Origin of the sequence: Frigoribacterium sp. CFBP 8766 (assembly GCF_014841435.1) — a bacterium.
Classification (GTDB): Bacteria; Actinomycetota; Actinomycetes; order Actinomycetales; family Microbacteriaceae; genus Frigoribacterium.
Genome location: NZ_JACYTX010000001.1, coordinates 902,185 through 958,829, shown reverse-complemented (window position 1 = coordinate 958,829; position 56,645 = coordinate 902,185). Strand labels below are relative to the sequence as shown.

Below are 56,645 nucleotides of genomic sequence, written 5' to 3'. Positions count from 1 at the left end.
GACCGGCGGGGACCTGTGCGTCCAGGCCTGCAGCGACGACCCGCAGGTCGCCGTCCACGCCGTGCGCAACCTGTCGCGCATCGCCTTCGGCCGGGCCTCGCTGCGCTGGTCCCAGCTCGGCTTCGGCCGCACCTCGTCGACGACGCGGGGCCAGTCGACGCCGCGCAACCTGTTCGGGTTCAAGGACGGCACGGCGAACGTGCGCGCCGAGGACGGCGCCGCCGTCGAGCAGGGCGTCTGGGCTGCCGGCAGCGACGGCGCCGACTGGATGGACGGCGGCTCCTACCTCGTCGCGCGCAAGATCCGCATGACCATCGAGACCTGGGACCACGCCTCGCTCACCGAGCAGCAGACGGTCGTCGGGCGCGACAAGGGCGAGGGCGCGCCCCTGTCGGGCGGCTCGGAGTTCACGGCCCCCGACTTCTCGGCCGTGTCCGCCGACGGCTCGGGACCGGCCATCGCCGTGGACTCGCACGTGGCGCTCGCCCACCCCGACCAGAACGACGGGGCGACCCTGCTGCGCCGCGGCTACAACTTCGTCGACGGCAACGACTCGCTCGGCCGGCTCGACGCCGGGCTCTTCTTCATCGCGTTCCAGCGGGACCCTCGACGCCAGTTCGTGCCCATCCAGACGGCGCTCGCGCGGGACGACCGGATGAACGAGTACCTGAAGCACGTCGGCTCGGGCATCTTCGCCGTGCCGCCGGGGGCGAGCCAGGGCGGCTGGGTCGGCGAGACCCTGCTGGGCTGAGGCGCGCCTCCTGCGGGAGGGCTCGGCGGGCCGCTTCGCAGGGCCTGGTCGACGCCTCGACCGGACGGGCGCGACGGGCTAGACGGGCGTGACGACGTAGGTCGCGACGACGGCGCCGTCCGAGGACTGCGTCGTGAGCGTCAGCAGCACGCGGTACGTGGCCCCGGTGAACGTGCCGAGCGCGGTGTCGCCGTCGACGTTCACCCCGCTGGCCGTGTAGCCGGCGCCCTCGAGCTGGGTCTGAGCCGTGGCGAAGTCGTCGAGGCTGCCGACGGTGAGCTGGGCGACCCAGCCGGTGCCCTCGGGGCCCGCTCCCCCGCCGCGGACCGTGCCGTCGAGCAGGGGCACGTCGGCCGGGAACGACTCGGGCAGGGTGCCGTCGGTCGACACGCTCGCGCCGCCGAGCACGTCGCCCACCGCGTCCTCGACGGTGCCGCGCACGCTCTCGACGCCCTGGTCGACGGCGCTGCCCACGATGTTGTCGACCATCGAGCCGTCGCCGCAGGCGGTCAGGCCGACGACGACCCCGCCGGCCAGCAGCAGGGCGGAGGCGGAGCGGACGAGGCGGGTGCGGGGAGTGCGGGTCAGCGTGGTCACGGCGACGACCGTAGCGCCCGCCGCTGTGCGGAGCCGTGGAACGTGCGGCCGCTGCACCACCACCCGGAGCGGGCTCGGCATCGGGGCCGGACACGGGTGCTGAGGACGACGGCTGGCCACACGACGAAGGAGGCGCCCCGCACTGCTGCGGGGCGCCTCCTCCGTGACCTGGCCGGGCCGGCCTGATCGGGTGTCGCTCGTTACGCGTTCTGCTTCTTGAGGCGAGCCGTGCTGCGCTGACGCGCGCTGGCGTCGAGCTCGACCTTGCGGATGCGGATGGCGTCGGGGGTGACCTCGACGCACTCGTCGTCACCGGCGAACTCGAGGGCCTCCTCGAGCGAGAGCACCTTGGAGGGCGTCATCGACTCGAAGTTGTCGGCCGTCGACTGACGCATGTTGGTCAGCTTCTTCTCCTTGGTGATGTTGACGTCCATGTCGTCGGCGCGCGAGTTCTCGCCCACGACCATGCCCTCGTAGACCTCTTCGGTCGGCTGCACGAAGAAGGTCATGCGCTCCTGCAGGTTGATGATCGCGAAGGGCGTGACGACACCGGAGCGGTCGGCGATGATCGAGCCGTTGGTGCGGGTCGAGATCTCGCCGGCCCAGGGGCCGTAGCCGTGGCTGATGCCGTTGGCGATGCCGGTGCCGCGCGTGTCGGTGAGGAACTGCGTGCGGAAGCCGATCAGGCCGCGCGACGGGACGATGAACTCCATGCGGACCCAGCCCGAGCCGTGGTTCGCCATGTTCTCCATGCGGCCCTTGCGGGCGGCCATCAGCTGCGTGATCGCGCCGAGCCACTCGTCGGGCACGTCGATGGTCATGTGCTCGAACGGCTCCTGGAGCTTGCCGTTCTCGTCACGACGGGTGACGACCTGGGGCTTGCCGACGGTGAGCTCGAAGCCCTCGCGACGCATCTGCTCGACCAGGATGGCCAGCGCGAGCTCGCCGCGGCCCTGGACCTCCCACGCGTCGGGGCGTCCGATGTCGACGACCTTGAGCGAGACGTTTCCGATCAGCTCGCGGTCGAGGCGGTCCTTGACCATGCGGGCGGTCAGCTTGTGCCCCTTGACCTTGCCGATGATGGGCGAGGTGTTGGTGCCGATCGTCATCGAGATGGCGGGGTCGTCGACCGTGATGGTCGGCAGCGGCCGCACGTCGTCGGGGTCGGAGAGGGTCTCGCCGATGGTGATCGTGTCGAAGCCGGCCACCGCGACGATGTCGCCGGGGCCCGCGCTCTCGGCCGGGTAGCGGCTGAGGGCCTTCGTGATGAGCAGCTCGGTGATGCGGGCGTTCGCTACGGTGCCGTCGGCCTTGACCCAGGCGACCGTCTGGCCCTTCTTCAGGGTGCCGTGGAACACGCGGAGGAGCGCGAGGCGACCGAGGAACGGCGAGGCGTCGAGGTTGGTGACGTGGGCCTGCAGCGGGTGCTCGTCGTCGTAGGTCGGCGCGGGCACGTGCGTGAGGATCGCGTCGAACAGCGGCTCGAGGTCGTCGTTGTCGGGCAGCGAGCCGTCGGCGGGCTTGTTGACGGACGCGGCGCCGTTGCGGCCGGACGCGTAGACGACGGGCACGTTGAGGATGGCGTCGAGGTCGAGGTCGTCGACCTCTTCGCTGAGGTCGCTGGCGAGGCCGAGGAGCAGGTCCTGGCTCTCGGCGACGACCTCGTCGATGCGCGCGTCGGGACGGTCGGTCTTGTTGACCAGCAGGATGACGGGGAGCTTGGCCGCGAGGGCCTTGCGGAGCACGAAGCGCGTCTGGGGCAGGGGGCCCTCGGACGCGTCGACCAGCAGGACGACGCCGTCGACCATGGACAGGCCGCGCTCGACCTCGCCGCCGAAGTCGGCGTGGCCGGGGGTGTCGATCACGTTGATGGTGATCGGGCCGTCGGTCGCGTGGGCACCGTTGTAGAGCACCGCGGTGTTCTTCGCGAGGATCGTGATGCCCTTCTCGCGCTCGAGCTCGTTCGAGTCCATCATGCGGTCTTCGGTGTCGAAGTGCGCGTCGAACGAGTTCGTCTGCTTGAGCATGGCGTCGACGAGGGTCGTCTTGCCGTGGTCGACGTGGGCCACGATCGCCACGTTGCGCAGGTCGCTGCGGATGGCAGTCGCCATGGATGTATTCCTTACGAGAAGAGTCAGGGGGAAGTGGTCGGGACGGGGCCCGGCGGGAACAGTCTACGGCACGTGGTAAAGGGGCCCTCCCCCGTGCTCTCGGCACGGTCGGAGGGCCCCTTCACAGGCAGGTTGCCCGGGTGTCAGCCGCTCAGCGGCCGAACTCGAACTGCGCGCCCGGGATGGCCTCGAGCAGCTCGCGGGTGTACTGCTGCGACGGGTTCGCGAAGATCTCGTCGGTGGTGCCCGACTCGACGATGCGGCCCTTCTGCATGACGCAGACGTTGTCGGCGATGAGCCGGACGACCGCGAGGTCGTGCGTGATGAAGAGGTACGTCAGGCCCAGCTCGGTCTGCAGGTCGGTGAGCAGGTCGAGCACCTGCCCCTGCACGAGCACGTCGAGGGCCGAGACGGCCTCGTCGAGCACGATCACGTCGGGCTTGAGCGCGAGCGCCCGCGCCACCGCGATGCGCTGACGCTGACCGCCCGAGAGCTCGCCCGGGTAGCGGTTGACCATCGACACCGGCAGCGAGACCTGGTTCAGCAGCTCGTGCACGCGGGCCTGGCGGCTCTTGTGGTCGCCGATGCCGTGAGTGACGAGCGGCTCGGCGATCGTGTTGCCGACGCTGTACATCGGGTCGAGCGAGCCGTACGGGTCCTGGAAGACCGGCTGCACCCGGCGACGGAACCCGAAGAGCTCCGAGCCCTTCAGCGCCCCCACGCTCTGGCCGTCGATCGCCACGGTGCCCGAGGTGATGCCCTCGAGCTGCAGCACCAGCTTGGCCACGGTCGACTTGCCCGAGCCCGACTCGCCGACGAGGGCCGTCGTCGTGCCGCGCGGGATCGAGAACGAGACGTCGTCGACGGCCCGCAGCTCGGTGGTCTTGAAGCCGCCCTGGCGGATCGCGTAGACCTTCGAGAGGTTCTCGACCTTGATGAACTCGGCGTTCGTGCGGCCGAGCTCCTCGCGCTGACGGGCACGGGCGATCAGGTCGGCGTCGTCGGCGCCCTCGTCGCTGACCTCGCCCGCGTGGCTGTGCGTGGGCTCGATCGTCGACTGGATCCGACGGCTGGCGAGGCTCGGCGCCGCCGCCACGAGGCGCTTCGTGTAGGGGTGCTGGGGGTTGGCCAGGATCTCCTTCGAGGGACCGGACTCGACCACGCGGCCCTTGTACATGACCACGAGCTTCTCGGCGCGCTCGGCCGCGAGGCCGAGGTCGTGCGTGATGAAGAGCACCGAGGTGCCGTAGTCGCGCGTCAGCGTCTCGAGGTGGTCGAGGATGCGCCGCTGCACGGTCACGTCGAGGGCCGAGGTCGGCTCGTCGGCGATGAGCAGCTTGGGCCGCGATGAGAGGCCGATCCCGATCAGCACGCGCTGGCGCATGCCGCCCGAGAACTGGTGGGGGAACTGCTTGAGGCGCTGGTCGGCGTCGCCGAGCCCTGCCTCCTGCAGCACCTCGATCGCTCGCTGCCGCACCGCCTGCTTGCCGGTGGCGACGCCGTTCGCACGGATCGCCTCCTCGACCTGGAAGCCGATGCTCCACACGGGGTTGAGGTTCGACATCGGGTCCTGCGGGACGTAGCCGATGTCGCGACCGCGGATCGCCTGCATCTCGGCGGCGGAGGCCTTCGTGAGGTCCTTGCCCTCGAAGAGGATCTGACCGCCCGTGACCTCTCCGGTGCCGGGCAGCAGGTCGATGATCGAGGTCGCGGTGGTCGACTTGCCCGAGCCGGACTCGCCCACGATGGCGAGGCGCTCGCCCGGCATCATGGTGAAGTCCACGCCGCGGACGGCGTCGACGTAGCCCGACTGGGTGCGGAACCCGATCTTCAGGCCCTTGATCTCGAGCAGGGGGGTCGCGCCGAAGGCGGTGGTCGCCTGGGCGGGTCGGGTGGAGGTGTCGCTCATCGACGGGCCCTCGCCTTCGGGTCGAGGGCGTCGCGCACGACGTCGCCCATCATCAGGAACGACAGCACGGTCAGGCTCAGCGCGGCGGCCGGCCAGATCAGCGGCATGGGCGCGACGCGCAGCGACGACCGGGCGGCGTCGATGTCGTTGCCCCAGGACATGACGCCGCTGGGCAGGCCGATGCCGAGGAACGACAGCGTGGCCTCGGCCACGATGAACGTGCCGAGCGACACGGTCGCGACGACGATCACCGGGGTGATGGCGTTCGGCACGACGTGGCGCAGGAGGATGCGGAACCGCGAGACGCCGAGCGCCGTCGAGGCCATCACGTAGTCGCTGCTCTTCGCGCCGAGCACCGAGCCGCGCATGATGCGCGCGATCTGGGGCCACGCGAAGAGCGACAGCACGAGGGCCACGGTCAACGGCGTGCGCGACGGCAGCACCGACATGAGCACGATCGCCCCGAGCACCGTCGGGATGGCGAAGAAGATGTCGCCGATCCGCGAGACGACCGCGTCGAGCCAGCCGCCGTAGTAGCCGGCCAACGAGCCGATGACGATGCCGACGATCGTGACGATCACCGTGGCCAGCAGCCCCACCGTCAGGGAGGCGCGCGTGCCGTAGATGACGCGCGCGTAGACGTCGAGGCCCTGCAGCGTGAAGCCCATCGGGTGGCCCGCCTCGGGACCGCCGTTGCTGGAGCGGAGGTTCGCCCCCGCGGTCGGCGACGTCGACGTGAAGAGCTGCGGGAAGACCGCGACGACGATGACGAGCAGGATCAGGACCGCGGAGATCCAGAACAGCGGGCGGGTCTTCATCGCGTCCCACGCGTCGTTCCAGCTCGAGCGGGGCTTCTCCGACTCGTCGACGGCGTCGACCGCCTTGAGCGGGGTCTCCTCGATCGGCGCGACGTAGTGGTCGGGCGAGAGGCCGGGGGTCGAGTTACTTGGCATAGCGGATCCTCGGGTCGAGAACGGCGTAGAGCAGGTCGACGAGGAGGTTGGCCAGCATGAAGATGATGACCATCACGGCCACGAACGACACGACGGTCGGGCCCTCGCCGAGCTGGATGGCGCGGTAGACCGTGCCTCCCACGCCCTGGATGTTGAAGATGCCCTCGGTGACGATCGCGCCCACCATGAGCGAGCCGATGTCGACGCCCAGGTAGGTGACGACCGGGACGAGCGAGTTGCGCAGGATGTGCACCCCGACGACGCGTCGACGGGTGAGGCCCTTGGCGGTGGCCGTGCGGACGAAGTCGGCGCTCATGTTCTCGGACACGGAGGCGCGGGTCAGCCTCACGATGTAGGCGAACGACACGGACGCCAGCACGATGGCGGGCAGGACGAGCTCGTTCCACGGGGCCTGCGAGCTGACGGTCGTGCGGAAGAGCCCGAGCTGGATGCCGAAGACGTACTGCAGCACGAAGCCGATGACGAAGGTCGGGACCGAGATGAGCAGCAGCGAGACGACGAGGGCGCTGTTGTCGAAGATCTTGCCCTTGCGCAGGCCGGCGACGAGGCCGACCAGGATGCCGGCGACGGCCTCGAAGAGGAGCGCCAGCATCGCCAGGCGGAAGGTGATCGGGAACGCCCGGACCAGCTCGTCGATGACCGGTCGACCGGAGAAGGTCGTGCCGAGGTCACCCGTGAACAGCCCGCCGACGTAGAGCAGGTACTGCACGATGAAGGGCTTGTCGAGGTTGTACTGGGCGCGGATGGCCTCGATGACCGCGGGGCTCGGCTGCTTCTCGCCGAAGAGCGCCGCCACGGGGTCGCCCGGCAGGGCGAAGACCATGAAGTAGATGAGGAACGTCGCCCCGAAGAAGACGGGGATCAGCTGGAGGAGGCGCCGGCCGGTGTACCAGAGCATCAGGCCGCCTCGGATTTCTGCGCGTGCATGGTTGTCGCAATCGTGTGGAGGGAGGAGTGGACGCCCTTCGGGGGGCCCGGGACAGGATGACCTGCCCGGACCCCCCGGGGGACGATGAGAGCGGCGGGGCCGCTCTCGGTGCGACTAGTTCTTGGTGACCTCGTAGAAGAGGGGCACCGAGTTCCAGCCGAACTCCACGTTGCTGACCGTGTCGGCCCAGACGCCCGTGACGTTCGAGTACCACAGCGGGACGACGGGCAGGTCCGTGAAGAGGACCTCCTGTGCCTTCTGGAAGTCGGCGGTCGCGTCCTCGGGCGACGACGCTGCGGCGCCCTCGGCGAGCAGGCCGTCGAACTCGGTGCTGGTGTAGCGGCCGTAGTTCGATCCGGCACCGGTCTGGTACAGCGGCGAGAGGAAGTTGTACAGCGACGGGTAGTCGGCCTGCCATCCGGAACGGAAGGCGCCGGTCATGGCGTCGTTGTCCTCGTCGTCGAGCAGCTCGGCGAAGGTCGGGTAGGACTGGCCCTCGGCCTTGATGCCCAGCGTGTCGGAGATGCTGTTCGTCGCGGCGTCGACCCAGTTCTGGTGACCGCCGTCGGCGTTGTAGGCGAGGGTGAACGTCGTGTCGCCGTAGGGCGAGATGGCGTCGGCCTCGGCCCACAGCTCCTTGGCCTTGTCGGCGTCGTACGAGAGCACGTCAGAGCCCTCGAGGTCGTCCGAGTAGCCGTCGATGACCGGGGACGTGAAGTCCTTGGCCGGCGTGCGGGTGCCCTGGAAGATGACGTCGGTGATGTCGTCGCGGTTGATCGAGAGCGAGATGGCCTGGCGGCGCAGCTTGCCCTCCTCCGTCGTGCCGTCGAAGTGCTCGAGGTACTGCGGGATGGTGAACGACTGGAAGATCGCTGCGGGCTGGTTGACGTAGCGGTCCGCGAAGTCGCTCTGGTAGGAGGCGAACTGGGCGTCCGGGACCTGGTCGAGGATGTCGAGGTTGCCCGACAGCGCGTCGGCGTAGGCCGCGTCCTGAGTCGTGTAGAACGTGATCGTCAGGCCGCCGTTGACGGGCTTGCGCGGGCCGTCGTAGTCGGGGTTCGTGACGAGCTTGATGTCCTGGTTGTGGGTCCAGGCGCCTTCGCTCTCGAGCTTGTACGGGCCGTTGCCGACGGGGTTCTCGCCGAACGCGTCGACGTCGTCGTAGAACGACTCGGGCAGCGGCGAGAAGGCCGAGTAGCCGAGGCGGAGGGGCCAGTCGGCGGCGGGCGCGGACAGCTCGACCGTGAACTCGGTGTCGCTGACGACCTCGAGCTGGAGGTCGCTGTCGGCCTCGGCGTCGTAGCCGGCGATGTTGTCGAAGAAGTACGAGGCGCTCTGGGCGTTGGAGACCTGAGCGGCCCAGTTCCAGGCCTTCGTGAACGACTCGGACGTGACCGGGGTGCCGTCGGTGAAGGTCTGGCCGTCCTTGAGCGTGATGGTCCAGAGCTGGTTGTCGTCCGACTCGATCGACTCGGCCGCGTCCATCTCGGACTCGCCCTTCGCGTTGTACGAGACGAGGCCCGCGAACACGGAGTCGATGATCTTGCCGCCGCCGACCTCGGTGGTGTTCGAGGGGACGAGCGGGTTCTGAGGCTCGTTGCCGTTGGTGGTGATGATGGCGCTGGAGTCGCCCGAGCCGCTGTCGCCCGAGTCCCCACCGCTGGCGCAGCCCGTGAGGACGAGTGCTGCCGTCCCCACGACGGCGATGGCCCCGAGGCCCATGCGCGTCTTCTTCAATGTTCCTCCTGATGCGGGAAAGGACGCAGCGTGGCCCCCATGAGCCTCGCCGCGTTGGATGCAGTCACCCTAAGCACCGGGCTCAGCCATCTCCAAACCCCTGGGGGAACGGTTACACGACGGAAACCAACTCGCCGGATCTTTGCGTCCGTGGGCGATCTGTTGCGCCGCGGCTGCGAAGAGCGCAAGGATCCGCTGCGAGAAATCAGACAGCTGCCGGGTATCATCCGCTGCCGACCGGAGCGTCCCGTACGATCGGCGCGTGAGCGACAGAGACGACACGCTACCGGCAACGCCGGGGCCGAGGCCGCGCGACGGGATGGCCGGCCCCCTCGAGACGGGGCCGGGTCGACCTGGCAGGGCGCGCCTCCGGGTCGAGATCGCGATCGTGCTCGGGCTGTCGCTCGGCGCCTCGGCGGTGTACTCGGTGCTGTCGATCGCCAACCGGCTGACCCGCGACGAGGCGCTGTCGCAGCAGACGGCGACGCTCAACTCGTCGCTCAGCGACCGGCCCGTCTTCGACCTGATCTACCAGCTGGTCGGCATCGCCGTCGACCTCGTGCCCGTCGCGCTCGTGGCCTACCTGCTCTGGAACGAGGCCCGCCCGCACCTCGGCCGCCTGGGCGTCGACTTCTCGCGCGCCGGCCGCGACGTGCTCGGCGGCGCCGGGCTCGCCCTCGCCATCGGCATCCCGGGCATCGGGCTCTACCTCGTCGGCAAGGCCCTCGACCTGACCGTGACCGTCGTCCCGACCGACCTCGCGGCCGAGTGGTGGACGGTGCCCGTGCTGCTGCTCTCGGCGCTGCGGGCAGGCGTGACCGAGGAAGTCATCGTCGTCGCGTACCTCTTCGCCCGGCTCCGCGACCTCGGCTGGCGCACCTGGCCGATCATCGTCGCCGCCGCGCTGCTGCGCGGCAGCTACCACCTGTACCAGGGCTTCGGGGCCTTCGTCGGCAACGTCGTGATGGGGCTCGTCTTCGGTTGGCTCTACACGCGGACGGGCCGGGTGCTGCCCCTGGTCGTCGCGCACCTCCTGATGGACGCGGCCGTGTTCGTCGGCTACCCGTGGGCGGCGACGACGTTCCCGGCCGCCTTCGGCCTGCCCAGCTGACCCGAGGAGGCGGCGGGCCGGACGAGGGGCGTGGCCTCCCCCGGCCACGCCGACGCCGATCTGCGCCGACTTGCCTCGTCACCTCTCGGCGCCCCTTGACACCCGTTCGGGGGGAGCGTGTCATTGTCTCGAGGGTCGAACGGACTCGACAACTCCACACGCACCTCCTCGACCGTCCCCCCGGGTGTCATCCGGGACGGCCCCCGTCACGCCGGCGCCGTCCGCGCCGCTCAGGGGCCGGCACCCGCGGGGACCAGGAGGGAGCCGCCCGCGTCGCCGACGGGATCAGCGACCGGGCGGCTCCCTGCGTCACGGCACGACGGGCGGAGCAGGCGTGCTCAGGCGAAGGCCTCGACCGGCGGGCACGCGCAGAACAGGTTGCGGTCGCCCCAGGCCTGGTCGATGCGACGCACCGGCGGCCAGTACTTGCCGCGAACCAGGGTGCGGACCGGGTACACGGCCTCGTCGCGGCTGTACTCGCGGGTCCACTCGCCGGAGATGACGGACTCGGCCGTGTGGGGCGCGCCCCGCAGGGGGCTCGACTCGGCGGTGAAGCGGCCCGACGCCACGTCGGCGGCCTCGCCCGCGATGGCGATCATCGCGTCGACGAAGCGGTCGATCTCGGCGAGGTCCTCGCTCTCGGTCGGCTCGACCATCAGCGTCCCGGCGACCGGGAACGACATCGTCGGCGAGTGGAACCCGTAGTCGATGAGGCGCTTGGCCACGTCGTCGACGGTCACGCCCGTGGCGTCGCGGAGCGGTCGCAGGTCGAGGATGCACTCGTGTGCGACCAGGCCGTTCTCGCCGGCGTAGAGCACCGGGAAGTGGTCGCGCAGCCGCGCCGCCACGTAGTTCGCCGAGAGCACCGCGGCGCCCGTCGCCGCGGCGAGCCCCTCGGTGCCCATCATGCGGACGTAGGCCCAGCTGATCGGCAGGATGCTCGGCGACCCGTAGGGGGCGCTCGACACGGGGACGCCCGCGTGGACGAGCCGCTCGCCGGCCGCGGCGGGCTCGGCGCCCGTGCGACGGTCGGCCTGCTGTGCCAGGGGGTGGCCGGGCAGGTACGGGGCGAGGTGGGCCTTGGCCGCCACGGGCCCGACACCAGGACCGCCGCCCCCGTGCGGGATGCAGAACGTCTTGTGCAGGTTCAGGTGCGAGACGTCGCCGCCGAAGTCGCCGAACCGGGCGAAGCCGAGCAGCGCGTTGAGGTTCGCGCCGTCGACGTACACCTGGCCGCCGGCCGCGTGCACCGCGTCGGTGACCTCGCGGATGTCGTGCTCGTAGACGCCGTGCGTCGACGGGTACGTGATCATCAGCGCCGCGAGCTCGTCACGGTGCTGCTCGACCTTGGCACGCAGGTCGCCGAGGTCGACGTCGCCCTGCTCGTTGCAGGCCACGACGACCACGCGGAGCCCCGCGAGCACGGCGCTGGCCGCGTTCGTGCCGTGCGCGCTCTGCGGGATGAGGCACACGGTGCGGGCCGTGTCGCCGGCGGCGAGGTGGAAGCCGCGGATCGCGAGCAGGCCGGCGAGCTCGCCCTGGCTCCCGGCGTTCGGCTGCAGCGAGACGGTGTCGTAGCCGGTGACCTCGGCCAGCCAGCCCTCGAGCTGGCCGATCATCTCGAGGTAGCCCTCGACGTCGGAGGCCGGTGCGAACGGGTGCACGGCCGCGAACTCGGGCCACGTCACGGCCGCCATCTCGGTCGCCGCGTTGAGCTTCATCGTGCAGCTGCCGAGCGGGATCATGCCGCGGTCGAGCGCGTAGTCCTTGTCGGCGAGGTGCTTGAGGTAGCGCATCATGCTGGTCTCGCTGCGGTGCGTGCGGAAGACCGGGTGCGTCAGGAAGTCGGAGGTGCGGCGGAGGCCCTCCGGCAGCACCTCGTCGCGCTCGTCACGCGCCTCGCCGCCGACTGCGGGCGACGCCGCGGGCAGGGAGACGCCGAGCACGTCGGCGACGACCTCGAGGTCGTCGCGCGTCGTCGTCTCGTCGAGCGACAGGCGGACGCAGTCGGAGTCGACGGCCCAGAGCAGGTAGCCGCGAGCGTGCGCGGCGGCGACGATCTCGTCCGCCCGGCCGGGCACGAAGACCTGGAGGGTGTCGAAGAACACGTCGCTCTCGAGCTCGAGGTCGCTCGAGCGCACGGCGGCCGCGAGGTCGGCGGCGTGCGCGTGGACGCGCGACGCGATGTGCCGGAGCCCCCACGGGCCGTGGTACACGGCGTACATCGAGGCCATCACGGCGAGCAGGACCTGGGCGGTGCAGATGTTCGACGTCGCCTTCTCGCGGCGGATGTGCTGCTCGCGGGTCTGCAGGCTGAGCCGGTAGGCCGGGTGGCCCTCGACGTCCTGCGAGACGCCGACGAGACGACCGGGCAGCTGACGCTCGAGCCCGGTGCGGACGGCCATGTAGCCGGCGTGCGGGCCGCCGAAGCCCATCGGCACGCCGAACCGCTGGCTCGTGCCGACGGCGACGTCGGCCCCGAACTCGCCGGGCGGGCGGAGCAGGGTCATCGCGAGCAGGTCGGCGGCGACGACCGCGAGGCCGCCGGCGGCGTGGACGGCGGCGACGACCGCCTCCGGGTCCCAGACGCAGCCGGAGGCACCGGGGTACTGCACGAACACGCCGAAGGCGTCGGGGATCTCGGCCGGGTCGATGCTGGAGAGCTCGAGCTCGACGAGCTCGATGCCCACGGCCTCGGCGCGCCCGGCCAGCAGGGCCTTCGTCTGCGGCAGGGCGTCGGAGTCGACGACGAAGACGTCGGTGCGCGCCTTCGAGGCACGACGGGCGAGGAGCATGCCCTCGACGACGGCGGTGCCCTCGTCGAGCATCGACGCGTTGGCGGTCGTGAGCCCCGTCAGCTCGGAGACCATCGTCTGGAAGTTGATGAGCGCCTCGAGCCGGCCCTGCGAGATCTCGGGCTGGTACGGCGTGTAGGCCGTGTACCAGCTCGGGTTCTCGAGCACGTTGCGCTGGATCACGGCGGGCGTGACGGTGTCGTAGTAGCCGAGGCCGATCATGCTGCGCGAGGGGCGGCCGCGGTCGGCGAGCGCGCGGAGCTCGGCCAGCGCCTCCTTCTCGCCGATCGGCGCCGGCAGCACCGAGGCGTCGACGGGCTCGGCGTGGATGCTGTCCGGCACGGCGGCACGGACGAGCGACTCGACGCTGTCGTGGCCGAGCAGCTCGAGCATGGCCGCCTGGTCGGCGGCCGTGGTGCCGACGTGGCGGTCGACGAAGCCGGTGGCGGCCCGGTCGGACCAGTCGCCGAAGACGGACCCCTGCGCGTCGCTCATTCGGCGGTGAGGGCGACGTACTCGTCGCGCGAGAGGAGGGACAGGCCGTCGGTGCTCGACAGGGTGATCTTGATCAGCCAGCCCTCGCCGAACGGGTCGCTGTTGACGAGGTCGGGACTGTCGACGACGGCCTGGTTGGCCTCGAGCACGGTGCCGAGGGCGGGGGCGTAGAGCTCGCCGACCGACTTGGTCGACTCGATCTCGCCGACGACCTTGCCGGTCTCGACCTCGGTGCCCTCGGCGGGCAGGTCGACGTAGACGACGTCGCCGAGCTTCTCGGCGGCGTAGTCGGTGATGCCGACGGTGGCGGTGTCGCCGTCGATGAGCAGCCACTCGTGCTCGGAGGTGTACTGCAGGGCGGTGAGATCGGTCATGGCCGGTCCTTTCGAGGAGGCAGGGGCGCCGAGGCGGCGGGGGCTGGGGCTGGGTCTGGGTCTGGGTCTGGGGAGAGAGTCGAGGAGGCGGGCGTGCGGGAGCGGGTCAGCCGCGCTTGTAGAACGGCAGCGACACGACGGCAGCGGGGATCGCGGTGCCGCGGACGTCGACGGCCAGCGCGGGGCCGCGGTCGACGACGTCGGGGTCGACGAACGCCATGGCGACGGGGTGGCCGAGCGTGGGCGAGAGGGCGCCGCTCGTGACCTCGCCGACGACGGTGCCGTCGTCGGTGACGACCGCGTAGCCGGCCCGTGCGGCACGGCGGCCCTCGAGCGTCAGGCCGACGAGCACGCGGGCCGCGGGGGCAGGCTCGACGCCCGCCTTGCCCACGAACTCCTTCGAGGTGTCGACGACGCGGCCGAGGCCGGCCTGCGCGGGGCGCACGTCGAGGCCCAGCTCGTGGCCGTAGAGCGGCATGCCCGCCTCGAGGCGGAGCGTGTCGCGGCTGGCGAGCCCGGCGGGGACGAGGCCGCGCGGGCCGCCTGCCTCGGCGAGGGCACCCCAGAGCTCGGGGGCGAGCTCGGGCGCGAGGTAGAGCTCGAAGCCGTCCTCGCCGGTGTAGCCGGTGCGGGCGATCAGCACGGGGGCGTCGTCGAAGGTGCCCTGGAGCACGCGGTAGTAGCGCAGGGTCGACAGGGGCGCGTCGGGCTGCAGCCGGTCGGCGGTGACCAGCTCGTCGAGCACGCCCTCGGCCTCGGGGCCCTGGATCGCGATGAGCGCGGTGTCGTCGCTCTCGTCGTCGACCGTGACGTCGAAGCCGTGCGCCCGGCTCGCGAGGGCGCCGAAGGCGGCGTCGCGGTTCGAGGCGTTGGCGACGACGAGGTAGTCGTGCTCGTCGAGGCGGTAGACGACGAGGTCGTCGACGATCCCGCCCTCCGGGCTGAGCAGCAACGAGTACTTGGCCCGGCCGACCGCGATGGTCGAGAGGGTGCCCGCGAGCGCCGCGTCGAGGAACGCCCCGGCGTCGGGCCCGACGACGGCGATCTCGGCCATGTGCGACAGGTCGAACAGCCCGGCGGCGGTGCGCACCGCGTGGTGCTCGGCCAGGTCGGAGCTGTAGCGGACCGGCATCTGCCAGCCGGCGAAGTCCGTGAAGCTGGCACCGGCGGCGACGTGGACGTCGTGCAGGGGGCTGAGGCGCTCCTCCTGCTCGTCGGCGACGGCCTCGGCGTCGACCGCGTCGACCAGGTCGAGGGGCGCGCCGTCGGCGGTCGCGACGCCCTCGGTGCCGTCGGCGGCGAGGGGCAGGTCGCCGGTCGTGGTGTCGGGGCCGACAGCGTCGCGCAGGTCGGCGTCGTCGCGCAGGTCGGCGTCGTCGGGGCCGGGCGCGGCGGGCAGGTTCGAGGATGCGTCGGACATCTGCGGACTCCTGGGGGAACGGCCCGGCACCAGGTGACTCGGCCGGGATCGGCGTCGTGCAGCACCTGCACGACGGGGACGCGCACGGCACGGCAGAGCCGCGGTCGTGCACCCCCTCTGTCATGGGCCTGAGAGCTTCGCCGGCCACGAGGGCCGACTTTCACCGTGGGCGAGGAGGCGGTGCCGGCGACGCTCGCGCGCCTCCTGCAGGTGCCCCCTGCTTTTCAGAGTGGCCAGTCCGTCGCGGTACGCGGTACCTGAGAGATTGGCGGGGAGCTTGCTCCTTCGGTGCCCGGCGGCGCATCGGCGTGCGCTCCGGGGCTCTCCCGCGACGTGTTCGTGGCCCGGTGTTCTGTTGTGCCGCTCACCCTACAGCGGGCATGTGACAGCGGTGTTTCGGGAGGGACGACGAACGCCCCGACCGGGAGGGTCGGGGCGTTCGGGCCAGGTCGAGACGGCGGGACCTAGGAGGCGGGCTGTGCGGGCTGGCCGGGCTCGGGCGAGCCGGCGGCCTGGTGCGCGGCGACGAGCTCGCGGACGTCGTTCGCCAGCTGCGCGACGCCCTCGGGGAGCATCTCGAAGCCCTCGCGGTTGCCGGGGTTCACGACGAGACCCGTCTGCGCGGGGATCGCCTGCACGAGCTCGGCGGCGGGGATCGTGGCCTGGTACTCGGCGACGCCCTTGACCTGCTCGCCGATCATGTCGGCGTGCGTGAAGGCGGCGAGCATGGGCGTGCCCTCGCGGTCGAAGAGCACCGGCTGCAGGTCGGTCAGGCTGTCCTGGGCGTCGACGGCGGTGGCCACGACGACCTGCGCGTTGACGAACTCGGCGAGGACGGCGTTCATGTCGCCCTCTCCTGCCTGTCCCTTGCTGATGGCCTGCTCGAGGGCGGTCGGTTCGCGGTTCTCTGTAGCGGTCATCCGGCCAGCTTGCACCCTCGACCTCCGTGGCGCCTCCGTGCGGTTAGTCTGAGCCTCCTCGACCTCCGTCGGCGCCCGCCGACGCCCGTCCCGTCACCTGGAGCGCGCCGTGCCCACCAAGACCGTCTCGCTGGTCACCGCCGCCCTCGCCGTCACGCTGCTGCTCGCGGGCTGCGCCGGGACGGACGCCGAGCCCGGCGCCGCGGCCACGCCGGGGATCGTCACGACGACCGGGCCCGACGCGACCGCGACGCCGCTGCCGACCACGACTCCCCCGGCGCCGTCGACGGCCGAGGCGCACGAGGCGCCGCCCGCCTGGGACGCCTGCGTCGCCGCGGTCAGGGCCGAGTACCCGGACCTGCCCCCGCTCGACGACGTCTGGGCCTACGAGGAGGCGGACGTCCGCGACTCGGACTCGGGCGCGGTCGCCGAGGTGCGCTTCGGGCACCTCGCCGACGGCCGGGTCGAGGCGGCGTTCACCTGCCAGATCTCGGGGACGCCCGAGTCGCCCGTGGTCGACCTCGTCTCGCCGGTCGACGTCTAGGACTGCTCGGCCGGTCAGGCCGGCAGGCAGGTCGCGCTGACGGCGGTCGCGTCGAGGTCCTCGTCGCGCTCGACGGCCGTGACGAGGTCCGCCGCCGCGAACAGGGCGGCCGTGCCCTCGGCCTGCGCCTCGCTTGTCTCGATCACCAGGGTGCCCGTCGGCGAGAGCCACGCCGCTGCGCCCGCCGCGATCCGCCGATGCAGGTCGAGGCCGTCCGCCCCGCCGTCGAGGGCGAGGACGGGCTCGTGCAGGCGGGCCTCCGGGGGCATCGTCGCGATGGCGGCCGTCGGCACGTACGGCGCGTTCGCGATCAGCACGTCCACCCGGCCGCGCAGCCGAGCGGGGAGCTCGGCGAAGAGGTCGCCCCCGACGACCGTCGCCCGCTCGCCGAGGTTGCGGCGGGCGCAGCGCACGGCGACGGGATCGAGGTCGGCGGCGACCACGTCGAGCCGGGGGCGGCGGCGCAGCAGCGCCGCGGAGACGGCGCCCACGCCGCAGCACAGCTCGACGACGACGGGGGCCGTGCCGGAGGCGGTCGTCCCGCCGAGCGGGACCTGTCCCCGTCCCGGCGCCGACCGCGGCCCCGGCACTGCGGCGAGCGCCGCGTCGGCCAGCCGCACGAGCAGCTCGGTGCGGCGTCGCGGCACGAAGACGCCCGGCTCGACGACGAGGCGGAGCCCGTCGAAGGCCGCCCAGCCGAGCACCTGCTCGAGCGGCTCGCCCGATGCGCGCCGGGCGACGAGGACCTCGAGCTCGGACCCGACCGCCGCCTCGAGCAGGAGGCGCGCCTCGTCCTCCGCGAAGACGCAGCCGGCCGCCCTGAGCCGCGCGACGACCGCCTCCTCGTCGAGCCCCTGTGCCCCGTGCCCCGCCGCCGTGTCGACCACGGGGCCAGCGTAGGGGCCGATCAGACCGACGAGCCCGTCCCGACGCGCTGTCGGCGGCCACGCGTAGGCTCGGCTCGATCATGAAGCCGCTGACCGAGACCGACATCCGTGAGTCGTTCGTGAACGCCCTCCCCGGCGACCTCGACCGGCTCCCCATCCCCGGCCTGCACGAGATGCTGTGGGGCGAGCGCGAGTTCCTGGGCTGGCGCGACCCGCAGGCCCACCAGCGCGGCTACATCGTGCACTGGATGGACGACCGGCCGGTCGGGCTCGTCGTCCGGTCGTCGGGCTCGTCGCTGCGACCCGGCATCGCCGCCATGTGCTCGCTCTGCCACTCGCCTCAGCCCGCGACGCAGGTGCGCCTGTTCACCGCGCCCAAGGCCGGCGACGCCGGCGCCAACGGCGACACGATCGGCACGTACATCTGCGAGGACCTGGCGTGCTCCCTCTTGATCCGGGTCGCACCTCCGCACCTGAACCCGCCCGAGCAGATCGAGCGCCGCGCGTCGGGCCTTGCCGAGCGCGTTCAGGGCTTCACAGCGAACGTCATGAAGACCGCCTAGCCCCGAACCCCTTCCGTCATCCCTCGCCGGGCATCCCGCCGGGCCGAACGAGAGCGAGTCGCACCATGTCCGTCGTCAAGATCAACGCCATCCACGTGCCCGAGGGCTCGGGCTCCGAGCTCGAGTCCCGCTTCGCCGCCCGCAAGCACTCGGTCGACGGCGCTCCCGGCTTCGAGGGCTTCCAGCTGCTCCGCCCCGTGTCGGGCGACACCCGGTACTTCGTCGTGACGACCTGGGCGGACGAGCAGTCGTTCCAGGCCTGGCAGGCGGACGGCGCCGCCGCGGCGCACGCCGGTCCTCCCGCGGGCCAGGGCGCACCGGCCGACCAGGGCAGCGAGGGCGCCGAGGCACCTCGCCGTCCGGTCGCCACCGGAGCCGACCTGCTCGAGTTCGAGGTCGTCGAGCTCTAGCCGCGGCGCTCGCCCCGCACCCTCGAGTGGACGATGCACCCCGACATGACGGGGTGCATCGTCCACGTCGGGGTGTCACGTGAGGCGGCCCGATGCCGCGGCCGGTCGCGCAGGCGCACCACGCCACCGAGCAGCCGCAGGGCTGTCGCTCGACGTCGAGCGACGTCGCTCGCGATCCCCAGGGGACTCCAGGGTCGGCGCGTAGCCTGCCGACCAGTCGCGACCCGCCCCGAGCCGCCACGAGAGGCACAGGACACCATGGACAACGCAGCACGCACCCCGTCGGCACGATCGAGGTCCGCCCGCTGGATCCCCGCCGTCGTCGTCCCGGCCGCGGTCGTGGCCGCCGGCATCGTCGTGCCGTCGATGGCGGCGAACGCCGAGGTCGTGCTGCCCGACAAGACTCCCCAGCAGGTGCTCGAGCTCGCCGCGTCGAGCGCGGGTGCCTCGTTCTCGGGCACGGTCGAGCAGACGAGCGACCTGGGCCTGCCCGACGTGTCGAGCTTCCAGGGCCAGGGCGGAGCCGGCGACGCGACGAGCGACGCCCTCGAGCTCCTGACCGGCAGCCACACCGCCGAGGTCTTCGTCGACGGCACGGACAAGCAGCGCGTGCAGGTCGTGGAGGACCTGGCCGAGCGCGACGTCGTCCGCGACGGCGACAGCGTCTGGACCTGGGACTCCGAGTCGAAGGAGGCGTCGCACCTGACGCTGCCCGACACGAGCGGCACCGAGGTGCCCACCGCCCTGCCCGACGGCACCGCCGTGCCCCAGACGCCGGCCGAGCTCGCCTCGGCCCTGCTCTCCGCCGTCGAGCCCACCACGACCGTCACCGCGACCGACAACGTGAAGGTCGCCGGCCGCACCGCCTACCAGGTCGTCCTCACGCCCGACGACCCCGCGACGCTCGTCGGCAGCGCGACGCTGACCGTCGACTCCGAGACGGGCGTGCCCCTCAAGGTCGTCGTCGCCGCGAAGGGCCAGGCCGACCCGGCCGTCTCGGTCGGCTTCACCTCCGTCGACTTCAGCGCCCCCTCCTCCGACGTCTTCGCCTTCACGCCGCCCGCGGGGGCCGACGTGACCGAGGTCCCCGCGCCCACGGGCGATGACGCTCGTGCGCACGACGCGGACGGTGAGGCGCCGGAGAAGACCGTTCTCGGCTCCGGCTGGAGCACGATCGTCGGCATCGCCCCCTCCGCTGCCGACGCTGGTGCCTCCGCGCCGACCGGTGACGCCGCCGACGACAGCTCCGCGCTGCTCGACCAGGTGCTCACCCCGGTCGACGGCGGCAAGGTGCTCCAGACCTCGCTCGTCTCGGTGTTCGTCGGCGACGACGGCCACGTGTGGGCGGGCGCCGTCGACGCGGACGCCCTCCAGGCAGTCGTCGCCGCGCAGTGATCGACCGGCGACGTGGGCGGCAGGCGCCGTGAGCGACAGCAGATGCCGTGAGCGACGGGGCTGACCCGGGGTCGGACGTCGACCTCGCCGTCCAGACCGTCGGCCTCGGCAAGACCTTCGGTCGCCAGCAGGCCGTCGCCGACCTCGACCTCGCGGTGCCGCGGGGCAGCGTCTACGGCTTCCTCGGCCCGAACGGCTCGGGGAAGACGACCACCATCCGCATGCTGCTGGGCCTCACGAGCTCGACGAGCGGCTCGATCCGGGTGCTCGGCGGCGCGATGCCCGACCGCGCCCGCGACGTGCTGCCCCGTGTCGGCGCGCTCGTCGAGGGGCCCGCGTTCTACCCGTTCCTGTCGGGGCGAGCCAACCTGATGCGCCTCGACTCGGGCGACCGTCGGGCTCCGGGCGGCACCCGCAAGGCCAGGGTCGCGGCCGCCCTCGACCGTGTCGGCCTCGGCCACGCCGCCGACAAGAAGGCGCACGCCTACTCCCTGGGCATGAAGCAGCGCCTCGGCATCGCGAACGCGCTCCTCATGCCGCGCGACCTGCTCGTGCTGGACGAGCCGAGCAACGGCCTCGACCCGCAGGGCACCCGGGAGGTGCGCGGCCTGATCCGCTCCCTCGCCGACGACGGCACGACGGTGCTGGTGTCGAGCCACCTGCTGGCCGAGGTCGAGCAGATGTGCACGCACATCGGCGTGATGAGCGCGGGACGGCTGCTCACGCAGGGCACCCTCGGCGACCTCCGCGCGCTCGGCACGCACCGCGTGCGCCTGCTCACGCCCGACCCCGACCTCGCCCGCGACGTGCTCGTGCGGCTGGGCCTCGCGCCGGACGACTCGGGCTCGGCCGGTCCTGCCCCGTCCGAGGGAGCGCACGTCGAGGCCGACCTGACGGTCGAGGGGCTGGCGCCCGAGGCGATCGTCGCGGCACTCGTCGCCGCCGACGTGCGGGTGCGCGGCTTCGAGGTGTCGGGCGCGAGCCTCGAGGACCGCTTCGTCGACCTGACCGGGGAGGGCTTCGATGTCGCCGGCTGATCCGATCCCGTCCGACGGGACCACCGCCTCCTCGCCCGCCGACGGGACCGTCGCCGGCTCGCCCGCCGCTTCCTCCTCTGACGCGCCCGCGGCGGAGTTCCCTCGCGGCTCCGGGCTCGCCCTGCTCGGCAGCGAGGTCGTCGTCCTGTTCCGCCGCGTCCGCACGATCGCCCTGCTGTCGGCGCTCGCGCTCATCCCGATCCTGCTCGCCGTCGCGGTCCGGGTGACGACCGACGACGACGGCTCGGGCGGGCGTGGCCCCGCCTTCCTCGGGGACATCACGCAGAACGGACTCTTCGTCTCGCTCACCGCGCTCACGGTGGCCATCCCGCTCTTCCTCCCCCTCACGGTGGGCGTCGTCGCGGGCGACACGATCGCGGGCGAGGCGAGCCTCGGCACCCTGCGGTACCTGCTCGTCACCCCGGTGGGCCGGGTGCGCCTCCTGCTCGTGAAGTACGCCGGCGCCGCCCTGTTCTGCCTCGTCGGCACGCTCGTCGTGGTCGTCGTGGGGGCGATCGCGGGCGCGGCCCTGTTCCCCGTCGGGCCGGTCACGTTGCTCTCGGGACAGACGATCGGCCTGGGCGACTACGCGGGCCGCATGCTGCTGATGGCCCTCTACGTCACCATCTCGCTGCTGGGGCTCAGCGCGATCGGCCTCTTCGCCTCGACCCTCACCAGCGTGCCCGTGGGCGCGATGGCGGCGACGATCGTCCTCTCGACCGTCGCGCAGATCGTCGACGCGCTGCCGCAGCTGGACTTCCTCGACCCGTGGCTGTTCACCCACTACTGGCTCGGCTTCGCGGATCTGCTGCGCGATCCGATCTCGTGGAGCAACTTCGCGGACAACGCCCTGCTCCAGGCGGGATACATCGCCGTCTTCGGCGCTCTGGCGCTCGGACGCTTCACGACGAAGGACGTCCTGAGCTGAGCAGGGCTCCACACCGGTCTACCGTGGATCGGTGACTTCCCGACACCGCCTCCTCCCCGCCGCGGCGCTGGCCGCCGCCGCTCTGCTGACCGTCACGGCCTGCACGACGTCGGCCCCCGAGCCCGAGACCGTCGAGCTCACGGTGGCCACGCCGGAGGCGGCGGTCACCGCCGCCGCGTCGGGCACCGCCGCCGAGAGGGCCGTCGAGACCAGCCGCGCGCTGTGGGGCAGCTCGCCGGTCGTCGTGCTCGCCGCGGCCGACGACCCGGACGCCGTCGCCGAGGCGGCGGAGCAGGGCGAGCGGATCGGCGCGCCCGTGCTGATCGCCGCGGAGGGCATCGACGTCGCGACGGAGGTCGATCGCCTGGGTGCGGCGACGGTGGCGACGGTGGGCGAGAGCCCGTCGACGGACGACCTCGGGCTCGGCGACGTGGACGCCGTGCCGGCCGCCGACGTCGAGGCTCCCGCCGCCCGGGACGCCGACTCCTCGACGCTCGTCGTCGTGTCGGGACCGGACGACGCCGCGGCGTCGGCGACCGCCCGGGCCGCGGGAGCCGAGCTCCTCGCGCTGCCCGAGGGCGTCACCGACCTGCAGCAGGACGCCTCCGTCGTCGGCGCGATGGGCGCCTCCGGGGCGGACTCCACCCTCGTCGTCGGCTCCGCGTTCGCCGACCGGCCCCACCTCGAGTGGTCGGTCGCCGCGGCGCGTTCGGGTGCCGAGCTGCCGGGCGGCGGCCAGCGGTTCTTCCCCGACCGACGGTTCGTCGCCCTCTACGGCGCCCCGGGCACCTCGGCTCTCGGCGTGCTGGGCGAGCAGGACGTCGCGGCGACCGTGGAGCGCGCCGCCGACACGGCGGCGAGCTACCAGGCCTCGTCCGACCGGCCCGTCGTGCCGATGCTCGAGCTGATCGCGACCGTGGCGGCGGGCGACGCCGGCCCCGACGGCGACTACTCGAACGAGCTCGACCCCGAGCGCCTGCGCCCGTACGTCGAGGCCGCGGCCGCCGCCGGGCAGTACGTCGTGCTCGACCTGCAGCCGGGACGGACCGACTTCCTGACCCAGGCCCGCCGGTACGAGTCGCTGCTCACCGAGCCCAACGTCGGCCTCGCGCTCGACCCCGAGTGGCGCCTCGCCCCGGACCAGGTGCCGCTCCGGCAGATCGGCGGCGTGGACGCCGCCGAGGTGAACGGGGTCTCCACCTGGCTGGCCGACCTCGTCGACGCGCGCTCGCTGCCGCCCAAGTTGTTCGTGCTGCACCAGTTCCGGTCGAGCATGCTGCGCGACCGGGCGGCGATCGACCTGAGCCGCCCCGAGCTCACGACCCTCGTGCACGTCGACGGGCAGGGCTCCCAGCCCGACAAGCAGGCCACCTGGCGGGCGCTGCACGACGGCGCCCCCGAGGTCGCGTGGGGCTGGAAGAACTTCTTCGACGAGGACGAGCCCATGCTCACGCCCGAGCAGACGATGACCGAGGTGTCGCCGGTGCCGGACCTCGTCACCTACCAGTAGGAGGCGGTCGGCCCCTCCCGGCAGGAGGCGGCGGCCGGTCTCAGAGGCCGAGCGCGCCGGTCGGCAGCAGGGCGTGCACGCCCCACGTCTGGTTCGCCACCTGGGTCACGCGCAGGTCGACGACGGCGCTGGCGAACGCGAGGGCGGTCGCGCGGTCGAGGTCGAGCAGGGCCGCCAGCCACGTCACCATCGCGTCGAGGGCGTCGCCCGTCGCGACGTCGAGGTCGGGGTCGAAGCCGAAGGTGATCCGCCCCGCGGGGGTCTCGGCGTGCACGCTCGGGAGCGGGCGCCGGTCGACCAGGTCGATCCGCACCTCCGTCGTCATCGGGCACTCGATCGCCGTGCCGCCGACCTCGCCGTCGCCCTGGGCCGCGTGGCCGTCGCCGAGGTACAGGAGCGCGTCGTCGACCTGCACCGGCAGCCACAGGGTCGACCCTGCGACGAGCTCGCGGCAGTCGACGTTGCCGCCCGCCGTCGTGCGCGGCGGCGTCGTGGAGTGCTCGCCCGGCTCGGCGGGCGCCACGCCCGTCACCCCGAGGAACGGCGCGGTCGGCACGCTGAGCCCTCGGCTCTCGGTGGCGACGCCGGCGTCGGCGTCGATCTCCCAGAGCAGCCAGGCGGGCGGGACGTCGGCCAGGCCGAGCCGCGTCGTGACCGGCGTCTCGCGGCCGCCCGCGACCGTCCAGCCCCACTCCCCCGGCCGAAGGTCGACGAAGGTGACGCCGAGCATCTGCCCGGGACGCGCGCCCCGGACGGCGACGGGACCGGTGAGCGCGTGGCCCCGCGCCTGCGGGAACAGGCGCGGCCGCACCTCACCGGGCGTTCGCTGGCGCTCGAGGTGGCCGGAGGCGTCGAGCGACCCGACGACGACCTCGTCGCCGGGATCGACGGTGAGGACGGGGGCGTGGTCGCGGGAGTACACGTCGTTCGTCGTCCCGGGAGCCGGATCGAGCCGGTGTCGGGTCACGGGGCGCGTCACGCGACGCCGCCCGCGACGGGGACGGGTGCCGCGCGCAGCTGCTCGACGACCTCGGCGGGCGCTGTCCGGCCGAGGTACCCGACGCGGGACTCGCGCACGTGCCGTCCCATCAGCTCCGCTGCCCGGTCGGCGTCGCCCGCGTCGATGGCGGCGAGGATGACGCGGTGGTCGGGCCAGAGCCGCTTGCCGCGGGAGAACTCGTCGAGGGCGTAGAGCCACTCGATCTTGCGGGACAGCTGTCGCAGCAGCGTCGCGAGCGTGCTGCTGCGGCTGAGCTCGGCGATGCCGATGTGGAACCGCTCGTTGAGGTCGACCAGGCGATCGAGGTCGCCCCGGGCGACGGCGGCGTCGCCCTCGTCGAGCAGCTGCTCCAGCGAGCGCCTCACGCGCCGCCAGTCGTCGTCCGCGTCGCTGCTGCCGCCTCCGGCCACCTGGTCGTCCCCACCGCTGAACCGCGCCCGCGCCCTGGCCGCGGCGCGGCGCGCGGTCGAGATCTCGAGCGCCTCCCGGACCGCGAAGAGGTCGTCGGCCTCGTCGAACGGGATCTCGGCCACGCGCGACCCGACGTTCGGCCGGGACTCGACGAAGCCCTCCGCCTCGAGCCCGCGGAGCGCCTCGCGCACGGGCACCCGGGAGACGCCGTAGCGCTCGGCGAGCGCCGCCTCCGTGATCCGCGTGCCCGGCTGCAGCACCCCCTGCACGATGTCCGCCCGCACGGCGTCGACGACGCTCAGCACGGTCGTGCTCCGCAGGGCACGACGGGACGGGACGGGACGCGACCCGCCCGTCGGGCTGGCTCAGACAGCGAGGCTGGCACCGGGGATCGCTCCTAGGAGGTGGTGGGTGTACTCGTCCGTCGGGGCGAGGAACACGTCGTCGACGCTGCCCCGCTCGACGATGCGACCGCGTCGCATCACCACCACACTATGGGCGATCTGGCGCACCACGGCGAGGTCGTGCGTGATGAACAGGTAGCTGAGCCCGAGGCGGCCCTGCAGCTCGGCGAGCAGCTCGAGGATCTGCTCCTGCACGAGCACGTCGAGGGCCGAGACGGCCTCGTCGCAGATCAGCAGCTCGGGCTCGAGCGCGAGGGCCCGGGCGATCGCGACGCGCTGTCGCTGGCCGCCCGACAGCTCGTTCGGCCGGCTCTGCCCGACCGAGCGCGGCAGCGCCACCTGGTCGAGCAGCTCGGCCACGCGCGCCCGGCGGCCGGCACGGTCGCCGACCCCGAAGATGCGCAGCGGCTCGTCGACCAGCCGCTCGACGCTGTAGGTGGGGTCGAGCGAGCCGTACGGGTCCTGGAAGACGGGCTGCACGCGACGGCGCAGGGCCCGTCGCGCGGCGCCCCGACTGGCGGTGATGCCCTCGCCGTCGATGAGGGCGGAGCCCGACGTGGCCGGCTCGATCCCCAGCACGATCCGCGACAGCGTCGTCTTGCCTGAGCCCGACTCGCCGACGACCGCGGTGGTCGTGCCCCGCGGGACCTCGAACGAGATGCCGTCGACGGCCCGCACGGTCTCGCCCCGACGACCCCGGAGGCGGTACTCCTTGACGAGGTCCGTCACGACCAGGATCGGGTCGGCCCGCGCCTCCTCGGCCCCCTGCTGCCCGTCGCCGACGGGCTCCTCGGCCCTGAGCGCCGCGGCGGCGGCCACCGTCGGCGCCGCGGCCACCAGGCGCTTCGTGTACTCGTGCTGCGGGTCGAGCAGGATCTGCCGCGGCGTGCCCTGCTCGACGACGCGGCCGTCGAGCATGACGACGATGCGGTCGGTCCGGTCGGCCGCGACGCCGAGGTCGTGCGTGATGAAGAGGAGCGACGTGCCGTGCGCGTCGACCAGAGTCTGCAGGTGGTCGAGGATCTGCCGCTGCACCGTCACGTCGAGCGCGCTCGTCGGCTCGTCGGCGATGAGCAGCTCGGGGTCGCGGGCGAGGGCCACGGCGATCAGCACGCGCTGGCGCATGCCGCCGGAGAACTCGTGCGGGTACTGGCCCGCCCGCCGGTCGGCCTCGGGGATGCCGGCCTCGGTCATCAGCTCGACGACGCGTCGGCCGACGGCGGCCCGGCCGCGCGCACCGCCCGCACGCAGGGCGTCCGCGATCTGCGCCCCGACGGTCAACGAGGGGTTGAGGTTCGTCGACGGGTCCTGCGGCACGAGGCCGATGCGGGCGCCGCGGACCGACCGCATCCGCGCCTCGCCCGCCCCGGTCAGCTCGTCGCCGCCGAGGTGGACCGTGCCGCCCGTGACGTGCCCGGCACCGGGCAGCAGCTGCAGCACGGCCGCGACAACCGTCGACTTGCCCGAGCCGGACTGGCCGACGATCGCGACGCGCTCGCCGCGCGCCACGTCGAGGTCGACCCCGTGCACGACGTCGCGGTCGCCGAACGCGACCCGCAGGCCGCGGACGGCGAGCAGGGGGTCGTCGGCCGTGCTGGTGCTGGTGCTGGTGCTGGTGCTGGTGCTCACGCTCGTCGGCGTGGTCGTGCTCGTCGTCTCAGCGTCCTGCGGCATAGGCCTGTGCTCCTCGGGGGTTGGCGGCGGCGCCCAGCACGCCGGTCTCGGGGTCTCGGGTGACGCTCGACAGCCGGCCGAGCGACCAGTCTCCCGAGCGGGTGACGACGTGGCCTCGGGCCTCGAGGCCGGCGATCAGCTCGTCGCCGAGGCGGTCCTCGACGACGACGCCGCCCGGCGTCCAGGTGCGCGGCCAGAACGAGCCGGGGAACGACGTCGTGTGCAGGGCCGGGGCGTCGATCGCCTGCTGCGGGGTCCAGCCGCCGACGATCGTGCGCAGCAGGTAGAGGAGCTGCCACTGGTCCTGCTGGTCTCCGCCGGGCGAGCCGAGGGCGACCAGCGGCTGGCCGTCGCGCAGCACGAGGGTCGGCGTCAGGGTGGTGCGGGGGCGACGACCGGGCTCGAGCGTCGAGGCGGTGCCCTCCTCGAGCCAGCTCATCTGGAGGCGGCTGCCGAGGCAGAAGCCGAGCTCGGGGATCGTCGGCGACGACTGCAGCCAGCCGCCGGAGGGCGTTGCCGAGACGACGTTGCCCCAGCGGTCGACCACGTCGATGTGGCAGGTGTCGCCGCGGGTCTCGCCGGTCGGCGCGACGTCGGGCTCGGCACCCGGCTGACGGGCGTCGTCGGCGGGCACGGCGGTCGGGACGGCGCCGGGGGCGGCGGCGGAGAACGAGCCGACGGTGGGCTCCCCCACGCCGGCGCCGGGGCCGGCCACCTCGTCGTCGGTGCGGAGCGTCGGGAGGCGGCCCGCGCCTCCTGCGCCCCCGGCGTCGCCCGGACGCAGCTCGTGCGACGCGGTCCGGCCGATCAGGGCGCGGCGCTCGGCGGCGTACTCCGCCGACAGCAGGCGGTCGAGCGGCACGTCGCGGTCGCCGTACCAGGCCTCGCGGTCGGCCATCGCGAGCTTGAGCGCCTCGACGATCGTGTGCGCGCCCTCGACGGTCGAGGGGTCGAGCAGCTCGTCCGGCAGCGGGTCGAGCATCGCCAGCACCTGCAGCAGGGCCGGGCCCTGCCCCCAGGCGCCGGTCTTCGCGACGACGTGGCCGCGGAACCCGACGGTCGTCGCCTCCTCGGTCGAGGCGCGGAAGGCGGCCAGGTCGGAGGCGCGCACCACCCCCGCGTGGTCGCCTCCGGTCGAGTGCCGGTGCGGCGTCCGCACGAAGGCGTCGATCGAGGTCGCCACCAGGCCCTCGGCCCACTCGGTGCGCGCGGCGTCGACACGGGCACGGCGGGCCGCCTCGGCGCGCGAGGAGCCGGGGCCGTCGGTGCCGGGCGTCCGCGGTGCGGGACCGGCGTCGGCGGCCGGCAGCGCGCCTCCTGCGGCCACCAGCCCGTCGAGCACCCGGGCGTAGGCCTCGTTCACGACCATCTCGCCAGGGGCCGGCGGCGCCCCGTCGACGAGCCACCGGTCGGCCGACGTGGGCCAGTGATCGGCGAACAGCCCGGCGACGGCACCGATCGTCTCGGTCACCCGCGCGGTGATCGGGTGCCCGTCGCGGGCGTAGCCGATCGCGTAGGCGAGCACGTCGGCGAGCTCCCACGTGCCGTGGTCGCGGAGCAGGAGCAGCCACGCGTCGACCGCGCCGGGCACGGCCGCGGCGAGGGCGCCCGACCCCGGGACGAGGTCGAGTCCCTCGGCGCGGTAGTGCTCGACCGTCGCGCCGGCGGGCGCCGGCCCCTGCCCCATCAGCACGACGGGCCGGCCCGGCTCGTCGGCCGTCGCGAACACCGCCGTCATGTCGCCGCCCGGCCCGTTGAGGTGCGGCTCGACGACGTGCAGCACGAACGCGCCGGCGACCGCCGCGTCGAAGGCGTTGCCGCCGCGCTCGAGCACCGACTGGGCCGAGGCCGTCGCGAGCCAGTGCGTCGAGGCGGTCATGCCGAAGGTGCCGCGGAGGTCGGGCCGGGTGGTGAACGCGGGAGGTGCGGTGTAGGTCACGAGGATCAGGTCCGTTCGCGGGAGGTCGGGTCGAGGGCGTCGCGGAGCGCGTCGCCGACGAGGTTGAAGCCGAGGCAGATGACGGCGATGGCGAGGCCCGGGACGACGGCGGCGAACGGGGCGTTCGACAGGTACTGCTGCGCGTCGGAGAGCATGATGCCCAGACTGGCCGTCGGCGGCTGGATGCCGAGCCCCAGGAACGAGAGCAGCGCCTCCCCGATCACCGCGACCGGCATGATGACCGTCGCCTGGACGATGATCGCCGAGACGCAGTTCGGCAGCACGTGGGCGAAGATCACCCGCAGGCCGGTCGCGTCCATCGTCCGGGCGCTCAGCACGAAGTCGGTCGAGCGGATGCGCATCGTCTCGCCGCGCACCACGCGGATCATGGTGGGGATCTGCGCGATGCCGAGGGCGACCACCGCGTTGCCGAGGCTCGGCCCGCTGATGGCGGCGAGCGCGACGGCGATGATGAGGAACGGGAACGCGAGCATCACGTCGGTCAGGCGCGACACGATGGCGTCGAGCCAGCGCCAGTAGCCCGCGATCAGCCCGAGCGGGGTGCCGACGACGACGGCCAGCACGACGCTGAGCACGCCGACGACGAGCGAGACGCGGATGCCGTAGACCGTGCGCGAGAGGATGTCGCGGCCGAGGTCGTCGGTGCCGAGCAGGTACCCGATCGTGCCGGGCAGCTGGAACGGGGCGTCGAAGTGCACCTCGGCCGGGCCGTACGGTGCGATGAGCGGGGCGGCGATCCCCGCGACGAGGACGACGAGCAGCATCACGCCGCCGGTCGCGCCGAGCTTGTTGCGGCGCAGCTGGCCCCAGACGCGGCCCCGGTCGGAGCCGAGCTCGTGGGAGGTGGGCACGAGGACGGTCATCAGGAGGCTCCTCCGACTCGGATGCGCGGGTTGAGGACGCTGTAGAGCACGTCGACGACGAGGTTGATCAGGATGTAGCCGAGCGTGATGACGAGCACGACGGCCTGCACGACCGGGTAGTCGCGCGTGAAGACCGCGTCGAGGGTGAGCTTGCCGAAGCCCGGCAGGGCGAAGATGCGCTCGGTCACGACGGCGCCCGAGATCAGCCCGCCGAGCTGCAGTCCGACGATCGTCACGACGACGATCATCGAGTTGCGGAGCCCGTAGCGGAGCAGCACCCGGCCCCGTCCGAGGCCCTTGGCGCGGGCCGTGCGGACGTAGTCCGTCGTCATCGTCTCGATCATCGAGGCCCGCGTCTGCCGCATGATCACGGCGGCGAGGGAGGTGCCGAGGATGAGCGCCGGCAGGGTCAGGTGCACGAGGGCCTGCCACGGGTCCTCGGTGACGGGGACGTACCCGGAGGCGGGGAAGATCCCCAGCCCGACGGCCAGCCAGAGGATGGCCAGGATGCCGAGCCAGAAGTTCGGCACGCTCAGGCCGACGAGGGCGGCGGCGTTGGCCATCCACTCGGGCCAGCGTCCGCGCCAGCGCTCGGCGACGACGCCCAGGGCGACGCCGACGAGCACGGCCACGACGATGGCGTACAGCGCGAGCCACAGGGTGACCGGCAGCGTCGCGCCGATCAGGTCGGCCACGGGGGTGCCGGTCCGGGTGGACTGGCCGAGGTCGCCCCGGAGGAACGCCCCGACGAAGCGGAGGTACTGCACGACGAGCGGGTCGTCGAGCCCGAGGTCGGCGCGGATGGCCGCGACCTGCTGCGGGCTGGCCTCCTCACCCGCCAGGGCGAGGGCAGGGTCGCCCGGCAGCTGCCGGACGCCGACGAAGACCACGACGGAGGCGAGCACGAGCGTCACCGCCGACTGCCACAGGCGGGTGAGGAGGTAGCGCGCCATGGCTCAGTCGGCCTCGACGAAGGCGGCGGTGCTGAGGCGCACGACGCCGTCGGCGAAGGTGGACACCCCGGCGATGTCGTTCGACAGCGCGGTGAGGCTGCGCACGCGGTACAGGTAGATGATCGGCGAGTCCTCCTGCACCTTCTCGACGACTTGGCCGTAGAGCTCGGCCCGCTCGTCGACGTCGGTCGTCGAGGCGGCGTCGCTGAGCAGCTCGTCCACCTCGTCGTCGCTGTAGCCGCTGTAGTTGTTGCCGGCGCCGGTCGACAGGAAGTTGAACATGTTGCCGTTCGGGTCGATGCGGCCCGACCAGCCGAGCTGCAGCGCCTCGAAGTCGCCCTCGGTCTGCACGTCGAGCAGCGTCGAGTACTCGACGGGGGTGATGGTCAGCTCGAAGCCGCCCTCGGCGACCTGGGCCTGCAGCGCCTGGGCGAAGCGCACGGTGTCCGGGTTGTTGCTCACCTGCATGTCGATGGCGAGGGGGGTCTCCACGCCCTCGTCCTCGAGCATCTGCACCGCCGCCTCCGGGTCGTAGTCGGGGCAGGCGTCGCTCGCGTCGGTGGCGAAGGGGCTGCTCGGCGAGATCGGGGAGCAGGCAGGGTCGTAGAGGCCGCCGAAGACGGTCTTGACGAGCGCCTCCCGGTCGATCGACATCGACAGCGCCTGGCGCACCGCGGCGTCGCTCGCGAGCGGGCCGTCGAGCTGCACGGGGTCGGTGCCGATGCCGTCCTGGTTGCCGATGTTGACCGTCAGGCCCTGGTAGCCGAGGGAGCCGACCTCGAGCACGGTGAGCGAGTCGTCCTCCTTCAGCGTGCCGACGTCCTGCGTCGACATCGAGTCGGCGACCTGCACGTCGCCCGACTGCAGGTTCGCCGCGCGGATGCTCGCGTCGGTGATGATGCGGTACGTGATCGTGTCGAAGTGGGCCGACTCGGCGTCGTAGTAGAGCGGGTCGCGCTCGACGGTGATCGAGGTCTGCGGCACGCGCTCGACGAACTTGTACGGGCCGACGCAGACGGGGGCGTCCCCGAACGCGTCGCCGGCCGAGGCGAGCGCCGTGGGCGACATCACCATGCCCGCACGGTCGGCGAGGGCCGCCGTCAGCGGGGCGAAGGGCTCGGAGTAGGTGACCTCGACGGTCTCGTCGTCGACCGCCGAGATGCCGGTGATCGGTCCGAGCTCGCTCCGGCGCGACGAGTCGTCCTTGTCGAGGCCGCGCTGCAGGGTGCCGACGACCGCCTCCGCGTCGAGCGGGGTGCCGTCGGCGAAGACGGCGTCCGTGCGCACGGGGAACGTGACGGTGAGGCCGTCGTCGCTGACGTCGGGCAGCTCGGTCGCGAGCATCGGCACGATGGCGCCCTCGGCGTCGATGTCGTACAGCTTCTGGCACATCGTCTCCATCACGTAGCGCGTGTAGAGGGACGAGGAGGTGGTCGGGTCGGGTCGAGCCGGTCGGGCTCGGCCGAGAGCGCCATGACGAGGTCGCCGCCCTCGACGATCGTCGCATCGCCGATCGGGGCGGACGAGATGTCCTCCCGGCTGCTCGTGGCGGCGGTGTCGGCCGTCTGGACCTGCTGGCACCCGGTCGCCACGAGGACGATGCCGAGGGCTGCAGCCGGCAGCGTGAGCGCGCGACGCCGGGAGGCGGATCGCGAGGAGAGCGAGGTCAGAGGCATGTGTGGTCCGATGCTCGGGTGCGGGAGGAAGTGGATTGAATGCAATCAGTCCCGATGGCGCGCTCTTGTATACAACTTGTTACGGACGTGTAAAACGTGCCCCGGACGAGGGTGGGCGACGCGGGTCGAGTGGGAGCTCACGGGGCAGGCAGCGCACGCCGCCAGGGCGCGCGCGGGGCGGCGTCGAGGCGACCCGCACCTTCGAGGGGCATGATCGGGGGTGCCCCCCGCCCGAGAGGACTGCTGCGTGAACACCAACGACGAGGTCGACCTGATCATCGACGCCTGGGCGCGCGTGCGGCCCGACATCGACTTCGCAGCGCTCGACGTCTTCTCGCGGCTGCGCCGCATCTCCCGACGGCTCGACCGGGTGCGCGCCGAGGCGTTCCGGCGCTCGGGCCTCGAGATCTGGGAGTTCGACGTGCTGTCGACCCTGCGGCGGGCCGGCGACCCCTTCGAGCTCAGCCCCAAGGACCTCGTCACGGCCACCATGGTCACGAGCGGCACGATGACGAACCGGCTCGACCGGCTCGTCGAGCGCAGCCTCGTCGAGCGCCGCGCCGACCCGCGCGACGGCCGCGCCGCGCTCATCCGCATCACGGAGGAGGGCGTCGATCTCGTCGACCGGGCCATGCTCGACCTGCTCGAGGCCGAGCACTCCCCGCTCGGGTCGCTGACCCGCCAGCAGCGCGACCAGCTGGCCGACCTGCTGCGCGAACTGGGCACCGGCTTCGCCTGATCCCCGACGGACCAGCCCGGACGCGCCAGGTCAGAAGCTGGTGCTGGGCAGGTCCTTCTCGCCGTCGACGATCGCCCGGACGATGCGGGCCGCGACCGCGTCGGGGTCGAGCCCGGTCGGGAAGCTCGGCGCCTCGCCGGTGATCGGCCGCGTCGCGAGTCCGGTCTCCGTGTGCCCGGGTCGCGCGTCCACGAGACGGACGCCGCGCCTCCTGAACTCGCGGGAGGCGGCGCTCACCCACGCGGCCAGGCCCGCCTTGGCCGCGGAGTACGCGGCCATGCCCGCGGTCGGCGACTCCGCGACGACGCCGCTGATCGTGACGGCGAACGGGTCACGCCCGGCGGCTGCGGACGCGGCGAGCGCCTCCGACGCGTCGCGCAGCAGCCGGACGGGAGCCAGCAGGTTGGTCTGGACCAACTCGTCGAGAGCCTCGTCGCTGACGGCGTCGGCAGGTCCGAACCCGACGACTCCGGCCGCCACGACGACACCGTCGAGACGCCCGTGGGCCTGGAGCGCCGCGGCGACGAGCGACGCCCCGCCGCCCGGCTCGCGGAGGTCGGCGACGTAGGCGTCGGGCCCGGTCAGGGCTCCCCCGGCGCGTCCGGCCCGCACGACGACGGCCCCCTGGTCGGACAGCTGCGCGGCGATCCGGGAGCCGAGGCCGCCCGACGCCCCGGCGACGAGCACGACGGCTCCCTGCAGATCGGTCATGCCCGGAGCGTACGCGCGGCGCCCGAGCACCCGCCCGCGCCCGGCGCCGCCCCAGCCCCGCCGGCCCCGCCTCAGCGCCGCCGGCGCGGCACGACGAGGGGCGTCCCCGTCACGGGATCGGGCACCACGAGGCACGGCAGGTCGAAGACGTCCTCGACGAGCTCGGCCGTGAGCACGTCGGCCGGGGCGCCGGTCGCGACCACCTCGCCGTCGCTCATCACGATCAGGTCCGTGGCGTAGCGCGCGGCCTGCGCGAGGTCGTGCAGCACGGCGACGACGGTCGTGCCCTGCTCGTGCAGCCGCGCGAAGAGATCGAGCAGGTCGTACTGGTGGGCCATGTCGAGGTACGTGGTGGGCTCGTCGAGCAGCAGCACCGAGGTCTGCTGCGCGAGCGCCATCGCGACCCAGACGCGCTGCCGCTGCCCGCCCGAGAGCTCGTCGACCGGCACCTCGGCCAGGTCGACGAGGTCGGTCTCGGCGAGCGCGGTCGCGACGGCGGCGCGGTCGGCGTCCGACCACTGCCGGAACATGCCCTGGTGCGGGTACCGGCCCCGGGACACGAGCTCGCCCACGGTGATGCCCTCGGGGGCGGTCGACGACTGGGGCAGCAGGCCGACCGTGCGCGCCGCCTCCTTCGCGGGCACCGTCGCGAGGTCGCGGCCGTCGAGCAGCACCGCTCCGGAGCGAGGGGCGAGGAGGCGCGAGAACGCCCGCAGGAGGGTCGACTTGCCGCAGGCGTTCGGCCCGACGATCACGGTGAAGGAGCCGTCGCGGACCTCGGCGTCGATCGACGACGAGACGGTGCGGCGGTCGTACGCGAGGTGCGCGCCGCGGGCTGCGAGGCGCGGCGTGGCGCCGCCGGGTCTGGCGCCGGCGGGCGTGGCCCCGGCGCGCAGGACGGGGCCGGGCACGAGCGGGTCGGGCGTGACGGGGTCGGTCACCGGGTCCTCCGGGATTCTGCGACGAGCAGGCTGATCAGGTAGGCGCCGCCGATCACGAGCGTGACGAGGCCGACGGGCACGGGCGTGGTGGTGACGTGCTGGGCGACGACGTCGGCGACGAGCAGCAGCAGCCCGCCGACCAAGGCCGAGCCGAGCAGGGGGACCCCGGCCGAGCGCACCACCCGACGGGCGAGCTGGGGCGCGGCGAGCGCGACGAAGATGATCGGCCCGGTGCTGGCGGTGACGACCGCGGTCAGCGCGACGGCGACCACCACGAGGGCGAGACGCGTGCCCTCGGCGCGCAGGCCGTGGGCGCGGGCCGCGTCGTCGCCGAGCTCCAACTGGCGGAGGGGCCGTGCCAGGCCCGCGACGAGCACCGCCAGCACCGCGATCAGCACGGCAGCCGGCAGCAGCTCGGACCAGCCGACCAGGGCCAGCGACCCGGCGCCCCAGAACGACGCGGACAGGGCCACCTCGGCCTGGGCCCGCAGCAGCAGCCAGCTGTTGACGGAGTGCAGCAGGGCGGTGACGGCGATGCCGACGATGATCAGCCGCAGCCCGTGGACCCCCTTGCGCCACGCGAGCAGGTACACGACGAGTGCCGTCGCGAGGCCGCCGACGAGCGCGCCGAGAGCCGTGCCCACGGCGGAGGCGGCACCCGAGACGATGACGACGATCGCGCCCGTGTAGGCCCCGGTCGAGAAGCCGATCACGTCGGGCGACCCGAGGGGGTTGCGGGTCAGCGACTGGAACACGGCCCCGGAGGCGCCCAGCGCGGCCCCGAACACGAGCGCGGCCAGCACGCGGGGCAGCCGCCACTGCAGCACGATCGTCGACGCGAAGCCGTCGCCGCCGAGCAGGGCGCGGAGCACCTCCGGCGGGCTGAGCGGGTAGTCGCCGAGGCCGAGGGCGACCACGGCGACGACGACCGCGACGATCGCGAGGGAGGCGGTGGCGACCGCGCGACGGCTGCGGGGCCGGAGGCGACCGAGGGCAGGTCGAGATGCCCCGACGCCGGGTCGACGCGCTCCGGAGCCGGGGTCCGCGCGCGGGTCGAGACCGGGGCCGCGCGGGTCCAGGCCCCTCATCGCGCACCGCCGGTGAGGCGGCGGGCGACGACGATCAGCACGGGTGCGCCGATCGCCGCGGTCACGAGGCCGGCGGCGAGCTCGCCCGGAGGCGCGACGACCCGCCCCAGCACGTCGGCGAGCAGCAGCAGCACGGGCCCCAGCAGGGCGCTGAGCCCGATCGTCCACGGCTGGCTGGCGCCGACGACGCCGCGGGCGGCGTGCGCGACCATCAGCCCCAGGAACGCGATCGGCCCGACCACGGCCGTCGCGCCTCCTGCCAGGAGGGTCACGACGACGAGGGCGGCCACGCGCACGAGGGGCACCGAGACGCCCACGGACGAGGCGTGGTCGTCGCCGAGGGCCACCGCGTCGAGCGGACGCGAGACCAGCAGCGCGAGGACGACGCCGACCACGACGAAGGGGGCGACGGTCGCGACCGGCCCCCAGCCGCGGTCGGCCAGCGAGCCGACCTCCCAGGCGCGGACGGCGTCGAAGCGACGCGGGTCGGCGAGGACGATGGAGGAGGTGATCCCGCTCAGCACGGCCCCCAGGGCGATGCCCGAGAGCGTCAGCCGCGCGGGGCTGCCGCCGGACCTGCCGGCTCCCCCGACCAGCGAGACCGTGACCGCGGCGAGGGCCGCGCCGACGAAGGAGAACCAGATCCAGCCGCTCGCGGCCGTGACCCCGGCGAAGCCGACGGCGATCGACACCGCGAACGCGCTGCCCGCCGTGACGCCGAGGATGCCGGGGTCGGCGAGGGGGTTGCGCGTGACGGCCTGCACGACGGCGCCCGCGACCCCGAGGCCGGCCCCGGCCACGAGCGCGGCGGCGGTGCGCGGCAGCCGGAGGTCGAGCACGGCGGCGACGTCGGCGGGCTCGACGCCTGCCGGGACGGCGGCACCGGGCAGCAGCCCGCGCAGGACCTGGACGACGTCGACGAGCGCGACGGGCCGGGCCCCGACGGCGAGGCTGAGGAGGAGGGCGACCGCGAGCAGGACGACCGCCACGACGAGGCCCGTGACCCTCCGGCGGGTCCGGGCGGCGGCCCGCGGGGCCCGGACGGCTCCGGGCGGGGTGGTGGTCGCCATGCAGATGAGCTTAGGCTAACCTCACCTGGGTCTCGCCCCGACGCGAGCCAGCACCCCGCCCCCGAGTCCCGAGGACACCCCCATGCGCTCCCCCGTCACCCTGGTCGCCGTCCTGGCCGCCACCTCCCTCGCCCTCGTCGGCTGCTCCGCCGGCGCCGCCGACGACGCCGCCACCAGCGGCCCGAGCGTCGCGGCCGGCACGTTCCCCGTGAGCGTCGACACCAAGTTCGGCGAGGTCACGATCGACCAGCAGCCGAAGCGCGTCGTCGCCCTCGGCTGGGGCGACGCCGAGACCGCGCTCGCCCTCGGCGTGCAGCCGGTCGGCGCCTCCGACTGGCTGGCCTTCGGCGACGAGGCCGACGGCGTCGGCCCCTGGGCCCAGGGCCTCTACGACCAGTCGCCCGAGATCATCGGCACGCTCGAGCCCTCCTACGAGGCGATCGCGGCCCTCGAGCCCGACCTCATCCTCGACACCAAGGGCTCGGGCGACCAGGACCGGTACGACCGCCTCTCGAGCATCGCCCCGACCGTGGGCGTGCCCGAGGGCGGCGACAACTACCTCACCGACTTCGAGGACCAGCTCGACCTCGTCTCGACCGCCCTCGGCCTCGAGGACGAGGGCGACCGCCTCGTCGACGAGAGCGAGTCGGCCGTCGAGGCCATCGCCCAGGCGCACCCCGAGTGGGAGGGCCTCACCGTGACCGCCGCCACGAAGACCAGCGAGGGCTGGGGCGCCTACGTCGAGGGCAGCGAGCGCGTCGACCTGCTCGAGGAGCTCGGCTTCGAGCAGAACCCCGCCATCGCGGCCCTCACGCCGAACTCGGGCGGGTTCTCGGTGACGATCTCGTCCGAGCAGCTCGACGTGATCGACGCGGACGTCATCGTCGCGTTCCCGATCTACATCGACACGACCGAGATCACCGACGACCCGCAGTGGAAGGCCGTGCCGGCCGTGCAGGCCGGTCACGACCTCGTCATCGACGGCGACGTCTCGGCCGCGTACTCGCTGAGCAGTGCGCTCTCGCGTCAGTACGCCCTCGACCAGCTCGTGCCGCTGCTCGAGACGGCGACCCAGAGCTGACCGGGGAGTCCCGCGTGACCGACGCCGCCGCCTCCTCCGCCCCCGCCGCCGCGCCCGTCGCTGCCACCGCGCCCGTCGCACCTGCCGTCCGGTCCGCCCGGCCGGTGCGTGCCCAGCACGTCTTCGTGGTCGAGCGGACCGAGCGCCTGTCGCCGCACCTCGTGCGGGTGCACCTCGGCGGCGAGGCGTTCGACGGGTTCGTCGAGGCCGGGGCCGAGCAGCTGGCGGCCACCGACCGCTACGTCAAGCTGCTGCTCCCCCCGCGACCCGACCGGGGGCTGCAGCCGCCGTTCGACCTCGACGAGCTGCGCGGCCGCCTCGAGCCGGACGAGCTGCCTGTGCGGCGGACGTACACGATCCGCTCGGTGGACCCCGCCGCGCGGACGATCGCCGTCGACTTCGTCGTGCACGGCGACGAGGGCGTCGCAGGGCCGTGGGCGCTCGCGGCCCGGCCCGGCGACCGGCTGCAGATGTCGAGCCCGGGTGGGCTGTGGTCGCCGTCCGACGACCCCGCCGTGCCCGACCTGCTGCTCGGCGACGACTCGGCGGTGCCGGCGATCGCCTCCGCGCTCGAGTCGATGGCGCCCGACGCCCGCGGGCTGGCGCTGATCGAGGTCGAGGGGGCCGACGACGAGCTCGTGCTCGCCCGACCCGACGGGGTCGAGCTCCGCTGGCTGCACCGTGCCGGCGCGCGTCCGGGCAGCGCACTGCTGACGGCGCTCCGCGGCCTCGAGCCGCCCACGTCGCCGCTCCGCGTCTTCGCCCACGGCGAGCGAGGTGCCATGAAGGAGGCGCGGGTCGTCCTGCACGACACCTGGGGCCTCGAGCGGTCGTCGCTGTCGCTCAGCGCCTACTGGGCGCTCGGCCGCGTCGAGGACGCGTTCCAGGCCGAGAAGCGCGAGCCCGTCGGCGCGCTCTTCGCCGACTGACGTCGGCNGCGGTTCTCGGGGGTCGCGACGTGACGCGACCGCCCGCGGGGCAGCGCCCTAGCGCGCGGCGGGCTCGCGCAGCACGCGACGGACGAGGTCGACGAGCGCCTCGGGCGGCAGGGCGGCCAGCTCGGCGGCGGTCACGCGGCGTCCTGGGCGGAGATCAGCGAGATGACGTCGATGGCCTCGGTCGCGACGGACAGGTGGTCGACGACGGGGGCGGGAGTGAACGGGGTCTGGGTCACGGTGGTGCCTCTCGGGTGAAGGGAGCTGAGGAGGTCGCCCTGCACCGGGGTGCGGGACAGGGCGAGTGCGTCGGGGTGCCGACTGCCGGACGGTGCCGGAGGAGGAGGCGTCGCGGGAGGGCGACGCCGCGGCGCTAGGCGCCGGGCGTGGCGAAGAAGTCGCCGTAGGTCAGCTCGGCCGCGACGACCGGGGCTGCAGGGCGTGACGCACGAGCGCCGCGTCGGTAGGAGCCGATGCGCACGGGCACGGCGCCGGGAGCGGTGGTGTAGCTGCTCGCGCCACGGGGTGCGAGCGGGGGGCGGGTGGCCGGCGCGGGCACCTCACGGACGTGGAGGAGCGGGCGGGCGGCAGTTCGGACAGGATCGATCGTCGTCATGGGACACGGCCGTGATCTGAGGCGTAGCTGGCCTCGCGTCAACCGGGTGCACAGCGCCCCGCGAAGGACCACCAGGATGTTGGCGGCGTATCGGCGGAGGGCGCCGGAGGGGAAGATCCGGTACCCCGAAGCTATGCCCCGGCGAGGGCTCTACCTAATGCACGAAGCTAATCGTGCGAGGGACTTCGCATTGCGGATAGATCACGACCGACCCCGCGGTCCGGCCCTAGGAGGCGGCCGGCCCGGCGTCGAGGATCTCCGCGACGGCGTCGAGCAGCGTCGTCAGCCGCGTCCGCTCCCTGGTCGAGAGGGTCGCGGCCAGCTCGGCCAGCGCCCGGTCCGCCTCCTGGGTGGCTCGCTCGAGCAGCGCGCACGTGCTCGGGGTGAGGCTGAGGATGCGCTGACGCCCGTCGGCCGGGTCGGCGGCGCGGGCGACGTGCCCGAGGGCGACGAGCCGGTCGACGATGATCGTGGCCGCCGCGCTCGTGACGCCCAGCTGGTGGGCGATGTCCTTCGCGTGGGCGTTCGTGCCCTTCGCCTCGCAGTGCTGGATGAGCGTCACCGCGGCCAGGTCGTTGCCGCTCAGGCCGAGCTGCTGACGGAGCTGCAGCGCGAACGCGATGTCCGCGTCGCGGACCCGGCGCATCCGGGCCAGGATCTCGCTCGCGGCGTCGGTGGGCGCGCGCTCCTCGAGCAGCGGCATGCCCGTGCCGACCACCTGGGCGTTCCGCAGGGCGGGCTCGGAGTCGGCCGGCCCCTCCTGCGCGTTTTGGGCCTGGGGCGGGAGGGTGTCGGCGGCGTGCGGTGCGGGGGTGGCCATGACGGCCTCGCTTCTGGGTGTCGGTGCTCGCGGGAGGGGAGTCTCCACGACAGACCTGACTGGCGCAGCTCCCCCAGTCAACACCCCCGGGGCTGCGGGCGCGGACAGCCGGAGGCGGGGCTCAGGCCGCGCCGACCTCGAGCTCGCCGACGGCGGCGCCCTCGGCCCCGAAGACGACTCGGCGGTTGCCGACCTTCTCGCTGAAGAACCGGTCGTGGCTGACGACGACGACCGCGCCCGGGAAGTGCACGAGCGCCCGCTCCATCACCTGCGTGCTCGCGAGGTCGAGGTGGTTCGTCGGCTCGTCGAGCAGCAGGACGGAGGCGCCCGACAGGAGGCACTGCGCCATCGCCACCCGGGCCCGCTGGCCTCCGCTCAGCGCGCCGATCCGCTGCTTCACGTCGGCCTCCGAGAACTGGAACATCGTGAGGAACCGCCCGACCGACTTGCGCGTCGCCGTGAGGGCGAGGCTGTCCGGCATGGCGTTGACCGCGTGGGTCACCGTGTCCTGGTCGTCGAGATCGGCGAGCACCTGGTCGTACGAGACGACCCTCGCCCCGCCGGCCCAGTCGACGCGCCCCCGGTCGGCCCGCTCCTCCCCCGCCAGCACGCGGAGCAGCGTGCTCTTGCCGCTGCCGTTCGAGCCCGAGACGACCATCCGGTCGCGGCGACGGAGCTCGAACGAGACGTCGTCGAAGAGCACGCGGTCGCCGTACGACTTGCCGAGCCCCTCGACGCGGCAGAGCACGTCCTTGACGTGCAGCCCGCCGTAGATCTCGGTGATGATCTGGTCGACCGGGCGAGGGGCCCGCTGCTTCTTGATCTTCGCGAGCTCCTTCGTGAGGCCGCCCGCGCCTCCTGCCTTCGCGGCCTTGGCGACCTTGACCGCCTCGCGCCGGTCGGCGATCCCCTCGGACTCGAAGGCGAGCAGCTCGGACTCGTGCGCGAACTGCTGCTCGATCGTCTTCAGCCGGAACTGCTTCTGCACGACGTACTCGCCGAAGTCGCCGGGGTACTCGTGCAGGTGGAACGCCTCGACCTCGACGATGCGCGTGACGACCGCGTCGAGGAACTGCCGGTCGTGCGAGACGACGACGGCGGCGCCGCGGAAGTCGCGGAACCACTGCTCGAGCCACTCCACGCCGGCCACGTCGAGGAAGTTCGTGGGCTCGTCGAGCAGCAGCACGTCGGGCTGCTCGAGCAGGATCTTCGCGAGCGCCGCCCGGTTGCGCCAGCCGCCGGACAGGTCGTCGATGGGCAGCGACCGGTGCTCCTCGGTGAAGCCGAGCGTCGTGAGGGCCGTGTCGATGTGGCGCGGGTAGTCCCAGCCGTCCTGGCGGTCCATCTCGGCGAAGAGCTCGGCCTGGCGGTCGATGAGCCTGGTCAGCTCGTCGCCCTGGTCGGGGTCGACCGCCGCGACCGCGATGGCGGAATCGATGTCGGCCAGCTCGGCCTCCATGGCGCGCACGCCCTCGAAGAGGCCCTGCAGCACCTCCGTGACCGTCGACGTCCCGTCGAGCTCGCTGAACTGCGAGAAGTACCCGATGCGCGTGCCCGGCTCGACCGTGACGGTGCCCGTGTCGGGCTGCACCTGCTCGAGCACGAGCTTGAGCAGCGTCGACTTGCCCGAGCCGTTGCGGCCGATCAGGCCGACCCGGTCGCCCTGCTCGAGCCGGAAGAACGCCTCGCGCAGCACGGGGGCGTTCTCGAAGCGGACGGACACGTCGTGCAGTCGGATGAGGCTCATCCGACGATCATCCCAGGGCGGGACGGGGCCGACGAGCCGAGGAGGCGCCCGTCGCGTCGACCAGGACGCCTCAGGACTGCGCGAAACGGACAGAGCCCGACCCGGGCGTGTCGACGGGAAATGCCTGGTCGCGCCGCCTCGCTAGGGAGTCTAGGAAATTCAAGGGCTCTGACCAGGGGTTTTGCGATTGGCGATCTCAGGAGCAGCGTCGTACCGTGATCTCAGGCCGGGACGTCGTGAACCCCCGGTCAGGTGCCTCGCGGAGCGTCGATGAGCTTCACGGCAGGGCTGCGCTCCCGAGGCACCACTCCCGCTGCGACCCGATCGGTCCGTCGCGGTGACGCCGGCGAGTGCGCGGCCGCCCTGCTCTCAGCGGCGGGGTGCGCGAGGCGTGCGGTACGGCGACTCGGCCGCGAGGCGGCCCTTCGACGCGGTGCGACGCTCGAGGAGGCCCGAGAGCACGGGCGTGACGAGGGCGATGACGATGCCGACGATCACCACCACGGATCCGAGGACGATCAGGGCGATGATGAAGGACTCCATGTCCCGATCCTCCCCGGGGCGAGGCAGCGACGCAAGCTCCGGGGCACAGACTGCACGCCGTGCACAGCCAGCACTCGGCCCGGCCACACGGCACTGTCGGACGTCGGGCGTAGATTCCCCCGCATGAACGACATCGCACCCGACGCCTCCCCCTCCACCGGCACCACCGAGCGAGCGGTCCTCGCCGGCGGCTGCTTCTGGGGCGCGCAGCAGCTGCTCCGTCGTCGACCCGGCATCGTCTCGAGCCGCGTCGGCTACTCGGGCGGCCACACCCCGAACGCCACCTACCGCAACCACGCCGGCCACGCCGAGGCCGTCGAGATCGTCTTCGACCCCTCGGTGATCAGCTACCGCGAGCTGCTCGAGTTCTTCTTCCAGATCCACGACCCGTCGACGAAGGACCGCCAGGGCAACGACATCGGCGACAGCTACCGCTCGGCGATCTTCTACACGTCCGACGAGCAGCGCGCGACCGCGCTCGACACCATCTCCGACGTCGACGCCTCCGGCCTGTGGCCCGGCAAGGTCGTCACCGAGGTCGAGGCCGTCGGCGACTTCTGGGAGGCGGAGGAGGAGCACCAGGACTACCTCGAGAAGCTCCCCAACGGCTACACCTGCCACTTCGTGCGCCCGGGCTGGGTCCTGCCGAAGCGCGAGCAGGAGTCCGTCGCGAGCTAGCAGGCGCAGCCCCGAACGGGGTGCATACCCGCAGGTATCCTGCGATCTATCGTGAGGGTGCCCGCCGCCTCCCTGAGCGGCGGGCACCCTCACGACGGAGACCGACGGATGAACGATCTGCCCACGCCTGCCCCCCTGAGCACCTCGCACCGCGGTCATCGACGCGGCAGACTGCACCGTCTGGCCCTCGCCGTCGTGGCCCTGACGGTCTTCAGCGGTCTCGTGGTGCCGAGCGTCGCCCTCGGCATCTCCGACCCGAGTTGTGCCTGTGGCGGCGGAGGCGGAGGCGGAGGCGCCAACTACGGCTACCTGACGGCCGCGCCCGGCACGGTGGGGCAGCCGTACGATCACCAGCTCCCGGCCTCGGCCGCCAGCGCGAACTCCACCTGGGCGGCGGTGGACGCCCCGCCCGCGGGCCTGAGCCTCTCGTCGACGGGCCGCATCACGGGCGTCCCGCAGAACGTCGGCTACGCGCAGTTCTCCGCCACCGCCGCGGACCCGACCTACGGCGGGGTCATCCAGTACCTCATCTCGTTCGACTTCGCCGCCCGCCCCGCGAGCGCCCCCCGGTCCGTCGTCGCGACGGCCACGGGCGCCGGGAGCATCAGCGTCACGTGGTCGCCGCCGGCCGACCTCGGCGGCCCGGCGCTCACCTCCTACCGGGTCACCTGGGACGGCGGCAGCGCCGACGTCGCCGCACCGGGCACCGAACTCGACGTGACGGGCCTGACCACGGGCCGCAGCTACGTCTTCGCCGTCGCTGCCCTCAGTGCGGCCGGCACCGGCCCGTCGGCCTCGTCCGCGCCGACGACGCCCGCCGCTCCTCCGGCTGCCCCGACGGGCCTCACGGCCTCGGCCGGCGCGTCGTCCGCCTCGCTCTCGTGGGCGCCGTCGACCACGAACGGCACCCCCGTCACCGGCTACCTCGTCGAGCAGCAGCCCGCGGGAGGCGCCTGGGGCCCCGCGTCGCCCGCCGGCGTCACGGGCACGACGGCAGCAGTCACGGGGCTGACCGACGGCACGACGTACGCGTTCCGAGTCTCGGCGACCTCCGCGGCCGGCACGAGCCCGGCCAGCGGCACCGCCAGTGCGCGGCCCGTCTCGGTGCCGGGAGCCCCGACGGTGACGGCGACCCCTCGGCCCACGTCGGACGTCGTCGTGGAGTGGGCGGCTCCTGCTTCAGACGGCGGCTCGCCCGTGGTCTCGTGGCAGCTCGTGGTGTCCGAGACCGCGTCCGGCGCGGTCGTCGAGCACCAGGAGGACGTCCAGGGGACGACGAGCACCGTCGCCGGGCTCCGGCCGGGCACCTCATACTCGTTCCTGGTCCGGGCGCGCAACGCCCTCGGACTGAGCGCGCCGGGCACCGCCACGGCGGTCCCGTACACGCTCCCCTCGGCCCCCGGGGTACCCGAGGTCGTCCCCGGGGACGGGACCCTCTCCCTCTCCTGGGCGCCGGCGGCGGACAACGGCTCGGCGGTGACCCGCTACCTCGTGGGCTGGTCCGACGGCGGACAGGAGCGGACGGTCGTCGTGACCGGCACCTCCGTCGTGCTCGACGGGCTGCGCAACGGCAGTCCGTACCGGCTCGCGGTCTCCGCCGAGAACCTCGCGGGCGAGGGCCCGCGGTCCTCGGCCGCCGAGACGCCTCGGCGCGCCCCGGACGCGCCCCGATCGGTCGTCGCGACGGCCGGGGACCGCACGGCGACGGCCTCGTGGACGGCCCCGGACTCCGACGGCGGCTCGCCGCTGACCGGCTGGCTGCTCGAGCACAGCACCGACGGCGGCACGAGCTGGACGCAGCAGCAGCTCGGCGCCTCCGTCACGACGTCGGCCATCACCGGACTCGTCAACGGAGAACAGGTCCTCGTGCGGGTCACGGCCCGCAACGCTGCAGGCGACGGGGCCACGAGCGCGACCGTCGCCGTCGTGCCGTTCGGCGTGCCCGCGGCGCCCGACGACGTGGTCGTCGTGCCCCTCGACCGGAGCGTCGCCCTCCGCTGGAGCGCACCGGCCGACGGCGGCTCGACCCTCCTCGGCTACGAGGTCGTCGTGACCGGCGCCGACGGGACCCGCTCGGTCTTCCCGGCGTCGTCGACCCGGACGACGATCACGGGCCTGGCCAACGGCACGGCGTACGACGTGACGGTCACCGCGCGGAACGAGCGCGGCCGGTCGGCCGCGTCCGCCGCCGTCACGACGACGCCGCGCACCGTCCCGTCGGCTCCCGCCGACCTGACGGCGAAGCCCGGACCGCACTCGGTCGCGCTCACGTGGACCGTCCCCTCCGACGGCGGCTCCCCCGTCCAGGAATGGGTGGTCGAGGCGTCCACCGGCCTGAGCTGGGCCCCCGTCGGCACGTCGCTGGTGCCCGGCACCGTCGTCCACGACCTCGTCGACGGAGTACGCACCTCCTTCCGCGTGACCGCGGTGAACGCCGCCGGCGACTCCGAGGTCAGCGAGACCGTCGCGGCCACCCCGCGGTCCGCGCCCTCCGCCCCGCTGGCCCTGACGGCGCTCCCGCAGGATCGCGGTGCGCTGCTGAGCTGGGCCGCCCCGGTCGACGACGGCGGCTCGCCCGTCACGTCGTGGCTCCTCGAGACCTCGACGGGCGACGGCGAATGGGCCCAGGCGGAGGTCTCGGGGACGGGCACCAGGCGGACGGTCTCAGGTCTCGTCAACGGCACGGCCGCCTCCTTCAGGGTCACCGCGGTCACCGAGGCTGGACCGGGCAGCGCCTCGGACGTCGTGTCGACCACTCCCCGGACGACGCCCGGCGCACCGGCGAGCCCGGCGGCGACCGCCGGCGACGAGGTCGTCACGCTGACGTGGAGCGCCCCGCTCGACGACGGCGGCGACGCCGTCACGGGCTACCTCGTCGAGCAGCTCGTCGACGGCGGCTGGGCGACCGTCCGCGGCACGGACGCGGGCACGACGGCGACGACCCTCACGGGGCTGCGCAACGGCACCGAGCAGGAGCTCCGCGTGCGGGCCGTGAACGCGGCGGGCCCGGGAGCCGCGTCGACCGTCGTCGCGGCGACGCCCCGGACCGTGCCGGAGGCCCCCACCGGCCTCGCGCTCTCGCACGGCGACGGCACGGTCGACGCGACCTGGTCCGCCCCGGCGTGGGACGGCGGCGCGGCCGTCGCCCGGTACGAGGTCGAGGCCGCGGCGCCGGACGGCGCCCTCGTGACGACCGGCTCGACGCGCCTCGCCGCCGTGCTGGACGGCCTCCGGAACGGCGCCCCCGTCGACGTCCGCGTCCGCGCCGTCAACGCGGCCGGTGCCGGCGCCTGGAGCGCCGTCGTCACCACCACGCCGTTCGTCTTCGCCCCGACGATCTCGCGGCCCGACGGCACCAGCCTCGAGGGGCGCACCGTCTCGGCGGGCGACCCGATCGTGTTCACGGCCGACCACCTCCCGGTCGGTGCCGCGGTCTCGCTCGAGCTGCACTCGGTGGTCCGCGTGCTCGCCGCCGGCGTCGTCGGCTCCGACGGCACGATCCGTCTCGAGGGGCGCATCCCCGAGGAGGCGGAGGCCGGCGAGCACCACCTGGTGGCGGTGCTCGACGGGGCCGGCACCACCATCGCGCCGGTGAGCGTCTCCGTCCGCATCGACCCCGTCGTGGAGCCGGTCGCAGATCGGCCCGGCCTCGGCGGACTGCCCGCCGCCGGCGGACTCCCCGGGGCTGTCACCGGCCCTGCGTCCGCCGTCCCGGCTGGTGCCGGGCTCGCACCCGCGCCGACCGCGTCGCGTCGAGCCCTCGCGACGACCGGCGACGACGACGCGCTGGCCGCCGTGGCCGGCGGGGTGCTGCTCGGCGCGCTGGGCACGCTGCTGCGCGTCCGCTCGTCGAGGCGGGGCCGCCCGCGAGGCTAGGCCGCGGCGCCGCACAGGAGGGCGGCGAGGTCGAGGGCACCGGCACCTGGTAAGCAGGGTGCATGCCCCTCGACGTCGCCGCCCTCCGCTCTGCCTACCCGTCCCTCTCCTCAGGCATCGCCCACTTCGACGGACCGGGCGGCACCCAGACGCCGCGCGTCGTCGGCGAGGCGATCCTCGCCGCGATGACGGGCCCCACGTCGATCCGCGGGACGAGCACCGCCTCCGAGCGCAACAGCGAGGCGACCGTGCAGGCCTTCCGCGCCGCCTACGCCGACTTCCTCGGCGTCCCCGCGGCGGGAGTGGTCCACGGGCGCAGCGCCACCCAGCTGACCTACGACTTCGCGCGCCACCTCTCCGCGACGTGGGGCCCCGGCGACGAGGTCGTCGTCAGCCGGCTCGACCACGACGCCAACATCCGGCCGTGGGTCCAGGCGGCCGAGGCCGTCGGCGCGACCGTGAACTGGATCGAGCTCGACCCCGCGACGGGTGAGCTCGACCTCGAGTCGGTCGCCGCGGCGATCACCGGCCGCACCCGCCTCGTCGCCGTGACCGCCGCCTCCAACCTGCTCGGCACGCAGCCGCCCGTGGCGGCCCTGGCCGACCGCGCGCATGCCGTCGGCGCGCTGGTCTGGGTCGACGCCGTGCACTTCGCCGCCCACGAGGTCGTCGACCGCGCCGCGCTCGGCGCCGACTTCGTCGTCTGCTCCCCCTACAAGTTCGCCGGGCCGCACTGCGGCGTCCTCGGCGCCGATCCCGAGCTGCTCGAGGGCATCCGCCCCGCGAAGCTGCTGCCGTCGACCGACGTGGTGCCCGAGCGCTTCGAGTTCGGCACGCTCCCCTACGAGCAGCTCGCGGGGGCGACGGCCGCCGTCGACTTCCTCGCCGCGATCGCTCCCGGGGACGCGACGACGCGCAGGGAGGCGCTGGTCGCCTCCTTCGCGGCGGTGCACGAGCACGAGACCGCGTTGCGCACGGCCCTGGAGGAGCGGCTCGCGCAGGTGCCCGGCCTCACGGTCCGCTCGCGGGCGGCCCGACGGACGCCGACGCTCTACGTGACGATCGAGGGGCGGAGCATGCGGGAGCTCGCCGCGCACCTCGCGACGCGCGACGTGCTCGCGCCGGCCGGGCACTTCTACGCGATCGAGGCGTGGCAGGCCATGGGCCTCGACGACGCCACGACCGGGCTCCGCATCGGCCTCGCGCCGTACACGGACCAGGCCGACGTCGACCGGCTCGTCGCCGGCATCGAGGAGTTCGTCGCAGCCTGAGCCGCGCCTGCGACGGCGAACCGGCACGAACTGCCCTGTGGTCAGAGCCCGTCAGCAGTTCGCGCCGGTTCAGCGCCCGTCGGCCGGGCGGGAGGCTGGGCGGCTAGGCCTGGAGCTTCTCGATCAGCTGGGCCTTGGTGAGGCGCGAGACGCCGGTGACGCCCTTGTCGGTGGCGAGCTGACGCAGCGAGACGAGCGTCTGGGCGTGCAGGTCGACGTGCGCCTCGGAGCCGTCGTGCGCCGTGACCGTGGTCTCGTCGGCGTGCGGCAGCGGCGGCGTGTAGGCAGCGCTCGGGCCCTTCGGCGCGCTCGTCGTGGGGACGACGGACTTCTGCGCGACCTCCGCCTCGACCTGCTTGTGCGACTTCGTGGGCTTCGGGGCAGGGGCGGCGGGCGCCTCCGGGGAGGCGGTGGGCGCCTCCTTCGAGGAGCCCCCCGACGCGCTCTTCGTCGCGCTCTTGACGGCCTTCTTCGTCGCCTTCTCAGCGTCCGTGATCTTCTTCGCCGCGGTGTCGAGGGCATCCTCGGCCGCGCCGCGCGCCTTCTTGGTCTTCTTGGCGCCGTCGGCCTTGGCCAGCGCCTTGACGCCCTTGCGCGCGTCGACGACGGCGTCGAGGGCGGAGTCGAGTGCCGCAGTCGCGGCCTTCTGGAGCTTCTTCGTGCTGGCCACGGGGCCTCCTCGGTTCGGGTGCGGGATCGACCTCAGCCTGGCACTGGTCCAGCCGGGCAGCAGCCCGCTCGGAGGCGTCTCCCAGTCAGCGCGAAGCACCCCGGAGTGGACCGAACACCCCGCAACGACGAGGTTGATGGTCCACTGCGGGGTGCGCGGCGGCCGGGTGCAGGCCGCTCAGGCGCCGGCGGCGGTGCCGGCCCAGAACTCGCGCACGGCCTCGACGACGCCCTCGGCCTGACGGCGCCCGGCCTCGGCGGCGGGACCGCGGTTGGCGCTCGAGAGGGAGTTCGCGCCGAAGGCGGAGAGACTCTCGGCGTCGGCCTCGATGACGAACACGGGCCGGTCGGCGCCCATCCGGGTCGAGACGACGCCGGGCAGGGTCGGTCCGAGGGGCGACTGTGCGAGCTCCGGCCCGCACGAGAGCACCAGCACGCGCTCGGCGGCGTCGGCCACGTCGGCGTTGGTGCCCGAGCGGATGCCGCCGTCCATGGTCGGCCGTCCGTCGACCTCGACGGTCGGCCAGACGAGCGGGACCGAGCAGCTGGCCGCGACGGCCACGTGCAGGGGCACGCCGGAGGCGGCGGTCAGCACCCGGAACTCGCCGTCGGTCGCGTCGATTGTGCAGATCGCGAGCTGCCCCTCGGGCCAGGCGGCGCCGGCGCCGAAGCGCTCGCGCATGGTCGTGACGAGCTCGGGCTCGTCGCCGGTGACGGGCACCTGCCGGGCGAGCGCGCCCAGGCGGGCCCGCGCCTCCTCGGCGTTCGTCGCGCCCTGGATCGCCTGGCCGATGCGCTGCATGAAGTCCTCGCCGTCGAGGGCTGCCTCGGGGGTCGCGGCGGCGGGTTCGAGCTGCTCGGCGTACGCGCCGGCGATGCCGCTCGCGCCGAGCCGCAGGGTGGTGCCGACGACGGAGCCCGCGGAGGTGCCGACCACGAGGTCGGCGTCGCCCAGCGGGATGCCTGCCTCGAGCAGTCGGGCGAGCACGCCGAGCTCCCACGCGATGCCGGTGATGCCGCCGCCGCCGAGGACGACGGCGGTGCGGGGGCCGGCCGGGGCCGGTGAGGTGGTGGGGGCGGTGTCGGTCATGGGACCTCCTGGTGAGCGTGGTGGGAACCGGCCCACGCTACGACCGGGGGCAGGCACGGCACTCAGCCCGTGCCCACCCTCGCTCCGGCTCGGCTCGACTCGGCTCCCCTCCGCTCGGCTCCGCGTCGCCTGCCCGGTCCCGAGAACGGGCGCGACAGCCGCTCCTCCCCAGCGCCGGTGTCCCAAAGACCCGGTGCTCGTAGGGAGCAAACTCGGTGAAGCGGCCGAGGTAGTTCCAAACCTCCTCGTGGGGGCTGTGAAGAAGATGCGCTCCGTGGCGGTGCACTCTGACGCCCGTGCTCTCTTCGAGATAGTCGCTCGCGTTACCGCCGATGTAGCTCCGGCGCTCAAGTACGAGTACCTTCGCACCGTCCCGTGCTGCGTGTACGGCCACGGTGAGGCCGAAGAGGCCTGCACCGACGACGAGGAGGTCTGGTTCAGTCCGCGCCGGACGTTTTGCTCTTTGCCTGGGGTGCACGTCGGCTGAGTGCGCGTTCATTAGACGGTCGATCGATCCAGGTCCGCCACCCTCGCGTAGAGCTCCCTGAGGGACCCGTCTGACATGTCGATGATCGGCTCATACATGAAGGAATTGATGTGCAGGTTCTCTGGCGTCATCAGCAGTACAGATCGCAGGACCGCCAACTCATCCTCGCCTCCGAGCGCGCGGCCCTCGAACATTTCGTAGAGCTTCCAGGTCTGATTCCTAGTGATCGCATCAGTCTCGGCTGGATCGCTGATCAGACTCAACATGTAGGACTCAGATCGCAGGCGAATGGCCATGGACAGGACGATCTTGTTAGCGAAGTTGATCCCCTCGTCAGCTTCGAGCGCCGCGTCCGCCTCCCGGTAGATCATGTCGACAACAAGCTCGTCCTTATCCGGCCAGGACTTGTCGGGCAGCCCCGCAAGGGCACCGGTGAAGATCGAATCAAGCTCACCCTGCGTTATCGAACGCGTGTCTGCCTTCTGGTGCAGGAGAGAAGTAAGCCGCAGGTATCGCGGGTCGTCCGTGCCGCTGCTGTATTCCAGCAAGTTTCGAACAAACGGGATGCAGGCTACCCGCTTCATGCCGTCGGTGAAGAGCTTCTGCTTGAAGTCGTTGGTAAACGGGTTTGTGATCGTGCTCCCGCTCATGGCGTTGAACTTGACCCTTTGAGGATTCTTCTCCGCCATGAAGCACTGACCCCAACTCACGATTCCACGACCGTAGATCGTGCGGAGGAAGTCGAAGTTGTGCGTAAGGATGATGATCCGGAAGTTTGCTTCTTGCTCCATCTCCTTGAGGTAGTAGATGATCGCGTACTTGTTCTTGTAGTCGAAGGAGTCCGCGATGTCGTCGATGACAAAGACCGCAAGCTCGTCAGAGTTCCTCCGAGCTTCGACCTCGAACAAGATGTTCAGGATGTAGAACGCTTTCTTCTCACCGGTGCTGAGTACTCGGAGAAGGTGCTCCCTGTCAACGCGGGACGCTCCACCACCGTCCTCGAAGTCGAAGTCGAGAGTCAAGATCGGTTCCTGAGCCAGCATCACCTTTTCCCGGTTTCGCGGAACCAGCCTGAAGGGGACAGAGAATCGGGCGTTGAACAGCTCGATCACCTCTTCCCATCGTGTGCGCTCTAGGGCGGCCTGTTTCAGGATGGCTTTCCGCCGATCTTCGGACGACTTGTGCGTCTCGACAGCCTTTGCGAACAGCTCCTCGCAAATTTTGAAGTAAGAGACCCAAATCTTTTCCTTGAACAAGTCGAGGTTTTCCAGGTTGGCAAGGAGTTCAGGTCGATCTGAGACGAATCGGAAGAAGTCCCGAGTCGCTTGGTTCGCGTTAAGCACCTTCTCAAGCGCGCTCAGACGTTTCATGAGTTGTTCGTCGTCAGTGATACGGCGCTTCTCCCGAGCAATCAGGTCGGTCAGATCGCGCTCGCTTGATACCTCGCGTGGTTCGTCTTCGCCAGAGAGCAAGAGGGAGTGATTCGCTCTGAAGAAGCCCTGGGTCGCGAGACTCTTGCTCAGAGTCTCGGCGTTGTAGTAGGTGAAGGAGGACCGACTGAAGAAGGTTGAGCTGTCCAGTAGCTGGTTGAGACGCTCGACATAATCAGTGAGGAGACCTCGCATGGCCGGGTCGTTCAAGACCTTTTCGACGCTCGGGTTAAAGAGTGTGTCGTAGGGAAGGTCGCCAAAGGGTGCGTCTTCGAGCTGCTCAACTTCGTAGCTCACTCGAGCCAAGGCTCCGAAGAAGTTGTCGTCCTCCTTGGTGAAAATCTGAGAAACGAGACTCGCCACATCTTGCTTTGTGCGCGCCGTCTTCTTCAGCTCCTTGACTAGCTCGCCTTCGATCTCCAGGAGAGCTTGATTGATCTTCTCAAACTCCTCCCGTAGGGGCGCGTTCACCAACAGTGTCGAAGCAAACTCGTCCGGCGCGTAATGCTCGTCATAAGCAAGGAATACCGCAACGGCGGACGGGTCCGGCTGGTTGCCGTCGCCATCGACAATGGCGCGTGTCGCCTCGCGATCCGGAAACACGTGGTCAACAGAGGCATCACCTCGCGAGAAGTCCAAGAAGGTCCGGGCCAAACTCGACTTCATCGTGCCGTTGGGTGCGTAAACAGCGACGGCGTTGCGGCGCTCGAATGCGAACTCGGCGTCGAGTTCCCGGATGCCGTGACAGTTGCGAAGCTGGAGTTGAAGGCTCTTCATTTTCTGATCCTATCGGGGCGGCAATGGGCCGCGAGGCCCTGCGTCAGAAGCGTGAGGTCCATCCCGCTGGGGTCAAATCTGCGCCAGTACCGGCGCGGCGCGGCACCGGCCTCGATGAGAGGAGGGGATGCGCCGCCATCTTGGCTCTGGCGAGCTCGCTGGTGGCGGACCCGGCGGTGTTCGTACTCGTCAATCGGCCTGAAGCGCCCTCCAAGTGCTGAAGAGCGTCCCCGGCCCTACCCTCCGATCGGTTGGCCTGTGCCCGGGGTGCTACAAGCGCGCGCCTGGGCCATACGTCTGAGGCGGCCGCTTAGACTTGAGGCGTGATCAATACAAGGATGTCGGTACGCGCATGAGCATCAGCGTCCCAAGCGCCAAGAGCGCAAGCCTGAACGCCGCGAAAAGCGCCAAGGCGGACGAGTTCTACACCCAGCTAACCGACATCGAGAAGGAACTGAAGCACTACAAGAAGCACTTCGAAGGCAAAGTCGTCTACCTCAACTGCGACGACCCTCGGGAAAGCAACTTCTTCCACTACTTCAGCTACAACTTCGAACGCCTCGGTCTGAAGAAGCTCATCGCCGCCTGCTACAAGAGCCAAGATGTGGACCTCTTCAGTGCGGGTGCTGCCGAGCAAGCCATCTACCTGGTCTACGAAGGCGATAAGAACGGTAGCGGAGTCCCGGAACTCGAAGAAATTGGCGTTCAGCACTTCAAGGCGGACGGAGATTTCCGGAGTCCTGAGAGCGTCGAGTTGCTGAAGCAGGCGGACATTGTTGTCAGCAACCCGCCGTTCTCGCTCTTCCGCGAGTACATGTCGCAGCTCATCGAGTACGACAAGAAGTTCCTCATCATCGGAAACATGAACGCCCTGACCTACAAGGAGGTCTGGCCCCTGATCAAGGCAAGTCAGGTCTGGCTAGGGGTAACTCGCACCGGCACAGGCCAGATGTGGTTCCGAGTGAATGAGGACGCTCCAGTTAAGACGGGCCAGCGAGTCGACGAGGACGGAGTGCGCTACCAGACTGTAGGTAACTCCGCCTGGTTCACGAATTTGGACAATTCGAAGCGGCATGAAGACTTGATTCTCTACAGACCCTACGACCCCGAGCACTATCCGACTTATGACAACTACGACGCCATCGAGGTCAGTCAGACAGTGGACATCCCCCTGAATTATGACGGCGTGATGGGGGTGCCGATCACATTCCTTGGCAAGCACAATCCGGAACAGTTTGAAATTGTAGGGATTGCAAAGGCACCCCTCGGCGAGCCAAGCCGGATCTACCCCAAGCAGACGCAGGTGGGCAAAACCGGGGCTCGCAGCGCCGTGCGGAAACTCAACGACGGGCCTGCGCTCAAGGTCAAGAAACCTCCTATCGAGAAGACTTACTACGAGGTCGATGGTGAGTACTACATTCAGCTCTACGCCCGTATCCTTATCCGCCGTCGGAAAGTGAAGCCGTGAAGATCGTTCCTCAGGAGATATCAGTCCGTGAGCTGACCGCCGACTACCAGAACAATGACGAGGATGGAGTTATTGGCTACCGCGGCACTCTCGACATCCGGCCTCCCTACCAGCGAGAGTTCGTCTACAAGGACAAGGAGCGGAATGCCGTCATAGACACGCTCACTAAGGGTTACCCGCTCAATGTCATGTACTGGGCTGTTCGTGACGAGGCGGCCGCGAAAGAGACTGGCCGCAGCTACGAGGTCATGGACGGCCAGCAGCGCACCATCTCTATCTGTCAGTTCGTAGATGGTGACTTTGCCTTCAACGGCCGCTACTTTCATAACCTCCAGGCAGACGAAAAGCAGCAAATCCTCGATTATAAACTCACAGTATACCACTGCTCAGGGACTGACAGCGAGAAACTGGAGTGGTTCAAGACCATCAACATCGCGGGCGTAGAGCTCAGCGATCAGGAACTACGCAATGCGGTTTACTCGGGGCCCTGGGTTACAGACGCCAAGCGGTACTTCAGCCGCCGCAACGCAGCAGCCCATGGACTCGCAGAGAACTTAATGGCTGGGGAGTACTTGCGACAGAAATACCTTGAAACAGCCATCAAGTGGATCAACGATGACGCCATCGAAGGCTACATGGCCGTTCACCAGCACGACCCCAACGCGAACGCCCTATGGCTGTACTTCAACAGCGTGGTCACCTGGGTCCGCACAACCTTCCCGAAGTACCGGAAGGAAATGAAGGGGCTGCCCTGGGGTGACCTCTACAACCGCTTTAAGGACACGGCCTTGGACTCGGCCCAACTCGGCGTCAGGGTTGATGCTCTGATGATCGATGACGAGATCGAGAATAAGCGAGGTATCTACTCGTTCGTCCTAGACGGCCAAGAGCGTCACCTCAACCTTCGAGGCTTCTCAGATAAGGACAAGCGAGAGGCTTACGAGCGCCAGCAGGGCATCTGTGCCAAGTGCGGCCAGGAATTCGAGATCCAGGAGATGGAAGCGGACCACATCACTCCCTGGCACGAGGGAGGAAAGACCACTCCAGACAACTGCCAGATGCTCTGCAAGTTTGACAACCGCAGCAAGGGCAAGAAGTAGCCGGGGCTACCTTCGTACGGTCGAATACACGGCCATAAACCATGGCCGATCAGGTGCTGGTCGCTCCTTCAGCGACTTCAATGTTGTATTCCTCGGCTGCCTCGACCATGACACGGGCCACCTCACCCATCAGCTCTGAGTCAATGGCCTCGATGTCAGGCTGCAACCCGTTGTTCTCGTCGTTCATTGCCTTGTAGAGGGTTGGGCGAGACACACCAAGGTCTCGTGCGACCATCGCGACGGCAACCCCAAGCCCTACGCGCTTGCGAGCACCCTCAATCTGATCGAAAGTGAGCGCATAGCGCTTTTTCCGCTTCCGGTACGTCCCCGCCTTCTTCGCCTCCGCGATCCCCTCTGCCTGACGCTCCTTGGAAATGTCCCGCTCGAACTCGGCAAAGACGCCAAGGATGTTGAGCTGCAGACTTTGAGCCGCCGTTGCTCGCTCGCCGGGGGCGAAGCTCAGGCCGTCCTTCTCGAATCGCACAGACATGCCCTTGGCCAGGAGTTCGGCGATGATGTCTCGATCCCTGATGCTTCGAGCCAGACGGTCAACGCTCCAGACCGCGAGCGTGTCACCGGAGCGGCAGTAGTCGATTGCGAGCCGGAGCTGAGGTCTGGCCTGGCGATCCTTGCCGCTTTGCTTCTCCTTGAACGACCTACCACCAGAGGCCTCGCACGGGGCGGCCAGGGCTTCCTGGCGGGCCAGGTTCTGATCCTTTGTCGATACGCGAATGTAGGCCACTTCTTGGCCAGTTGGGTGCTGTGCGTCAATCACAAGTTCGCTCCTTTCAATAGCGTGAAAGGCATATCGCAATGACTTGCACTTGACGGGCTGCGGCGCACTAATTCGTTCAAGTCCGACGGTGTTCGTATCTGTGGTTGGGATATACAACACTGTGGCAGGCGTTGAATACGAATTGTGCTCTCGTCGTGTCACACACCTTTAGGGCTCCCGTCTCCTTTCTGCCTACTATTCGAGCCGCATGAACCAGCGCAGGTTTGCGGCCGACAAAGTCGAGCCGTTGTGACGCGCCACCGCGGTTACTAACACCGGCGCATTACCATTGAGACCACCGAGCAGAGGACGGGAACGCCGTGACCGAAGAGACCCAGGCACATGACGACGATGGCGATGAAGCCACACCGGAGCAAGCCGAAGAGCTGCTGAGAG

The 56,645-nt window shown here is 71.8% G+C and carries 50 protein-coding genes and 1 riboswitch (2 of these 51 only partly in view); of the genes, 18 read left to right on the top strand and 32 right to left on the bottom strand.

Annotated elements, in window-relative coordinates; genetic code table 11:
- Positions 1-751 carry the 3' portion of an iron uptake transporter deferrochelatase/peroxidase subunit gene (gene efeB / locus IFT90_RS04545; protein ID WP_192041144.1) on the top strand. 599 nt of this gene lie to the left of the window's left edge, so only the last 751 of its 1,350 coding nucleotides appear in the window; its start codon lies off the left edge, out of view; the stop codon is at positions 749-751.
- A 78-nt stretch (positions 752-829) separates the two neighbouring features.
- On the opposite strand, the gene IFT90_RS04540 is transcribed toward efeB, so the two are convergent.
- From IFT90_RS04540 to IFT90_RS04515, 6 genes are all read right to left on the bottom strand, one after another.
- Positions 830-1,348: a hypothetical protein gene (locus IFT90_RS04540; RefSeq protein ID WP_192041143.1), complete on the bottom strand. Its 519-nt coding sequence runs from the start codon at positions 1,346-1,348 to the stop codon at positions 830-832.
- Positions 1,349-1,548: 200 nt separating this feature from the next.
- Positions 1,549-3,459 (bottom strand): translational GTPase TypA, encoded by a 1,911-nt coding sequence (typA, locus tag IFT90_RS04535; protein WP_123548121.1) that lies wholly within the window; start codon positions 3,457-3,459, stop codon positions 1,549-1,551.
- A 151-nt stretch (positions 3,460-3,610) separates the two neighbouring features.
- Positions 3,611-5,368 carry an ABC transporter ATP-binding protein gene (locus IFT90_RS04530; RefSeq protein WP_192041142.1) on the bottom strand — a complete coding sequence of 586 codons (1,758 nt, stop codon included), beginning with the start codon at positions 5,366-5,368 and terminating at the stop codon, positions 3,611-3,613.
- On the bottom strand, positions 5,365-6,321 hold the full coding sequence (locus IFT90_RS04525) for an ABC transporter permease (protein ID WP_192041141.1): 957 nt from the start codon (positions 6,319-6,321) through the stop codon (positions 5,365-5,367). Before IFT90_RS04525 ends, IFT90_RS04530 begins: the two co-directional genes overlap by 4 nt.
- The gene (locus IFT90_RS04520; RefSeq protein WP_192041140.1) at positions 6,311-7,240 is read right to left on the bottom strand and encodes an ABC transporter permease; all 930 of its coding nucleotides are present in this window, start codon (positions 7,238-7,240) and stop codon (positions 6,311-6,313) included. The genes IFT90_RS04525 and IFT90_RS04520 overlap by 11 nt, the downstream gene beginning before the upstream one ends.
- Positions 7,241-7,384: 144 nt before the next feature.
- A complete protein-coding gene (locus IFT90_RS04515; RefSeq protein WP_192041139.1) occupies positions 7,385-9,007 on the bottom strand; it encodes an ABC transporter substrate-binding protein in 1,623 nt (540 codons plus the stop codon).
- Between the two features lie 319 nt (positions 9,008-9,326).
- On the opposite strand from IFT90_RS04515, the gene IFT90_RS04510 reads away from it, so the two are divergent.
- Positions 9,327-10,118 carry a CPBP family intramembrane glutamic endopeptidase gene (locus IFT90_RS04510; protein WP_192041436.1) on the top strand — a complete coding sequence of 264 codons (792 nt, stop codon included), beginning with the start codon at positions 9,327-9,329 and terminating at the stop codon, positions 10,116-10,118.
- Positions 10,119-10,456: 338 nt separating this feature from the next.
- Here IFT90_RS04510 and gcvP read toward each other — a convergent pair whose 3' ends face one another.
- The 4 genes from gcvP to IFT90_RS04490 all read right to left on the bottom strand — a co-directional run bounded on the left by gcvP (position 10,457) and on the right by IFT90_RS04490 (position 16,122).
- Positions 10,457-13,408 carry an aminomethyl-transferring glycine dehydrogenase gene (gene gcvP / locus IFT90_RS04505; protein WP_192041138.1) on the bottom strand — a complete coding sequence of 984 codons (2,952 nt, stop codon included), beginning with the start codon at positions 13,406-13,408 and terminating at the stop codon, positions 10,457-10,459.
- Positions 13,405-13,782 carry a glycine cleavage system protein GcvH gene (gene gcvH / locus IFT90_RS04500; RefSeq protein WP_123548114.1) on the bottom strand — a complete coding sequence of 126 codons (378 nt, stop codon included), beginning with the start codon at positions 13,780-13,782 and terminating at the stop codon, positions 13,405-13,407. The genes gcvP and gcvH overlap by 4 nt, the downstream gene beginning before the upstream one ends.
- 106 nt (positions 13,783-13,888) lie before the next feature.
- The gene (gcvT, locus tag IFT90_RS04495; RefSeq protein WP_192041137.1) at positions 13,889-15,202 is read right to left on the bottom strand and encodes a glycine cleavage system aminomethyltransferase GcvT; all 1,314 of its coding nucleotides are present in this window, start codon (positions 15,200-15,202) and stop codon (positions 13,889-13,891) included.
- A 234-nt stretch (positions 15,203-15,436) separates the two neighbouring features.
- Positions 15,437-15,541: riboswitch (glycine riboswitch) on the bottom strand.
- A 125-nt stretch (positions 15,542-15,666) separates the two neighbouring features.
- A complete protein-coding gene (locus IFT90_RS04490) occupies positions 15,667-16,122 on the bottom strand; it encodes an SseB family protein (protein ID WP_192041136.1) in 456 nt (151 codons plus the stop codon).
- Between the two features lie 109 nt (positions 16,123-16,231).
- Here IFT90_RS04490 and IFT90_RS04485 point away from each other — a divergent pair, with 109 nt between their 5' ends.
- Positions 16,232-16,666, top strand: coding sequence for a hypothetical protein (locus IFT90_RS04485; protein WP_192041135.1), 435 nt, complete (start codon positions 16,232-16,234; stop codon positions 16,664-16,666).
- 14 nt (positions 16,667-16,680) lie between these two features.
- Here IFT90_RS04485 and IFT90_RS04480 read toward each other — a convergent pair whose 3' ends face one another.
- Positions 16,681-17,553, bottom strand: coding sequence for a methyltransferase (locus tag IFT90_RS04480; RefSeq protein WP_192041134.1), 873 nt, complete (start codon positions 17,551-17,553; stop codon positions 16,681-16,683).
- Positions 17,554-17,633: 80 nt separating this feature from the next.
- On the opposite strand from IFT90_RS04480, the gene IFT90_RS04475 reads away from it, so the two are divergent.
- The 6 genes from IFT90_RS04475 to IFT90_RS04450 all read left to right on the top strand — a co-directional run bounded on the left by IFT90_RS04475 (position 17,634) and on the right by IFT90_RS04450 (position 23,396).
- Positions 17,634-18,116 carry an FBP domain-containing protein gene (locus IFT90_RS04475; protein WP_192041133.1) on the top strand — a complete coding sequence of 161 codons (483 nt, stop codon included), beginning with the start codon at positions 17,634-17,636 and terminating at the stop codon, positions 18,114-18,116.
- A 65-nt stretch (positions 18,117-18,181) separates the two neighbouring features.
- Entirely contained in the window at positions 18,182-18,526 is a 345-nt protein-coding gene (locus tag IFT90_RS04470; protein ID WP_192041132.1) for an antibiotic biosynthesis monooxygenase, read from the top strand.
- A gap of 258 nt (positions 18,527-18,784) precedes the next feature.
- On the top strand, positions 18,785-19,921 hold the full coding sequence (locus IFT90_RS04465; protein WP_192041131.1) for an outer membrane lipoprotein carrier protein LolA: 1,137 nt from the start codon (positions 18,785-18,787) through the stop codon (positions 19,919-19,921).
- 47 nt (positions 19,922-19,968) lie between these two features.
- Positions 19,969-20,958 (top strand): ATP-binding cassette domain-containing protein, encoded by a 990-nt coding sequence (locus IFT90_RS04460; RefSeq protein WP_192041130.1) that lies wholly within the window; start codon positions 19,969-19,971, stop codon positions 20,956-20,958.
- Positions 20,945-21,886: an ABC transporter permease gene (locus IFT90_RS04455; RefSeq protein ID WP_192041129.1), complete on the top strand. Its 942-nt coding sequence runs from the start codon at positions 20,945-20,947 to the stop codon at positions 21,884-21,886. The genes IFT90_RS04460 and IFT90_RS04455 overlap by 14 nt, the downstream gene beginning before the upstream one ends.
- Before the next feature lie 31 nt (positions 21,887-21,917).
- On the top strand, positions 21,918-23,396 hold the full coding sequence (locus IFT90_RS04450) for a hypothetical protein (protein ID WP_192041128.1): 1,479 nt from the start codon (positions 21,918-21,920) through the stop codon (positions 23,394-23,396).
- A gap of 40 nt (positions 23,397-23,436) precedes the next feature.
- Here IFT90_RS04450 and IFT90_RS04445 read toward each other — a convergent pair whose 3' ends face one another.
- From IFT90_RS04445 to IFT90_RS16635, 8 genes are read right to left on the bottom strand one after another with little or no spacing between them, the layout of a single operon-like run.
- Positions 23,437-24,363 (bottom strand): acetamidase/formamidase family protein, encoded by a 927-nt coding sequence (locus tag IFT90_RS04445; protein WP_192041127.1) that lies wholly within the window; start codon positions 24,361-24,363, stop codon positions 23,437-23,439.
- Between the two features lie 8 nt (positions 24,364-24,371).
- The gene (locus IFT90_RS04440; RefSeq protein WP_371812096.1) at positions 24,372-25,112 is read right to left on the bottom strand and encodes a GntR family transcriptional regulator; all 741 of its coding nucleotides are present in this window, start codon (positions 25,110-25,112) and stop codon (positions 24,372-24,374) included.
- A gap of 60 nt (positions 25,113-25,172) precedes the next feature.
- Positions 25,173-26,885: an ABC transporter ATP-binding protein gene (locus IFT90_RS04435; protein ID WP_192041126.1), complete on the bottom strand. Its 1,713-nt coding sequence runs from the start codon at positions 26,883-26,885 to the stop codon at positions 25,173-25,175.
- Positions 26,869-28,824, bottom strand: a complete 1,956-nt coding sequence (locus tag IFT90_RS04430) for a gamma-glutamyltransferase family protein (RefSeq protein ID WP_371812095.1) — start codon at positions 28,822-28,824, stop codon at positions 26,869-26,871. Before IFT90_RS04430 ends, IFT90_RS04435 begins: the two co-directional genes overlap by 17 nt.
- 5 nt (positions 28,825-28,829) lie before the next feature.
- A complete protein-coding gene (locus IFT90_RS04425) occupies positions 28,830-29,708 on the bottom strand; it encodes an ABC transporter permease (protein ID WP_192041125.1) in 879 nt (292 codons plus the stop codon).
- Positions 29,708-30,661: an ABC transporter permease gene (locus tag IFT90_RS04420; RefSeq protein ID WP_123548101.1), complete on the bottom strand. Its 954-nt coding sequence runs from the start codon at positions 30,659-30,661 to the stop codon at positions 29,708-29,710. The genes IFT90_RS04425 and IFT90_RS04420 overlap by 1 nt, the downstream gene beginning before the upstream one ends.
- A gap of 3 nt (positions 30,662-30,664) precedes the next feature.
- Positions 30,665-32,062: an ABC transporter substrate-binding protein gene (locus IFT90_RS04415; protein WP_244644809.1), complete on the bottom strand. Its 1,398-nt coding sequence runs from the start codon at positions 32,060-32,062 to the stop codon at positions 30,665-30,667.
- Entirely contained in the window at positions 32,062-32,337 is a 276-nt protein-coding gene (locus tag IFT90_RS16635; RefSeq protein WP_199861632.1) for a hypothetical protein, read from the bottom strand. Before IFT90_RS16635 ends, IFT90_RS04415 begins: the two co-directional genes overlap by 1 nt.
- Positions 32,338-32,584: 247 nt before the next feature.
- Between IFT90_RS16635 and IFT90_RS04410 the strand changes: the two genes are divergently transcribed.
- A complete protein-coding gene (locus tag IFT90_RS04410) occupies positions 32,585-33,076 on the top strand; it encodes a MarR family winged helix-turn-helix transcriptional regulator (protein ID WP_123548099.1) in 492 nt (163 codons plus the stop codon).
- A gap of 30 nt (positions 33,077-33,106) precedes the next feature.
- Here IFT90_RS04410 and IFT90_RS04405 read toward each other — a convergent pair whose 3' ends face one another.
- The 4 genes from IFT90_RS04405 to IFT90_RS04390 all read right to left on the bottom strand — a co-directional run bounded on the left by IFT90_RS04405 (position 33,107) and on the right by IFT90_RS04390 (position 36,886).
- A complete protein-coding gene (locus IFT90_RS04405) occupies positions 33,107-33,787 on the bottom strand; it encodes an SDR family oxidoreductase (RefSeq protein ID WP_192041124.1) in 681 nt (226 codons plus the stop codon).
- A 71-nt stretch (positions 33,788-33,858) separates the two neighbouring features.
- Entirely contained in the window at positions 33,859-34,728 is an 870-nt protein-coding gene (locus tag IFT90_RS04400; RefSeq protein WP_371812093.1) for an ABC transporter ATP-binding protein, read from the bottom strand.
- Complete coding sequence (locus IFT90_RS04395) at positions 34,725-35,816, bottom strand: iron chelate uptake ABC transporter family permease subunit (RefSeq protein ID WP_192041123.1); 1,092 nt, start codon at positions 35,814-35,816, stop codon at positions 34,725-34,727. Before IFT90_RS04395 ends, IFT90_RS04400 begins: the two co-directional genes overlap by 4 nt.
- Positions 35,813-36,886: an iron ABC transporter permease gene (locus tag IFT90_RS04390; protein ID WP_192041122.1), complete on the bottom strand. Its 1,074-nt coding sequence runs from the start codon at positions 36,884-36,886 to the stop codon at positions 35,813-35,815. The genes IFT90_RS04395 and IFT90_RS04390 overlap by 4 nt, the downstream gene beginning before the upstream one ends.
- An 82-nt stretch (positions 36,887-36,968) precedes the next feature.
- Here IFT90_RS04390 and IFT90_RS04385 point away from each other — a divergent pair, with 82 nt between their 5' ends.
- A complete protein-coding gene (locus IFT90_RS04385; RefSeq protein ID WP_192041121.1) occupies positions 36,969-37,967 on the top strand; it encodes an iron-siderophore ABC transporter substrate-binding protein in 999 nt (332 codons plus the stop codon).
- A gap of 14 nt (positions 37,968-37,981) precedes the next feature.
- Positions 37,982-38,896: a siderophore-interacting protein gene (locus IFT90_RS04380; protein ID WP_192041120.1), complete on the top strand. Its 915-nt coding sequence runs from the start codon at positions 37,982-37,984 to the stop codon at positions 38,894-38,896.
- A gap of 379 nt (positions 38,897-39,275) precedes the next feature.
- Here IFT90_RS04380 and IFT90_RS04375 read toward each other — a convergent pair whose 3' ends face one another.
- The 4 genes from IFT90_RS04375 to IFT90_RS04360 all read right to left on the bottom strand — a co-directional run bounded on the left by IFT90_RS04375 (position 39,276) and on the right by IFT90_RS04360 (position 42,628).
- Positions 39,276-39,518: a hypothetical protein gene (locus tag IFT90_RS04375; RefSeq protein ID WP_192041119.1), complete on the bottom strand. Its 243-nt coding sequence runs from the start codon at positions 39,516-39,518 to the stop codon at positions 39,276-39,278.
- 226 nt (positions 39,519-39,744) lie between these two features.
- Positions 39,745-40,338, bottom strand: a complete 594-nt coding sequence (locus IFT90_RS04370) for a MarR family winged helix-turn-helix transcriptional regulator (RefSeq protein ID WP_192041118.1) — start codon at positions 40,336-40,338, stop codon at positions 39,745-39,747.
- Positions 40,339-40,459: 121 nt separating this feature from the next.
- A complete protein-coding gene (locus tag IFT90_RS04365; RefSeq protein ID WP_192041117.1) occupies positions 40,460-42,085 on the bottom strand; it encodes an ABC-F family ATP-binding cassette domain-containing protein in 1,626 nt (541 codons plus the stop codon).
- A gap of 369 nt (positions 42,086-42,454) precedes the next feature.
- Positions 42,455-42,628: a hypothetical protein gene (locus IFT90_RS04360; protein ID WP_192041116.1), complete on the bottom strand. Its 174-nt coding sequence runs from the start codon at positions 42,626-42,628 to the stop codon at positions 42,455-42,457.
- 123 nt (positions 42,629-42,751) lie between these two features.
- On the opposite strand from IFT90_RS04360, the gene msrA reads away from it, so the two are divergent.
- The 3 genes from msrA to IFT90_RS04345 all read left to right on the top strand — a co-directional run bounded on the left by msrA (position 42,752) and on the right by IFT90_RS04345 (position 48,453).
- Complete coding sequence (gene msrA, locus IFT90_RS04355; protein ID WP_192041115.1) at positions 42,752-43,306, top strand: peptide-methionine (S)-S-oxide reductase MsrA; 555 nt, start codon at positions 42,752-42,754, stop codon at positions 43,304-43,306.
- Between the two features lie 108 nt (positions 43,307-43,414).
- The gene (locus IFT90_RS04350; RefSeq protein WP_192041114.1) at positions 43,415-47,182 is read left to right on the top strand and encodes a fibronectin type III domain-containing protein; all 3,768 of its coding nucleotides are present in this window, start codon (positions 43,415-43,417) and stop codon (positions 47,180-47,182) included.
- A 62-nt stretch (positions 47,183-47,244) separates the two neighbouring features.
- On the top strand, positions 47,245-48,453 hold the full coding sequence (locus tag IFT90_RS04345) for a cysteine desulfurase-like protein (RefSeq protein WP_192041113.1): 1,209 nt from the start codon (positions 47,245-47,247) through the stop codon (positions 48,451-48,453).
- A gap of 103 nt (positions 48,454-48,556) precedes the next feature.
- Here IFT90_RS04345 and IFT90_RS17505 read toward each other — a convergent pair whose 3' ends face one another.
- The 4 genes from IFT90_RS17505 to IFT90_RS04325 form a co-directional block, all read right to left on the bottom strand.
- On the bottom strand, positions 48,557-49,123 hold the full coding sequence (locus tag IFT90_RS17505) for a Rho termination factor N-terminal domain-containing protein (protein WP_192041112.1): 567 nt from the start codon (positions 49,121-49,123) through the stop codon (positions 48,557-48,559).
- Positions 49,124-49,300: 177 nt separating this feature from the next.
- Complete coding sequence (locus tag IFT90_RS04335) at positions 49,301-50,212, bottom strand: patatin-like phospholipase family protein (protein ID WP_192041111.1); 912 nt, start codon at positions 50,210-50,212, stop codon at positions 49,301-49,303.
- A 37-nt stretch (positions 50,213-50,249) separates the two neighbouring features.
- Entirely contained in the window at positions 50,250-50,711 is a 462-nt protein-coding gene (locus tag IFT90_RS04330) for an FAD-dependent oxidoreductase (RefSeq protein WP_192041110.1), read from the bottom strand.
- A complete protein-coding gene (locus tag IFT90_RS04325; protein WP_192041109.1) occupies positions 50,711-52,906 on the bottom strand; it encodes a phage infection protein in 2,196 nt (731 codons plus the stop codon). Before IFT90_RS04325 ends, IFT90_RS04330 begins: the two co-directional genes overlap by 1 nt.
- 352 nt (positions 52,907-53,258) lie before the next feature.
- Between IFT90_RS04325 and IFT90_RS04320 the strand changes: the two genes are divergently transcribed.
- Both IFT90_RS04320 and IFT90_RS04315 read left to right on the top strand, forming a co-directional pair.
- Positions 53,259-54,374 (top strand): adenine-specific methyltransferase EcoRI family protein, encoded by a 1,116-nt coding sequence (locus IFT90_RS04320; RefSeq protein ID WP_192041108.1) that lies wholly within the window; start codon positions 53,259-53,261, stop codon positions 54,372-54,374.
- The gene (locus tag IFT90_RS04315) at positions 54,371-55,474 is read left to right on the top strand and encodes a DUF262 domain-containing protein (protein ID WP_192041107.1); all 1,104 of its coding nucleotides are present in this window, start codon (positions 54,371-54,373) and stop codon (positions 55,472-55,474) included. Before IFT90_RS04320 ends, IFT90_RS04315 begins: the two co-directional genes overlap by 4 nt.
- Before the next feature lie 49 nt (positions 55,475-55,523).
- Here IFT90_RS04315 and IFT90_RS04310 read toward each other — a convergent pair whose 3' ends face one another.
- Positions 55,524-56,249: a recombinase family protein gene (locus IFT90_RS04310; protein WP_192041106.1), complete on the bottom strand. Its 726-nt coding sequence runs from the start codon at positions 56,247-56,249 to the stop codon at positions 55,524-55,526.
- 320 nt (positions 56,250-56,569) lie between these two features.
- On the opposite strand from IFT90_RS04310, the gene IFT90_RS04305 reads away from it, so the two are divergent.
- Positions 56,570-56,645, top strand: the 5' portion of a protein-coding gene (locus tag IFT90_RS04305; RefSeq protein WP_192041105.1) for a hypothetical protein. 398 nt of this gene lie beyond the right edge of the window; only the first 76 of its 474 coding nucleotides appear in the window; the start codon lies at positions 56,570-56,572; its stop codon lies beyond the right edge, outside the window.

What these genes read in the sequence shown, in the direction of transcription:
- typA (WP_123548121.1), bottom strand. Translation starts at nt 3,459, where the DNA reads ATGGCGACTGCCATCCGCAGCGACCTGCGCAACGTGGCGATCGTGGCC.
- IFT90_RS04530 (WP_192041142.1), bottom strand. Translation starts at nt 5,368, where the DNA reads ATGAGCGACACCTCCACCCGACCCGCCCAGGCGACCACCGCCTTCGGC.
- IFT90_RS04525 (WP_192041141.1), bottom strand. Translation starts at nt 6,321, where the DNA reads ATGCCAAGTAACTCGACCCCCGGCCTCTCGCCCGACCACTACGTCGCG.
- IFT90_RS04520 (WP_192041140.1), bottom strand. Translation starts at nt 7,240, where the DNA reads ATGCTCTGGTACACCGGCCGGCGCCTCCTCCAGCTGATCCCCGTCTTC.
- IFT90_RS04510 (WP_192041436.1), top strand. Translation starts at nt 9,327, where the DNA reads ATGGCCGGCCCCCTCGAGACGGGGCCGGGTCGACCTGGCAGGGCGCGC.
- gcvP (WP_192041138.1), bottom strand. Translation starts at nt 13,408, where the DNA reads ATGAGCGACGCGCAGGGGTCCGTCTTCGGCGACTGGTCCGACCGGGCC.
- gcvH (WP_123548114.1), bottom strand. Translation starts at nt 13,782, where the DNA reads ATGACCGATCTCACCGCCCTGCAGTACACCTCCGAGCACGAGTGGCTG.
- gcvT (WP_192041137.1), bottom strand. Translation starts at nt 15,202, where the DNA reads ATGTCCGACGCATCCTCGAACCTGCCCGCCGCGCCCGGCCCCGACGAC.
- IFT90_RS04490 (WP_192041136.1), bottom strand. Translation starts at nt 16,122, where the DNA reads ATGACCGCTACAGAGAACCGCGAACCGACCGCCCTCGAGCAGGCCATC.
- IFT90_RS04475 (WP_192041133.1), top strand. Translation starts at nt 17,634, where the DNA reads ATGAAGCCGCTGACCGAGACCGACATCCGTGAGTCGTTCGTGAACGCC.
- IFT90_RS04470 (WP_192041132.1), top strand. Translation starts at nt 18,182, where the DNA reads ATGTCCGTCGTCAAGATCAACGCCATCCACGTGCCCGAGGGCTCGGGC.
- IFT90_RS04465 (WP_192041131.1), top strand. Translation starts at nt 18,785, where the DNA reads ATGGACAACGCAGCACGCACCCCGTCGGCACGATCGAGGTCCGCCCGC.
- IFT90_RS04455 (WP_192041129.1), top strand. Translation starts at nt 20,945, where the DNA reads ATGTCGCCGGCTGATCCGATCCCGTCCGACGGGACCACCGCCTCCTCG.
- IFT90_RS04435 (WP_192041126.1), bottom strand. Translation starts at nt 26,885, where the DNA reads ATGCCGCAGGACGCTGAGACGACGAGCACGACCACGCCGACGAGCGTG.
- IFT90_RS04425 (WP_192041125.1), bottom strand. Translation starts at nt 29,708, where the DNA reads ATGACCGTCCTCGTGCCCACCTCCCACGAGCTCGGCTCCGACCGGGGC.
- IFT90_RS04420 (WP_123548101.1), bottom strand. Translation starts at nt 30,661, where the DNA reads ATGGCGCGCTACCTCCTCACCCGCCTGTGGCAGTCGGCGGTGACGCTC.
- IFT90_RS04415 (WP_244644809.1), bottom strand. Translation starts at nt 32,062, where the DNA reads ATGGAGACGATGTGCCAGAAGCTGTACGACATCGACGCCGAGGGCGCC.
- IFT90_RS16635 (WP_199861632.1), bottom strand. Translation starts at nt 32,337, where the DNA reads ATGCCTCTGACCTCGCTCTCCTCGCGATCCGCCTCCCGGCGTCGCGCG.
- IFT90_RS04405 (WP_192041124.1), bottom strand. Translation starts at nt 33,787, where the DNA reads ATGACCGATCTGCAGGGAGCCGTCGTGCTCGTCGCCGGGGCGTCGGGC.
- IFT90_RS04395 (WP_192041123.1), bottom strand. Translation starts at nt 35,816, where the DNA reads ATGAGGGGCCTGGACCCGCGCGGCCCCGGTCTCGACCCGCGCGCGGAC.
- IFT90_RS04390 (WP_192041122.1), bottom strand. Translation starts at nt 36,886, where the DNA reads ATGGCGACCACCACCCCGCCCGGAGCCGTCCGGGCCCCGCGGGCCGCC.
- IFT90_RS04385 (WP_192041121.1), top strand. Translation starts at nt 36,969, where the DNA reads ATGCGCTCCCCCGTCACCCTGGTCGCCGTCCTGGCCGCCACCTCCCTC.
- IFT90_RS04375 (WP_192041119.1), bottom strand. Translation starts at nt 39,518, where the DNA reads ATGACGACGATCGATCCTGTCCGAACTGCCGCCCGCCCGCTCCTCCAC.
- IFT90_RS04370 (WP_192041118.1), bottom strand. Translation starts at nt 40,338, where the DNA reads ATGGCCACCCCCGCACCGCACGCCGCCGACACCCTCCCGCCCCAGGCC.
- IFT90_RS04365 (WP_192041117.1), bottom strand. Translation starts at nt 42,085, where the DNA reads ATGAGCCTCATCCGACTGCACGACGTGTCCGTCCGCTTCGAGAACGCC.
- IFT90_RS04360 (WP_192041116.1), bottom strand. Translation starts at nt 42,628, where the DNA reads ATGGAGTCCTTCATCATCGCCCTGATCGTCCTCGGATCCGTGGTGGTG.
- msrA (WP_192041115.1), top strand. Translation starts at nt 42,752, where the DNA reads ATGAACGACATCGCACCCGACGCCTCCCCCTCCACCGGCACCACCGAG.
- IFT90_RS04350 (WP_192041114.1), top strand. Translation starts at nt 43,415, where the DNA reads ATGAACGATCTGCCCACGCCTGCCCCCCTGAGCACCTCGCACCGCGGT.
- IFT90_RS04345 (WP_192041113.1), top strand. Translation starts at nt 47,245, where the DNA reads ATGCCCCTCGACGTCGCCGCCCTCCGCTCTGCCTACCCGTCCCTCTCC.
- IFT90_RS04335 (WP_192041111.1), bottom strand. Translation starts at nt 50,212, where the DNA reads ATGACCGACACCGCCCCCACCACCTCACCGGCCCCGGCCGGCCCCCGC.
- IFT90_RS04330 (WP_192041110.1), bottom strand. Translation starts at nt 50,711, where the DNA reads ATGAACGCGCACTCAGCCGACGTGCACCCCAGGCAAAGAGCAAAACGT.
- IFT90_RS04325 (WP_192041109.1), bottom strand. Translation starts at nt 52,906, where the DNA reads ATGAAGAGCCTTCAACTCCAGCTTCGCAACTGTCACGGCATCCGGGAA.
- IFT90_RS04320 (WP_192041108.1), top strand. Translation starts at nt 53,259, where the DNA reads ATGAGCATCAGCGTCCCAAGCGCCAAGAGCGCAAGCCTGAACGCCGCG.